The following is a 55,345-nucleotide window of genomic DNA, read 5'->3' on the forward strand; positions in this document are numbered from 1 at the left end:
GCCCAGGTCGGCCAGGCGCTCGTCGGCGGCGGCCAGGGCGGCATCCACCGCCGGCCAGTCGGCTGCCAGGGCCGCCCGCTGATCGGCCAGGGTCAGGAGGTGGCGAACGGCGGCGAGCTGCCACTCCTCGCTGCCCCGACCCACCTGCTCGGCCAGGCGCTCCAGCTCGGTGTTGGTCGCTTCCAGCCCCTCACTGACATCCTCGGCGCGGGCGGCGCTGCCGGCGGCCGCCTCCCGCGCGGAGCGGGCGGTATCGCCCACCTCCTCCAGTCGGCCCTGGAGGCGGCGGATGGCGGTCTCGCGGTCGGCCAGGGTCTGCTCCAGCTCGGCCTGCTGCTGCCAGAGCTGCCAGCCGAACCAGCCGCCGGCCCCGGCGGCACCGGCCACCAGGACCAGGAGGACGACCAGGGCGGCGGTCAGGCCGCGACCGGAGGCCGGACCGGCACTCTCCCCCTCGGCCGAGGTGGTCGCGCCGCCACCGGAACGACCGGTCGCCTTCGTCGTGGACCCGCCCCGGTTGCCCGCCTTCCGGCCGGTGGACTTCGCGCCACGCCCCCCCTTGGTGCTGGACGTGCTGCCCCCGCCACTCTTGTCGCCTGCGGCGGCACCGTTGCCTGCAGAGCCCTTGCCCGCCGCACCGGAACCGCCAGCGCCGCGCTTGCGATTGCCGGACGACTTCTTCTCCTGCCCCTTGGGGGCCGCCTGCTCGGAGGTCGCTTCGGACCCGGAGCTCTCCGCATCCTCACGGGCCGGGGTGGAGGGCGCCTCCGGAGTCCTCTCTGCCGTCGGCTTGCCGCCGGTATCGCCGGCCTCCGCGCCGCGCCCCTGGGTATCCTCTTCGCTCATGTCGGTACCTCTCCCGCGCCCTGCCGCCAGCGAATCAGGGCATCCACAATGGCCTCGTCGGCCGCGGCCTCGGCCACTACCGGCTCCACCTTGAAGCCCAGCTCCCGGGCCAGTTCGCGCTGGTTCTCGCTTACTACCACCAGCGGGGTCTTCTTCAACCAGTACTGGCCGAGTTTCCCGACCATGTCAAAGAGGTTCCGCAGCCCCTCGCCGCTGGTGATGGTGATGACGTCGATATCCCCGCGCGCCCAGGCGCGCTGGAGAGCGCCCAGGTCCGCCGGGGGCCGGCCCCGGCGGTAGGCCTCGGCGTAGGTCACCTCGGCCCCGCGCTCGGTGAGGGTGTTGCCCAGGAATTCCCGGCCGCCATCGCCGCGAAAGATCACCACCCGCTTGCCGGCCACATCCTGCATGCCGGGCTGGGCCAGCAGCGCCTCGCTGTCGAACTTCTGCCTGGGGAAGATATCCGGATCGCGGCCGATGAAGTGGCGCAGCTCCACCGCGGAGCGCCGGCCCACGGTGGCCAGCTGCAGGCCCGAGGGGAGCTCCCGCCGGGCCTGGATGAGGTTCATGGCCTTGTTCACCGCATTGGGGCTGATGAATACCGCCAGGTCGAAGTCGTCCAGGCGGTCGATGATGGCGTTGAGGGGACCGCTGTCCTCGGGATCCAGGATCTCCAGGACGGGGAAGCGCCAGGGATGCCCGCCGGCCTCCTCGATCCGCTGGGACAACTCCTCGGCCTGATGGGCCGGGCGCGTGACCATGATGCCCAGGCCCGCGAGTTCGTCAGCCATTACCGTAGACCTCCTTGAGGATCTCGCCCGCGCCCCGGGCCAGCAGATCGTCCGCCACCCGCACACCGATGGCCTCCGCCTCCGCCACCGGGCCGCGCGCCTCGCTGCGAATGACCTCGCCCCCCTCGGGGCGGCCCACCAGGGCGCGCAGGTGGATCTCGTCGCCTTCCACCTCGGAATAGCCGCCGATGGGGACCTGGCAGCCGCCCTCCAGCCGGGCATTCAGCGCCCGCTCGGCGGCGATGCGCGGCCGGGTGGCGGCATCGTCCACCGCCGCCAGCAGTTCGTTGACCCGTTCGTCGTCCACGCGGCACTCCACGCCCACCACGCCCTGGCCGATGGCCGGCAGGATCACCTCCGGCTCCAGCGGCGTCCGGATCCGCTCGGCAAAACCGAGCCGCCGCAGACCGGCGCAGGCGAGGATGATGGCGTCGTAGTCGCCGGCGTCCAGCTTGGCCAGGCGGGTGTTCACGTTGCCGCGCAGATCCCGGATCTCGAGATCCGGCCGCCGGGCGCGCACCTGGGCCTGGCGGCGCAGGCTGGAGGTCCCGACCACGGCCCCCTCGGGCAGCTCGTCCAGGTGGTCGTAGTGGTTGCTCACGAAGGCGTCCCGGGGGTCCTCCCGGGGGCAGATCACCGCCAGATGGAGCCCCTCCGGGAACTCGATGGGGACATCCTTCATGGAGTGGACGGCGATATCCGCGCGCCCCTCCAGCATGCCGTTCTCCAGCTCCTTCACGAACAGCCCCTTGCCGCCGATCTTGGCCAGCGGCGAGTCCAGGACCCGGTCCCCCTGGGTGGTCATGCGGACCAGCTCCACCTCCAGCCCGGTATGCAGGGCCTGAAGCCGGTCACGGACGTATTCCGCCTGCCACAGGGCGAGGGGACTCTTGCGGGTGGCGATGCGCAGGGGCTCGGACATGAAAGGGGCTCGGCTGGCCGGTAGAGGCGTCTATGCTACGTCGGCGCCCGTGTCCCGGGCAATCGCCCGGCACGGCGGGGCGCTACCGATTCGCTCACCGGAACTCCTCCGAAACTGAGCGGCCAGCGTGAAGGTGAACCCGGGGTGGTCTGTCGTTGTCCATCCCTGCAGGATACAACGTCGGCCCACCGGCGGAACGGAGGAGTCCAACGACCATGTCAATCATCCGCGCAAAGACCCTGGCCCTGCTGACCACCCTGCTGATGCTCGCCGCCTGGAGCGGCCACGGCGCCGCCGAAGGACTCACCGCAGCCGGCGACCTTCGCGACCTGGACCCGGACCAGCCGGTGATCCTCGCCTTTACCGCCGATGACTGCCCCTATTGCGAGTACGTGAAGGAGAGCCACCTCGTTCCCATGCGCAAGCGTGGGGAGGCCGTGACCATCCGGGAGGTGGACGTCGGCAGCCACCGCAACCTCACCACTTTCGCCGGTGAGACCGTCAAACAGCGCGACCTCGGCGACGGCTACAGCGTCCGGGTAACCCCCACGCTGGTCTTCCTCACCCCCGAGGGGGACGTGGCTGCCGAGAACCTGGTGGGCGTGACCTCGCGGGACTACTACGGCCTCTACCTGGAACGCCGGGTAGAATCGGTCCGCGAGGCCATGGCGGGAGAGTAGTCAGCTCTTGCCGGCGGTGAAGCCGCCATCCACCAGCAGCTGCGACCCGGTGATGAAGGAGGCCTCGTCGGATAGCAGGAAGGTCACGGCACGCGCCACCTCCTCCGGCTGGCCCATGCGCCCCATGGCGTGGAGCCCGGCCAGGTAGTCCTTGGTCTCCTGATCCAGGGCGTCCAGCAAGGGCGTGATGATGTAGCCCGGGGAGACGGTGTTCACCCGGATCCCCTTCCGGGCGTACTCCAGCGCCAGGGTCCGGGTGAGGTTGACCACGCCCCCCTTGGCGGCGGAATAGGCGGCGGTCTGGGACTGGCCGAAATTCCCAAGGATGGAGGCGCAGTTGACGATGGCCCCGCCCTCGGCGGCCTCCATGCGGGCAATGGCGTGCTTGGCCACCAGGAAGGCCCCGGTGAGGTTGATGTCGATGACCCGCTGCCAGTCGGTGAGCGGATGCTGGGCCGAGGGGCCGATGTGGCCGATGCCGGCGTTGTTGAAGAGGCCGTCCACCCCGCCCAGGGTCGCCTCCGCGGCATCGAAGAGGGCGGTCACGGAGTCCTCGTCGGCCACATCGGTCCGCTGGTAGGTCACCTGTTCACCCAGTTCCTCGGCCAGTCCGGGCCCACGCTCATCATCGAGGTCGGCGATAATGACCCGCGCCCCCTGGATCACCAGGTCGCGAACCGTCGCCTCGCCGATACCACTGGCCCCGCCGGTGACGATGACCCTCCGCTCTGCCATGCGCATGTCGCTACTCCCCTCTGGTTATTATGGATTTTCCATCAGGAGTGTAGCCGCCGAGCACCCCGCTGACAGGGGGTGACCGCTGCGGTACTGTCTCCTCCGAACGGATCCGGCCGAGGAGCCCCCATGAGCGAGACTGCCCCCAACCCCTGGACCCAGCGCCTCATGCTCCTGGGGCTGCTGGTGCTCTGCCTGGCCACCGGGGCCGTGGGCGGAGCCATCACCCGGCCGGCCCTGGACCCCTGGTACCGGGAGCTGACCCGGCCCTTCTTCACGCCGCCGGATATCGCCTTCCCCATCGTCTGGAATCTGCTGTTCGTGCTGATGGCGGTGGCCGCCTGGCGGGTCTGGCGGGTGGCGGGGTTCTCCTGGGATCGGGAGACGCCGCATCCGCTGGCGCTCTTCTTCGTCCAGCTGGGGCTGAATCTGGGCTGGAGCGTGGTCTTCTTCGGCCTGCAGTCGCCGGGATGGGCGCTGGTGGAGATCGTCTTCCTGCTCGCGGCCATCCTGGCCACCTGGCGCGCCTTCACCGAGTTCGACCGGGTGGCGGGCTGGCTCTTCGTCCCCTACATCGCCTGGGTGGGCTACGCGACCCTGCTCAACGCCAGCATCGTCTACCTCAACTAAAGGCCGACGGCCAGCGCCCGCCTCAACGCCCGCCGCAGCGCCGCCACCGCCTCCCGGCGGCCGGAGAGGCCGGCTGCCGTCGCCACCTCGGTCCAGGGTCGCTGCTGCAGCACCCGCGCCATCAGGACGCGGACCCCGTCGGGCTCCAGCGCCGGCGGCGGGGCCGCCAGCAGGGCCGCCGACCAGCGCCACAAGGGGGCGGGGCGCGCCTCCGGCAGGCGCTCCCCGGCGGCCACGGCGGTGATGGTCCGGGCATCGCCGTCCTTCGGCACCGCCACCGGCAGCCCCGCCAGCACCGCCGCCGCCAGGTCGGGGTCCAGGTCCCGCAGGGCATCCCCCAGGGCCACTGGCAGGTCGTCGGCCAGCACCGCGCGCGCCTCGATGGTGAGCGCCGACCCGGCGTCATTCAGCGGGCGCAGCATGAGCAGGGCGTGGGCGCCGGAGATGGCGCCGGGATAGAGGGAGACCCGCACCGGCTCCAGGTCGCAGGCGCGCCAGAAGGCCAGCAGCTCCGGCTCGCCGGCAAAGCTCGCCCCCAGGTAGTCGCAGCCGGCCGCCCCGGCGGCCTCGGCCACCCCCTCCACCAGCCGCTGCCCCAGCCCGGCCCGGCGCAGTGCCGGATGCACGGCCAGGCGCAGCACCCGCGCGCCCACCCGCTCCGGCGCCTCGCCCAGGCCCAGATGGGCCGCCAGGGATTCCGGGATGAGGTGGCCGTGGGGACGCCGCCGACCGGCGGTGATGGCCGCCGCCGTCCCGGCGTCGAAGCCCCCCTCCCGGGCCCACAGGGCGACGCCAACCACGTGCCCCCCGCTGCGGGCGGTGACCACGCCGATACTCGGTGCGTCCAGGAGATTGCGCAGATCCCGGGGGCGCGTGCGGTAGTGGGCCTGGACCAGCAGGCCGAAGGCCTCGGTCAGGGCGGTCTCATCCGCCGCCAGGGCATCGCGGTCTTCGGGGGCTACCTCCGCCGCGGCCGCGGCATCCGGGGGGAGTTCGGCCTCCGCTGGTGGCTCGGCATCCAGGGCCAGGAGGCGGAAGGTCAGCGCCTCCACCGGATCGCCGGTGGCCCAGCGCACCGGCTCGGCCAGGGTGAGCCGCCGCCAGCCCCGGCTGCCCTCGTCCAGGGCGCGGGCGAAACGAACCTCGAAGCCGCGGCCGGTACCCTCGTAGCCATGGAGCGTGGTGGCGAAGGCCAGGCGCGGATAGCGGGCCAGCAACCGCTGGAGAAGGGGTACGGGCAGGGCGGCGGCCTCGTCGACCAGGACCAGGTCGGCCTGCTCACCGCTCTCGGCCAGCTCGTCCGGGGGACGGAAGTCCAGCCGGCTCCTGTCCGGCCAGACCAGCGAACCACCCTCGCGGACCGCCCCCGACCGGGCCACTTCGGCGCGCTCGAAGGCTGCCGCCACGGCGGCCCGCCGCGGGGCGGTGAGGACCACGCGCTGCGCCCCTGCGTCCAGGCGGCGGGCGGCGGCGATGCCCAGGGCTGCGGACTTGCCGCGACCGCGATCGGCGATCAGGACCACCGGCCGTCGCCGCTGGCCGGTGGCCACCTTCTCCAGGGCGGCGACGGCGGCGGCCTGGTCGGCGGTGCGACAATCGGGGTCGGGGGGCTCGGCGGCCGGCGGTGGTGCGGGGAGATCCGGCAGTCGGGGGGATGCCTCGCCCTCGCTCCAGACCGGCGTGGCCGAGTCGGCGGCGATGAGGTCGGCCAGGCGCCGGAGAAAACGCCCACCCACCGCCTCCGGCGGCCAGGGGTCCACGGTGATCCGCTGGCGCTGGGGATCGGGGAAGGTCGGCCAGTCCGCCAGCGGCGGCCCCAGCAGCAGGAGGAGGCCGCCGGCGGCCACGGTGCCGGCCACCGCCCCCATGGCATCGGCATCCACCCCGGCGCGCAGGTCGTAGACCACGGCGGGCCACTCTCCGCCCAGGTAATCCGTGGCCCCCTCCGGGGTCACCACCTCCGTGCCGGCCGGTGCCTCGTTCCCGACCCAGAGGGGAGTCTCGATCCCGGCCCCGACCAGGACCGCACCGGCCTGCCGGCAGGCCCAGTCGCCACCGCCGGTCAGGACCAGGGCGCGACGCTGGCCGACGCGGCGGGCTTCGGCCGCCAGGGCGGAGCCCAGGGCGGTGGCTTCAGGGTCATCGGGGGCACCATCACTCATGGCGCGAGTATCGCCGGCCGGCGGCGGCCGCCACAACCGCGCTGCTGGCATAGGCCCATGGCGACAGCTACCTTCGGGGGACAACATCAGGGACGAATAGCGTGACGGACGACAACCCCTTCCAGATCCATCCGGAGGCGCGCCGTATCACCGTCGGCAGCGGCCTGGCGGTCAGCGATCACGCCCTCCGGGTGGAGCAGCCTCCGGTGATGCCGGCCTGGTATCTCCCCGCTGGCGAGGTGGATGGCCGCTTTCTGATCGCCACGAACCACTGCAGCTACATCCAGTGGGTAGGCGAAACCTGCTGGTTCGATCTCGTCGACGGTACCTCGAATGCCGCCTGGCTCCACCCGGATCCCTCACCGTTGCTGGCCGCCCTGGGTGACCGGATCGCCTTCGACCCCCACCGGGTCACCATCTACCTCGACGGAGAGCCGGCCCTCGCCTCGACGCGGTTCATGTCACCGGCGTCGCGGGGAATCGGGCCGATTCCGGCGCCTCGATGATCAGGGCCACGCCCTCGGGGGCGATCTCGAAATGGCCGCGGGCCGAATCCCACGCCCGTTGCTGGACGTGGTCATCCGCCTCCACGAAGACCTCCTGCAGGGCTCGCCCCAGGGCGGGTCGGTCGGCGGGATCACGCCCCGTGTTCGCCCGGAAGGCGGTCCGCGCGGCCTCGTCGCCGGCCCAGCCCGCCCGGGCGAAGCCGGCCAGCAACAGCGTCCGCACCACCCCCGGTCCCAGTTCGTCCCGCAGGCGGGCCACCGCCTCCCTGGGAGACGGCTCGTCGGCGCTAGAGGCCGCCGCATCCTCCGGCAACAGGCGGCGCAGGGTCCGCGCACCGGCCAGGCCGTTCAGGAGGTCGTCATCCACCATGCGGACATAGTCCGGGGTGGGGTCCGAGCCGGTGCGCCGGGCCAGCTGGATGAGGGCGATGGCCTCGTCCACGTAGTCGGAGAGGGTGAGGCCGCAGAGGCGGTGGTCCAGGAGGTCGTGGATGAGGACCGAGGTGGGGATCACCTCCCCGGGATAGGGGGTGGCCGCGATGACCTCGGGGTCGGCCTCGGTGCCGTCGAGCTTCCAGCCCCGGGCGCCGAAGGCATCATCCCATTGCGCCCGGTAGTGCAGGCCGGCGGTGGTGGCCATGGCGGTCTCTCCTGATCATCTTACGTCCACGTAAGATCTAGACGAGACGGCGCCGCTACGCAAGCGCCGGCCTCAGCCCTTCCCCTCCTCGCCCCAGAGGAGAGCAGCCAGCGGCACCCGGGGGGCCAGCCGGCGGACGGGGCAGTCGGGGCAGCCCTCGGCGGTCGGGGGACGTCGGCACTCCGCGCAGGTGGCCAACGCCGGGCCCAGCTCGTCCAGGGCGCTGCGGGTGCGCGCCACCACCTCGTCCACCTCGTCCAGACGCGCCGCCAGCCGGTCCAGCTCGGCCCGAGCGGCGGCGGTGGCGGCGGCCCCGGTGTCGGCCTCCGAGCGGGCCCCGGCCAGGGCCCGGAGGCGATCCAGCTCCACCCCCGCCCGGGTCAGCCGCACCAGGAAGGCCGCCCGGCGCTGCGCCGCCGGCCCGTAGCGCCGGGTGCCGCCCGGGGAGCGGCTGGGGGTCAGCAGCCCCTCCTCCTCGTAGAAGCGCAGGGTGCGCGGGGTGGTCTCCAGCCATTCGGCCAGGGCCCCGATGCTCAGGGTCTCCTCCTCAGCCACGGTCCGCCTCCTCATGCAGCCGTTGCAGGCCGCGGCGCATGCGGCGAGTATGGCTGCCCTCCCAATAGAGCCGGTCGCAGGTCGGGCACCAGCGCAGGGGGCCGGCGACATCCGCGGGCGCCCGGGCGGCCACGGCCTCCGGCGGGGTCTCCAGGGGGGTGTTGCAGAGCAGGCAGCGGGTGAAGGGGGCGTGGTACCAGTCGAGGCCCAGGCGGTCGGCCAGCTCCGCCGCGGCCGCCTCCGGCCGCTCCTGTTCCAGCAGGATCAGGCAGGGCCCGGCAGCGGCGTGCTCGGCGATCCCGGCGTCCCGGGTCACCAGCCACCGGTCCTCGGCACAGGCGCGGGCGACGACCTCCCGATCCGGGGCGCCGTCGGTGGCGATGGCGGTGTCGTAGCCCGCCGCCCGGAGCCAGCGGGCGAGCCCCTTGTACATCTCGTCACAGAGGAAGCGGTGGGCGGCCATTCGCCGACGATCGCGCCCGGCGGCTCCCATTGCAAGGGAGGCGGGTCGGCGTCACTCCTGGCCGAAGGGGCGGATGAAGCCGATGCCGATGGAGTCCAGCCGTTCCTCGGCGCCCAGGGTATAGTCCATCCACTCGACGACGATGTCGAAGGAATCGGAGGGGCTGACCCGGGCACCGAAGCCGTAGGCGATGCCGTCATTGACCTCGGTGGTGTCATTCATCTCGAGCTCGGCGCGGGCCGGACCGAGCTGGGTGTAGAAGTGGATACGCTCCCACTGACCACCGAGCTGGAGGAAGAGGCCGGTGAAACGCGAGACCTGGAAGTCGCTCACCGTCTGCGAGGCGCCGGCCTGGAAGTCCACGGCGACGTTCTCGTTGAAGCGCTGGCCGATGCGGAGCATCAACCCGCTGGGGGAGTACTGGTCATCCGGCGCCTCGCGCTCGGCGAAGTCGAGATAGCTCCCACCGAAGTAGGCGGGCTCTCCGCCGCCGTCCTCTTCCTCTGCGGAAGTAGCCGCCATGGGCAGGGCCAGGGCGAGGAGCCCCAGGGTGCGCAGGAACGGGCGTGGTGGCATGCCTTCTCCCTGAAAAGTCCGTACTGGTCCGCAATCTACCATGCCGCTACGGCGCCTGCACCGCCCCGTGCTATCCTCGCGCCCTCCCGCGCCCAGTGGAGAACGGAATGGCCGCCGAACTGCCCGCCCCCGATGCCGACGCCGCCGCCACCAGCGACGAGCTGGTAGCCCGGATCCGCGCGGCCATCGCCGAGGCCGGCGGGGCGCTGCCCTTCCACCGCTACCAGCAGATGGCCCTCTACGAGCCGGGGCTGGGCTACTACGCCGGCGGCAGCCACAAGCTCGGCGCCGGGGGCGACTTCGTCACCGCCCCGGAGATCTCGCCCTGGTTCGGCTACTGCCTGGCCCGGGAGGCAGCACCGGTGCTCCGGGCCATCGGCGGTGACGTGCTGGAGCCGGGGGCCGGCTCCGGACGAATGGCCGCCGATGTCCTCACCGAGCTGGAACGCCAGGGCGCCCTGCCGGAGACCTACCGGATCCTGGAGGTGAGCGCGGAACTGCGCGACCGCCAGCGGCGGACCCTCGCCGAGCGGGTGCCCCACCTCGTCGACCGGGTGGCCTGGGTGGACGAACTCCCCGAGGGCTTTCGCGGCGTGGTCCTGGCCAACGAGGTCCTGGATGCCATGCCGGTGCACCGCTTCCGGATCACCGAGCAGGGCCCCGTGGAGCTGGGCGTGGCCGACACCGAGGAGGGGCTGGCGACGGTGGAGATCGGCGCCCCCGGCGCGCGGCTGGCGGCGGCCATCGAGCAGGCACGGGAGGCCGCGGGCGGGCTCCCGGTGGGCTACGAATCGGAGATCGGCCTGGCCGCGGTGGACTGGGTCACCACCCTGGCCCAACGGCTGGAGGCCGGCCGGGTGGTGCTGGTGGACTACGGCTTCCCGCGCCACGAGTTCTACCACCCCCAGCGCGCCACCGGGACCCTCATGGGCCACTACCGCCACCACGCCCACGCCGACCCCTATCTCTACCCGGGCCTTTCCGACCTCACCGCCCACGTGGACTTCACGGCCGTGGCCGAGGCTGCCCACGGCGCCGGCCTGCAGGTGGCCGGCTTCGCCACCCAGGCCCACTACCTCATGAGCCTGGGGCTGGCCGAGGCGGCGGAGGAGGTCAATCCGGTGGACCAGCGCGCCCAGCTGGAGGCAGCGCAGGCCATGCGGACCCTCACCATGCCGGAGGAGATGGGCGAACTCTTCAAGGTGCTGTTGCTGGACCGGGGCGAACTGCCGCCTCCCCTCGGCCTCGCCCTGCGCGACATGCGCGGGCGGCTCTGAGCCCCCCCCTAGCGCCCACCCACGTCGGAGGACCCCATGGACTGGATCCAGGCCACCCTGCTCGCCCTGCTACAGGGCATCACCGAATTCCTCCCCATCTCCAGCTCCGCCCACCTCATCCTGCTGCCGGTGGTGGCGGAATGGGAGGATCAGGGGCTGGCCTTCGATGTGGCGGTGCACGTCGGCTCCCTGGCCGCCGTGGTTGCCTACTTCCGGCGGGAGCTGGCGGCCATGAGCCGGGACTGGCTCGCCTCGGTGGTCCAGCGCCGCACGGTGGGGGAGAGCCGGCTGGCCTGGGCGGTGCTGTGGGGGACGGTCCCGGTGGGCCTGGCCGGGCTGATCTTCAAGGGCTTCATCGAGGGGGAGCTGCGCGGACCGCTGGTCATCGCCACCACCACGGTGGTCTTCGGCCTGGCGCTGTGGTGGGCCGATAGCCGGGTCCGCGGGAAACGGGACGAGCACACCCTGCGCTGGCGGGATGTACTCATCGTCGGCCTGGCCCAGGCCATCGCCCTCATCCCGGGGACCTCGCGTTCCGGGATCACCATGACGGCCGGCCTCCTGGTCGGCCTCTCCCGGGAGGCGGCGGCGCGCTTCTCCTTCCTCCTGGCCATCCCGGTGATCATCCTCGCCGGGGGACTCAAGGGGGTGGATCTGGTGACTGCCGCCCGCCCGGTGGACTGGTCGGTCATTGCCGTGGGCACGGCGATGTCAGCGGCTAGTGCCTACCTCTGCATCACCGCCTTCCTCGCCGTCATCCAGCGCATCGGCATGCTGCCCTTCGTGATCTACCGGCTGGTGCTAGGCGCGGTGCTCTTCGCCCTTTTCGCCGGCTGATCCCCGCGCCGGTCGGCCCCCTCAGGCCGGTGCCGCCACCAGGGCCGCCTCCAGCTCCGCGAAGCTATGAGCCCGACCGTCCCCCTCCACCGGATGGCCCAGCTGCCGGGCGATCTGGGTGGAGGAGATGATCCCGCGGATGCGCGGCGCCCCCTGGGAATCATCTACCACCAGGGCGTGCTGGCGGCCGGCCTGGCGGAGGGTGGCGACGACATCCCCCACCCGGCCGTGCTCCACGTCGTGGAGGCGCAGGGCCTGGAGGTCGGCGTGGGGCGTCATGACATCGGCCACGCGCAGCTCCTCCCGCTTGCCGCCGTAGCGCTGCAGGAAGGTCACCGGCTTCTCGCCGAGGATATCGGTGGCGGTGATGACCCCTACCACCTGTTCCTCGGCGTCCGTGACCAGCAGGAGCCGGACCCCGCCGCTGATCATCCGCTGCTCGGCCTCGTGGAGCGAGGCGTCGGGGTAGGTGGTCAGCGCGGCCACCCGGTCGAGGTCGGTCATTATCTTGGTGGCCCCGTCCTCCAGGGTGACCGGTTGCATCACCGGGCGCTCCGGACGGCGGAAGGAGACCTCCGGTGGCAGGCCGATCGTGTTCAGGGCTGCGAAGCTGCGGTCGCGACGAACCATGCCTCTACCTCCTTTGAGAGCCGGCATCGACTTCGGGGTCGTGGCGGCCGGCACACCACGCACCCTTCCCCCTCCTATAGACCAGGCAGCGGCACAAGGGAAGGGAGGGGTGCGGTGTTCTTCAGGCAGATTCGATGCGGCCGTAGGTGAGGCGATAGCGGGCATCCACGGCCGGGACCTGCTCCGGCTCGTGGGTGAGGATGAGCGCCGTCCGGCCCGCCAGCCAGGGGCCGAGGCCGGCGGCCAGGGTGGCGGCGGTGTCGGCGTCCAGGCCGGCGGTGGGCTCGTCCAGGATCACCCAGGCGGGGTCGTAGAGGACGACCCGCGCCAGGGCCAGGCGACGGGCCTGGCCGCCGGAGAGGCGCACGCCGCCCTCGCCCACCCAGGTATCCAGCCCCAGGGGGAGCTCCCGCACCTCGTCGGCCAGCGCGGCGATGGCCAGCGCCTGCCACAGCGCCGCCTCGTCCGCCTCCGGGCGGGCGATCCGGAGATTGCCGGCCACGGTATCGGCGAAGAGTTCGGTGCGCTGGGTCAGCAGGCCCAGCCGGGCGTGGAGATCGCCGGCGCGCAGCCACGCCAGCGGCACCCCGCCCAGGCGGATCTGCCCCGAGTCCGGCCGGGCCAGGCCGGTGAAGAGGTGGGCCACGCTGGACTTGCCGCTCCCCGACGGCCCCTCCAGGGTCGCACTGGTGCCGGCGGGGAGGTGGAGGTCGACATCGTCGAGGATGGTCGGCGCCGTCGGCGACCAGGCGAAGCGCACCCCGCGCAGCTCCAGGGGGCCGGACTCCGGTGGGGTAGCCGGCTCCGCCGGCTCCTTCGGGGTCGGCGCCCGGGCCACCTCGTCCAGGCGGCGGATGGCCGCCCGGGTGCGGCCCAGCTGGAACCAGGCCCCGGGCAGGGGGGTAAGCAGCTCCGCCAGCCCCAGGGTCCCCAGAACCACCAGCCCCACGCCGGGGCCATCGAGGTCGCCGGCCAGGAAGACCCCGACGGCCAGGGCGACAGCCCCCACCACCGCCAGCTGACCGGTGAGGGTCGCCGCCGCCGCCCCCAGCGCCTCCGACAACGCCAGCCGGTGGCGCCAGCGGCGATAGTCGGCCTCCGTATCGGCCAGGGCCGCCCGGGTCGCCTCCGTGCGACCGAAGATCCGCAGCTCCGCCAGCCCGGCAAAGGCATCCAGGGCCCGGGTTCGCAGGCGGGTCTGCGCCTCGGCCAGGGCGGCTCCGGGGCGCCGGCCGCGGGCGGCGGCCAGGGCCGGTAACAGCAGGCCGGCCGCCGCCATCCACGCCACCACCGGCCAGACCACGCCGGGGGCGTACCAGGTGCCGGCCACTGCGGCGATGGTGAACCCCAGCAGCGCTGCCACCGTGGGCCCCAGGACCCGGAGGTAGAGATTGTCCAGGGCCTCGATATCGGCGGTGATGCGGTTGAGCAGGTCGGCGGAACGGAAGCGCGCCAGCACCCGCGGCTCCAGCGGCGCCACCCGGGCGAAGAACCAGGCCCGCAGATCGGCCAGAAGCCGCAGGACCACGGCGTGGTTGGCCAGCCGTTCCACGTAGCGGCTGATCACCCGGGTCAGGGCGAAGAGCCGGATGAAGCCGGAGGGGACATAGACGTCCAGGGTGATCACCGCCCCGGCCGCCGCCGCGATCCCCGCCAGCCCGGTGGCGGTCAGGAACCAGCCGGAGGTGGCCAGAAGCCCGGTGGCCGAGACGGCGGTGGCCAGCAGGAGCAACGTCCCGCCCAGTAGCGAGAGCGGATAGCGCCCCACCAGCAGCCGGACCCAGGGGAGGACCTCACGCATGGCCGGCCTCCTCCACCTGGCCATTGGCCACGCGGTACTGGCGCCCCAGGGCCATGAGCCGGGGATGGTGGGTGGCCAGGATGACCGTGGGACCGCCGGCCAGCGCCCGCTCCAGGTGGGTGATCAGCGCCTCCTCGCCCTCGGGGTCGAGGCCGGCGGTGGGCTCGTCCAGCAGCAGCACGGGCGCCCCCTTGAGCAGGGTCCGGGCCAGGGCGACGCGCTGCGCCTGGCCGCCGGAGAGGCCGACGCCGCCCTCGCCCACGGGCGTATCCAGCCCCTCGGGCAGCAGCCGGGCGAACTCGGCCACCCCGGCCTGCTCGGCGGCGGCCTCGACCTCGTCGTCCCCGGCCTCGGCCCGGCCCATCCGGATGTTCTCCCGGATGGAGTCGGCGAAGAGGTGGGTCCGCTGCCCCATCCAGGCCACCTGGCTCACCGGCTCCGGCTCGCCGTCACCGATGCGGACCCGGCCGCCGTCGGCCTCCAGGAAGCCGGCCAGCAGCGCCAGCAGGGTCGACTTGCCGCCGCCGGAGGGGCCGGTGAGAACCACCCGGTCGCCGGGGGCCACGGTAAGATCGGCCCCCTCCAGCCCGGCCCGGCCGTCGGGATAGGTCACCCGGACCCGCTGCAGTTCCACTCCCAGGGCGGGCATCGAGGACCGCCGGCGGGCTGGCGAAGGGGCGGGCGCCGGGGTCTCCAGCAGGGGGATGAGCTCCGCCGCCGCCCCCAGGCCGTCGGCCCGGTCGTGGTAGTGGCTGGCCAGGTCCCGCAGGGGCTGGAAGAACTCCGGCGCCAGCAGGAGGATGAAGAGGCCGGTGAAGAGATCGAGCCCCGGCGCCGGGCCGTACTCGATGTAGCCCAGCAGACCGAAGCCGATGTAGATGGCCACCAGCGCGATGGCCACGGCGGCGAAGAACTCCAGTACCGCCGAGGAGAGGAAGGCCACCCGCAGGGTCTTCATGGTGCGGGCGCGGTAGTCCTCCGCCACCGCCCGGACCTCGTCGGTGGTGGCCTCGGCCCGGTTGAAGAGCCGCAGGGTGGTCAGCCCCCGGAGCCGATCCAGGAAGTGGCCGCCGGCCCGGGCGAGGGCCGCCTGCTGACGGCGGCTGACCTCCTCCGCCCCCATGCCGACGATGGCCATGAAGACCGGGATGAGGGGGGCGGAGAGGGCCAGCAGCAGCGCCGCCAGCCAGTCCTGCACGGCCACCGCCACCAGCAGGAGCAGCGGGATCCCCATCGCCAGCACCATCTGGGGCCGGAAGCGGGCGTAGTACCCCTCCAGGGCCTGCACCTGCTCCACGTAGCTCCCGGCCAGGGACCCGGCCGGGTACTCCGCCAGCCGCACCGGCCCCAGCCGGGCCAGGTGGTCGAAGAGCTCCTCCCGGACCGTGCCGATGATGCGGTGGGCCCCGGCCAGGCCGGCGGCATCCCGGCCCCAGCCGGCGGCGGTCCGGAGCGCGACCGCCCCGACCAGAGCGAACAGCCAGGGGGCGAGTTCGGTCAGCCCCTCGCCGTCCACCACCAGCCCGGTGATGGCCCGGGCCAGCAGGCCCGCCTGGACCAGGGTGGCCACCCCGCCCAGGAGACCGACGGCCGCCGCCAGCCTCAGCCAGCGGCGGCCGGGGGCCTCCCGGCGGTCCAGCCACTGGCGGGGCGTGGGCGCCGGCGAGGATGCCGGGGCAGATTCCGGCTCGGCCATGGGCGGCTCCTAGTGGTAGCCCTCTTCCAGGCTCACCTTGCCGCGGAAGACCCAGTAGGTCCACGCGGAGTAGGCGATGATCACCGGGATGACGAAGAGCACCCCGAGGATCAGGAAGAGCTGGGCGTTGGGCGAGGAGGCCGCGTCCCAGATGGTGTGGTCCGGCGGCACCACGTAGGGCCACTTGCTCATGAGCAGGCCGGCGTAGGTGAAGACGAAGATCGCCATGGTCGCCAGGAAGGGCTGGCCCTCGTAGCCCCGGCGCAGGGACTGCCAGAGCTTGAGGGTGGCCAGCGCGGCCCCCAGCGGCAGCAGCCACAGCCAGGAGATCTCGAACCAGCGCTCGAAGGCGCGCGGATCGATCATCGGCGTCACCAGGCTCACGGCGACGAAGACCGCCACCACCCCGGCCAGCAGCCGCGGCGCCAGACGGTAGGCCCAGGCCTGGGTCTCGCCCTCGGTCTTGAGGATGAGCCAGGTGGCACCCAGCAGGGCGTAGCCCAGCACCAGGCCGACGCCGGTGAGGACGGTGAAGGGGGTCAGCCAGTCCAGCGCGCCGCCGGCGTAGGTCAGCCCCTCGGTCTCGAAGCCCTGGATGTAGGAGCCCACCACTGCGCCCTGGGCGAAGGCGGCCACCGCCGAACCCAGGAAGAAGGCGCGATTCCACAGGACCTTGGAGCGCCCCGCCTTGGCACGGAACTCGAAGGCCACGCCGCGGAAGATGAGCCCGGCGAGCATCAGGAAGACCCCGATATAGAGCGCCGGCAGGTAGACCGAGTAGACCAGCGGGAAGGCGCCCAGCAGGCCCGTTCCCCCCAGCACCAGCCAGGTCTCGTTGCCATCCCAGACCGGGGCGACGGAGTTCATCATGTAGTCCCGGGCCGTCTCGCCGGGGGCGAAGGGGTAGAGGATCCCCACCCCCAGGTCGAAGCCGTCCAGCAGGACGTACATGAAGATCCCGAAGGCGACGATGACCGCCCAGAGTACGGTGAGATCGAACATCGACGGTTACCTCCTAGTTCTTCGCCCCGAGGGCGTCGTTGTCGAAGGGCGTGTCACTGGCGGACAGCGGCCGCTTCGCGTTCTGCGGCTCCTCCACGTGTTCCTCGGAGTCGGGCCCGGAGCGAACAATGCGCGTGAGGTAATAGACTCCGGCGGTGAAGACCGCGGCGTAGACCGCGATGTAGCCGATGAGGGTGGCCAGGGCCATACCGCCGGTGAGCGAGGGCGTCACCGCCTGGGCCTGGGTCATCTCGCCGTAGACCAGCCACGGTGCGCGCCCGGTCTCGGTGGTAAACCAGCCGGCCACCACGGCGATGAAGGGCGCCGGGATGAACCAGGAGAGGCCGCGGAGGAAGGTCCGGTCGCGGTCGAGCTTGCCGCGCATCCGGGTCCACAGCCCCCAGAGGGCGAAGAGGATCATCAGTGTCCCCAGGCCCACCATGATGCGGAAGGCCCAGAAGGTGATCCCCACCGGCGGCCGCTCGCCCTTTGGCGCCTCGGTGACGCCGTGGACGGTGCCGTTCCACTCGTGGGTGAGGATGAGGCTCGCCAGGTGCGGGATCCCCACCTCGAAGTGGTTGGTCTCGTTCTCGCTGTCCGGGATGGCGAAGAGCAGCAGCGGCGCCCCCTGCTTGGTCTCCCAGTGGCCCTCCATCGCCGCCACCTTGGTGGGCTGGTGATGGAAGGTGTTCAGGCCGTGGTAGTCGCCCATGAGCAGCTGCGCCGGCGCGGCGAAGAGCAGCATCCACAGGGCCATGGAGAGCGCCTTGCGGTTCATCTCCCGGGCCCGGCCGCGGACCAGATACCAGGCACTCACCCCGGCGACCACGAAGCCGGCCGTGAGCAGCGAGGCCAGGGCCATGTGGAAGAACCGCGGCACGAAGGAGGGGTTGAAGATGGCGGCGGCCCAGTCGGTGATGTGGAAGACGCCGTCCTGCATCTCGAAGCCCGCCGGCGTCTGCATCCAGGAGTTGGCCACCAGGATCCAGAAGGACGACAGGAAGGTCCCCAGGGAGACCATGAGCGCCGAGAACAGGTGCGCCCCCTGGGGCACCTTGCCCCGGCCGAAGAGCAGCACCCCGAGGAAGGCCGCCTCCAGGAAGAAGGCGGTGATCACCTCGTAGGAGAGCACCGGGCCGAGGAAGTTGGCCGTGGCGTAGGAGAAGTTGCTCCAGTTGGTGCCGAACTGGAAGGACATCACCAGTCCGGAGACGACCCCCATGCCGAAGACCACGGCGAAGATCTTGGTCCAGAACAGGGAGATCTGCTCGTAGATGGGATTCCCGGTCCGGTAGAGCCGCCCCTCCAGATAGGCGATGTAGGCGGCCAGTCCGATGGTGAAGACCGGGAAGATGGCGTGGAATGAGACCACGAAGGCGAACTGGATTCGCGACAGCAGAAGCGGATCGAGCTCCATTGGGACCTCCTGCGATTCGCCCACCCGAGGGCGAGCCGTGACGATGGGGTTGCGCCGGACCTTCTTGCAGGGACCGTGCCGACATACGGCCGGAGGGCGGTGCGCCACCAGTGGCGGTTCTCCGGGGCCCGTAAATCCCGGGTACTCGGCGCGTGAATGCCGCATTCGGCATCCGCTCGCGCCGTGCTCCCGTCAAACATGGCAGGCATCCGCGGATCTCGCAAATCGCGCCGACCGCGCGCTCCACCGCAGGGCCCGGTGCCGGCGGCGCCATCTGATACACTGGGCCCATGTCCGATTTCCCCGCTGATGCCCTGGTCCTCTACAAGGGCCGCCCCGCCGCCGTGGCCGAGCCCGGCGAGAAGATCCTCCTGCGCCTGCCCGACGGCGAGACCAAGCGCGTCCGCCCCAAGGATATCCAGCTCCTCCACCCCGGCCCGGCCGGCGACCTCACGAAGCTCGCCACGCCGGAGGGGGATCTGGAAGGCGCGCGCGAGGTCCTGGAGGGAGAGACCGCCACCCTGGCCGACGTGGCCGACCTCGCCTTCGGCGACCACACCCCGGCCACCGCCTGGGCGGCCTGGGAGGCGGTGGCCGATGGCCTGCTCTTCACCGGCACTCCCGAGGCGGTGACTGCCATTGATGGCGAGACGGTGGCGGCGGAGCGCCAGAAACGGCAGGAGAAGGCCGAGGCCGCCGCCGCCCGCGAGGCCCTGCTGGAACGGCTGAAGAAGGGCGAGTACGCCCCCGAGGATGCCGGGGCGCTGGCGGAGATCGAGCGGGTGGCCCTGGGCACCGCCGCCCACAGCCCCCTGCTGCGCGAACTGGACCTGGCCGAGGAGCCGGAGCCGGCCCACCGGCTGCTGCTGCGCATCGGCTACTGGCAGCCCGAACACAATCCCCATCCCAGCCGGCTCTCCGCCCCCGAGGGCGAGCCGGCCGTAGGCGTGGCCCCGCCCGGGGAGAGCGAGCGGCGGGACCTCACCCATCTCACGGCGCTGGCCATCGACGACGAGGGCAACCGCGACCCCGACGACGCCATCAGCTTCGACGGCGAGTGGCTCTGGGTCCACATCGCCGACGCCGCCGCCATGGCGCCGCCGGCCAGCGAGCTGGACCTGGCCGCCCGGGAGCGGGGGGCCACCCTCTACCTCCCCGAGGGCGTCCGGCCCATGCTCCCCGAGGCGGCCATCGACCACCTGGGGCTGGGGCTCGCCAGCGAGTCCCCGGCCCTCTCCTTCGGGGTAAAGATCGCCGCCGACGGCACCCTGGAGGACGTGACGGTCACCCCCAGCCGGGTCCGGGTCACGCGGCTGACCTACGCCGAGGCGGAGAACCACCTGGACGAGGAGCCGCTGGCCTCCATCCGCCGGGTGACCGACGCCTTCCGCGCCCGGCGCATCGCCGAGGGGGCGGCCATCATCCGCATCCCCGAGGTGAGCGTAAAGGTGCGCGACGGTCGGGTGGAGCTGCGCCCGCTGCCGGACCACGTCAGCCGGCAGATCGTTACCGAGGCCATGCTGGCCACCGGCGAGGCGGCGGCCCGCTTCGCCGGCAACGAGGGGATCGCCTTCCCCTACTCCACCCAGCCGCCGCCGGAGGAGCGGCCCGAGGGCGAGGACCTGGCCAGCCAGTTCGCCTTCCGCCGCCAGATGCGCCCGGCCCGGCTGCGCTCGGCCCCGGACCACCACGCCGGCGTCGGCCTGGCCGCCTATACCCAGGTCACCAGCCCCATGCGCCGCTACCTCGACCTGGTGGCCCACCAGCAGCTGCGCGCCCACCTGGCCGGGGTCGAGACCCTGGATCAGGAGGCGCTACTGGAGCGGGTGGCGGCGGTGGACGCCGTCATGGGCGGGCTGCGCCGCAGCGAACGCCTCTCCAACCAGCACTGGAAGCTGGTCTGGCTCAAGCAGCAGGGCCAGTGGGAGGGCGAGGGCATCGTGGTGGAGACCGGCGAGCGCAAGGGCCGGGTCTTCCTGCCCGATCTCGCCTACGAGACCGTCCTGCCGCTGCCGTCGGGCACCGCCCTCAACGACCGGCTCACCCTGCGCAACACCGGGGTCGACATCCCGGCGCTGGAGGCACGCTTCTCGGTACGCTAGAACCCAGGGAGGTACCGCAATGATCGTCTACCCCCGTCGCGACGGCCTCATGGTCGGCCTCGCGCTGCTTGCCGGCCTCCTGCTGGGTGCCTGGTCCTTCGCCGGGCCGCCGGAGGGCGTGCTCTCGGTGGACTTCGAGAACGCCACCGACCACGCCATCCAGTCGCTGACCATCGACCACGGCAACGCCAACACCCAGGAGCGGATCCAGCTCCTCCAGATCCCGGCGCAGACCACCCGCCACGCGGTGCTCAACCACCAGCCCGGCGCCGGCTTCAACGTCACCGTGAAGTACGCCGACGGCCATACCGTGGAGTTCTGCGCCAACCGCGGCGTGGAGGGCCGGCGCCAGTCGGTGACCCTCTACCGCTGATAGCTCCCCACCAGCCGGTTCATGCCGAGGATGTGGGGCTCCAGCTTCTCCAGCAGCTGCCACAGGGTCAGCCCCTCGGGCAGGTCGGTGACCCGGTCCAGGGCGATGACCCAGAAGTAGTAGCGGTGCAGCCCGTGGCCGGCCGGCGGCATGGGGCCGTTGTAGCCGATGTTGCCCATGTCGTTGATGCCGGCGGTCCCGAGGGTGGTCGCCTCCTCCAGAGAGGTGACGTCGGCAGGCAGGTTGTAGAGCGCCCAGTGGACGAAGCCGTAGGTCCCGGCGGGGGAGACCAGCGGGGCATCCGGGTCGTGGCAGACCACGGCGAAACCGGCCGTCCCCGCCGGGGCGTCCGACCACTTGAGCGCCGGGGAGCGGTCCTCGCCCTCGCCGCTGTGGCGGGTGGGGATGACATCGCCGTTGCCGAAGGCGGGGCTGGTCAGGGTCATGTCGCTGGGTGCGAAGGGCATGGTTGCCTCCTGTGGATTGCCGGGGATTCGCGGGCCGCGCCACGGCGGCGCTCCCCCCGAGTATGGAACCCGCCCGGGCGGGGATGCCAATGCCGGTGAACAGACCTGGCCGGATTGACGCCACACCACCAGGGTTTTACCTTCTCCGCCCCCGCCGCGACCGGCGGCCTCCATCCGCGACAGAGTGAGAGAAGCCATGCGTATCGTCCTCCTCGGTGCACCCGGTTCCGGCAAGGGGACCCAGGCCAAGATGCTGATGGACCACTACGGCATCCCCCAGGTCTCCACCGGCGACCTGCTGCGCGCGGCCGTCTCCGCCGGCACCACGCTGGGCCAGAAGGCCAAGGCGGCCATGGATGCCGGCGAGCTGGTCTCCGATGACATCGTCCTCGGCATGATCCAGGAGCGGCTGCAGGAGGACGACGCGGCCAACGGCTTCATCCTCGACGGCTTCCCGCGCAACCCGGCCCAGGCCGAGGCGCTGGACCCCATGCTGGAGAAGATGGGCCAGCCGCTGGACGCCGCCGTGCAGATCGATGTGGACATGGACCTGCTCATGAAGCGGATCCTCGGCCGCCGCACCTGCGCGGGCTGCGGCGCGGTCTTCAACGTCTACACCCATCCGCCCAAGGAAGAGGGCGTCTGCGACTACTGCGGTGGCGAGCTCACCCAGCGCGGCGACGACAACGAGGAGACCGTCCGCAACCGCCTGGAGGTCTACGAGCAGGAGACCGCCCCGCTGGTGGACTACTACCGCGGCAAGGGCCTGCTCCACACCGTCAATGGCGTGGGCGAGGTGGACGAGATCTTCGCCGCCATCACCCAGACCCTGGACGGCCTCGGCAAGGGCTAATCCCTCGGGCGGGCCGCCTCCAGCAGGGTCCGGAAATCCTGTAGCGGCACCACCTGGTAGCTGCACTCCGCCGGCAATTCCCCGCCGGCGCGCACCATGGCCACCGACGGATAGTCGCGGCACAGCTGCGGCCGCCGGTCGTGGATGGTGCAGCGGCCATCTCCCCCCAGGTTGTCGCAGGTAAAGCGCAGCTCCCCGCGCCCGTTGCGATCCACCGGGCGGAACATGGCGTAAGCGGGATCCCGGCGCACCAGCCGCCGGAAGGCGCGACGACTCTTCACCGGCCGCCCGCCGCTGATCAGCAGCACCTGCGCGCAGCAGGCCCCGCACTGGTTGCACTCCCCGGTAATGGTCAGATTGGCATCCGCCTCGCGTTTGCGTCGGCGGCGCCACCAGCGGCGGAACATGTTCGATCCTCGATGGCTCGGGTTGCGTGGGTTGCTCGGCCCGGGAAACGCGGGGCGTGGCCCGGCCGGTCACCTGCACGGGATGACCTGCCGTTGCTAGAATGCCGGTTCCACTCGCGCAAGGGGAAGGGAACATGGCCGACCACTACGACCTCATCGCCATCGGCGCCGGCAGCGGCGGGCTCTCCGTGGCCGAACGCGCCGCCGCCCACGGCGCCCGGGTCGCCATCGTCGAGGAGGGCGCCCTGGGGGGGACCTGCGTCAACGTCGGCTGCGTCCCCAAGAAGGTCATGTGGTACGCCGCCGGCGTGGCGGAGACCCTCCACGACGCCGCCGGCTACGGCTTCACCCTGGACGGCTGGCGCTTCGACTGGGCGACCCTGAAGGCCGCCCGGGAGAAGCTCATCGAGGGGATCACCGGCTTCTACGGCAACTGGATGGCCGACAACCACATCGACCACCTCCAGGGCCACGCCCGCTTCGTGGACGCCAAGACGGTGGACGTCGGCGGCACCCACTACACCGCCGACCACATCGCCGTCTGCCCCGGCGGCGAGCCCATGGTCCCCGACGTCCCCGGCGCGGAGCTCGGCATCACCTCCGACGGCTTCTTCGAGCTGGAGAGCCTGCCCCACAACGTCGCCGTGGTCGGCGGCGGCTACATCGGCGTGGAGCTGGCCGGCGTCCTGAATGCCCTGGGCTGTCACGTCCGCCTGATCCTGCGCAAGGACCGGCTGCTGCCCACCTTCGACTCCCTCATCCGCGAGGGGCTCATGGAGGCGATGGCCGATGCCGGGATCACCGTCGTCCCCCAGGCGCCGGTGCAGGGGCTGGCGCAGGATGACGAGGGCCGCCTGCGCCTGGATTGCGCCGACGGCATGTGCTTCCACGGCCTGGACAAGGTGATCTGGGCCACCGGCCGCCGGCCGCGCACCGCCGAGCTGGAGCCGGAGAAGGCCGGCCTGAAGCCCGATCCCGCCGGCTTCCTGCGCACCGACGACTACCAGGAGACCGGCGTCCCCGGGATCTACGCGGTGGGGGACGTAACCGGCCGGCCGCCGCTGACCCCGGTGGCCATCGCCGCCGGCCGCCGCCTGGGCGACCGCCTCTTCGGCAACCAGCCCGACCGCCACCTGGACTACCAGAACATCCCGACGGTGGTCTTCAGCCATCCGCCGGCGGGCACCGTGGGGCTCACCGAGGGGCAGGCGCGGGAGATCCACGGCGACGCCGTGCGGATCTACCAGACCCGCTTCACCGCCCTCTACCACAGCTTCACCGACCGCAACGAGAAGACCGCCATGAAGCTGGTCTGCGTGGGCAATAACGAGCGCATCGTCGGCTGCCACATGATGGGCATGGGGGTGGACGAGATGCTTCAGGGCTTCGCGGTGGCCATCCGCATGGGCGCCACCAAGCGCGACTTCGACGACACCGTGGCGCTGCACCCCACCAGCGCCGAGGAGCTGGTTACCCTCCGCTGATCAGCTCCTGGCGCAGGGTCGCCAGCACGGCGGCGGCGTCCGGGCGCACCCCGCGCCAGATCCGGAAGGACTCCGCCGCCTGGCCCACCAGCATGCCCAGCCCGTCGGCCAGCTCCGCCGCCCCCCGGGCGGCCGCCCAGCCCAGGAAGGCGGTGGGCTCCGCCCCGTACATCATGTCGTAGACCCGGGTCTGCTCGCCGATGGCCTCGGCGGGCAGGTCCGGCACCTCCGCGGCCAGGCTGGCGGCGGTGGCGTTGATGATGATGTCGAAGGGCCCCTGGGCGGCGGCCAGCCCGCCGCCCTCCACCAGCCCCAGGTGGCGGAAGTGGTCCGCCAGCTCCCGCGCCCGGTCCGGGGTGCGATTGACCACCAGCAGCCGCGCCGGCCCCGCCTCCAGCAGCGGGGCGATGACCCCGCGGGCCGCCCCGCCGGCCCCCACCAGCAGGATGGAGGCCCCCGCCAGGGGCCAGCCCAGGTTCTCTGTGAGGTCGGCGACCAGGCCGGCGCCGTCGGTGTTGTCGGCGATGAGGCGGCCGTCGGCCAGCGTCAGGGTATTCACCGCCCCGGCGAGGCGGGCCCGGTCGCTCAGCTCGTCGGCCAGGGCGTAGGCGCGCTCCTTCAGGGGGACGGTGATGTTGGCCCCGCGCCCGCCGGAGGCGCCGAAGTTGCCCAGGGCCTGGGCGAGGCCACCCTGGTCCACCTGGATGGCCTCGTAGGTCAGGGCCTGGCCGGTCTGCTCGGCGAAGAGGGTATGGATCCGGGGGGAGAGGCTGTGGTCGATGGGATCCCCCATCACGGCGTAGCGATCCGGGTCGGGGCGGAAGTCGAAGGGGTCCTGGCTCATGGTCTCATCCGGTCGTTGCCTGGGGCCCGCGGGGCGGGCGGATGGGGCCAGTCTGCCACCGCCGGGCGGCGGGGCCAATCGGGTCCTCGTTCGGGCCAGCAGGGGTGCTTGACACGGGGGCGGGGCGCGGCAATACTAAATGCAAATCGTTGTCATTCGTGAGGGCACCCCGATGTACGTCTGCCTCTGCCAGGGAGTTACCGACAAGCAGATCCACGCCGAAGTGGAGCGTGGCGCCGACACCTGGAAGGAGGTTCGCGAGAACCTCGGGGTGGCCAAGCAGTGCGGCCGCTGCGGCCAGTGCGCCAAGGGCATCGTGCGCGAGGCGGTGGCCGAGAAGCACGCGGTTGCAACCCTCCCCCTGGCCGTCTAGCCTGAATCCCGTTCCCGCGCCAACCCGGCGCAAAGGCAGTCAGGAGATCCCCGCATGAAGGGCGACAGCAAGGTCCTCGAGCACCTCAACCGCATCCTCACCAACGAGCTCACCGCCATCAACCAGTACTTCCTCCACGCGCGGATGTACCGCAACTGGGGGCTGGAGGCGCTCAACGAGAAGGAATACGGCGAGTCCATCGACGAGATGAAGCACGCCGACCAGCTCATCGAGCGGATCCTCTTCCTGGAGGGCGTGCCCAATCTGCAGGACCTGGGCAAGCTCATGATCGGCGAGGAGACCGAGGAGATGCTGCGCTGCGACCTCCGCCTGGAGGAGAAGGCGGTCCCCGACCTGCGCGCGGCCATCGCCCACTGCGAGTCCGTGGAGGACTACGTCAGCCGCGACATCCTCACCTCCATCCTGGAGAGCGAGGAGGAGCACATCGACTGGCTGGAGACCCAGCTGGACCTCATCAAGAAGCTGGGCAAGGAGAACTACCTCCAGTCCCAGGCCGGCTGAGGGTCAGCGCTCTTCCGAAAGCCACCGCGCCACATCCATGGCGTGGTAGGTGAGGATCCCGTCCGCGCCGGCGCGCTTGCAGCCGGTGAGCGCCTCCAGCACCACCGCCCGCTCGTCCAGCCACCCGTTGGCGCCGGCCGCCTTGAACATGGCGTACTCGCCGCTGACCTGGTAGACGAAGGTGGGCGCCCCGAACTGCTCCTTCACCCGCCGGACCACGTCCAGGTAGGGCAGCCCCGGCTTGATCATCACCATGTCCGCCCCCTCCTGGAGGTCCATGGCGACCTCGCGCAGGGCCTCGTCGCCGTTGGCCGGGTCCATCTGGTAGGTGCGCTTGTCGCCCCCGCCCAGGTTGGCCGACGAACCCACCGCATCCCGGAAGGGGCCGTAGAAGGCGGAGGCGTACTTGGCGGCGTAGGCGAGGATCCGGGTATTCACGTAGCCGGCATCCTCCAGCTCCTCGCGGATGGCGCCCACGCGGCCGTCCATCATGTCCGAGGGGGCGACCACGTCGGCCCCGGCCTCGGCGTGGGAGAGGGCCTGGCGGATCAGGACCTCCACCGTCTCGTCGTTGACCACGTAGCCGTTCTCGTCCACCAGGCCGTCCTGGCCGTGGCTGGTGAAGGGGTCCAGGGCCACGTCGGTGATGACCCCCATGGCCGGCACCTCCGCCTTGATGGCGGCCACCGCCCGCTGGGCCAGCCCCTCGGGGTTGTACGCCTCGGCGGCATCGGCGCTCTTGCGCTCCGGCGGCGTCACCGGGAAGAGCGCCATGGCCGGGATCCCCAGCTCGGCGGCGGCGACGGCCTCGCGCCGGAGCTCATCCAGGGTCAGCCGCTCCACCCCCGGCATGGAGGGCACCGGCTCCCGCTTGCCCTCGCCCTCGATGACGAAGACGGGGTAGATGAGGTCATCGCTGGTCAGCCGGTTCTCGCGCACCAGCCGCCGAGAGAAGTCATCGCGCCGCAGCCGACGGCCGCGCGCCAGGGGGAATTCACCGTGTCCGGTCTCCATTACAGGGTCCTGCCTTTGTGACCAAGGGGTAGGTGTTCATGGTGCCATCAGGCGTTCGGGGGGGACAGGGGAAGGTACTATCGGCCTGGAGCCTATCCATAGTAAGTACGCGCTTAAGACAGTCCATCATCACGATTAGACGGCCCGGGTTTCCAGTAAGTCCTCTTTACCTTGTAACTGGCAAACAGCGCCTATGCTAGAGCAGTCAATGCTCTCGTCGCGGACCGGTCAGACGCTCTATATCGCCACACTGCGGTTCCTGCCGCTCGGACTTTAGCCACCACCTATCAGAGGAAGACTACGAATGACTCCGGGGCAATGCGCCGTTTGGACGACATTGGGCCGGGATACTATCATGCTCTTCCACATCGGCCTTCTAAGCTTACGCAACAGACACTTACGGTGGCATACTAGATGGACATTTACCGAGAATTCATCCACTTGGCTCGGCTCGCTGCTTCGGGAAGGCAGGGAGACATACGGACCTTGCTTCGGCGGGCAGCTCGTTCCGCGGACAAAGAACGCCCCGATTTCCAAGATCAGCTAAAAAGTCTGCTACAGCGCCTCCCAGAATCTGAAGGGCAGCAGCCTTATCGACGCGTTCCTCCTGACTCGAAAACCAGCCCTCAACCTGAGATGGATTCTTTGCTCCTCGAAGACTCTGCAGCGGTTGCAGAACCGACGTGGGGGCCCAACCTCAAAGGAGAACTGGATGAGATAATTGCGGAACGTGCCAAGATCGACGATCTACGTGCAGCTGGCGTTCACCCCACGCGCTCTGTTTTGTTTGTTGGGCCACCGGGTGTCGGCAAAACAATGGCCGCTCGATGGCTCGCCAAAAATACAAACCGGAAGCTCTACACGGTCGATCTAGCATCCATCATGAGTAGTTACCTCGGTCGCAGTGGGGCCAACCTGCAGAAAATCCTCTCAGCGGCCGCGAACGACACAAATGTACTATTCATCGACGAATTTGACTCGGTGGCCAAACGGCGTGGGGACGAGAGTGATATCGGCGAATCAAAGCGCCTTGTCAACGTTCTGCTGCAGTCGCTGGATAACTGGCCAGAATCGGGTCTTCTTTTGGGCGCGACCAACCACCCCGAGCTGCTAGACCGCGCTATTTGGCGCCGTTTTGACAGGGTGCTCGAATTCCCTATGCCGACCCGGGACGAGATCGTCATGTTCACGTCCAGCAAGCTGAAACTCTCAGGTTTCAAGCCGTCAAATGAAATGAGTGGTATCATCGCCGTGGGGCTAGAAGGGAGGTCTTTTGCCGACGTTGAGAACTGGCTCAATGAAGCCATACGATCGTCGATCGTCCGCGATACTCCCTTGGATACCATCCTTGCTAAGAAGGTTGCATGCCTGTTTACTAGTCAGCCGGTGTCCGAACGAGCCAAAGTCGCGACCACTCTCACTATGCTTGGCATAAGCCAAAGAGCAGCAGCAAGTCTTCTAGACCTTTCCAGAGACACCATCCGGAAATATGCAAAAACTGGCAGGGAGTGACTATGCAAGGGAAAAAATTTCTGTTAGGGCGAGGCGAACGGCTCACAGACCAAGTCCAGGTCTCTCGAGGCGGTGGCACCAAAAATCCCCCTTATGACCTCGAAACGGCCCTCCAACGCATAGCTAACCAAGTCGAAGAAGCTGGTTCATACGCAGCCCAATTACCCGATGCGGCATGCCCCGACGACCGCGTCGTTGCTGCTATGACTATGCATCCTCGCTACATTTCCAAGAGCGACTTCCCAGTCGACCTCTGCCGAGAGGTAGGTTTAGAGCCGGTAGGGGGAAAATCCACCTACGTTACGCCCGAACAATGGGGCGTAAATACACACCCAGATAGCGCCCTCGCAGACACTTGGTACGTGTCGACCACGAGATCTGCTTTGCGTGCGTGGAGCGATAACCTTGCTCCTATGGAATTGACCCCTTGGGATGAAGGCGAGCAGGCGACTATCCAGTTGCAAAGCTTAGAATCCTTCGGCGTTCCGCGAGCCTCAGAAAAGATCAAGCCGGGTACGGAGAGCGCTTCATCTCATACCTATGAGGTCGTTCTCCATAGCGAACGCCATACTGAAGTCCTTGAGGCCTTTTTCGAATATGCCAATTTATTACAGGTTGATTTTTGGGTCAGCCAAGTTCGTTATGTTGGCGGTATAATATTCGTCCCTCTCGAAGCTGACAAAAAACAGCTTGAAGAGATCTCGAAATTCGCATTCCTACGAGCTATCAGGCCAATGCCTGCGCTCAGGACATTCAGGCCCCCAATGCTCCGGGGCGATCTCACTCCTATACCAGAGCTCCCAGAGGAGGAAGTAAAAGACGAAGAAACCCGTGTGGCTGTTTTCGACGGAGGACTACCTCATGGCTCACCGCTCACGAAATGGGTGCAATCGATTGAACCACCAGGGATCGGCGCGGCTATTCCTGATGCCTTAGCTCACGGTGAGCAAGTTACATCAGCAGTCCTATTTGGCCATGTCACGCCAAACCGAAAACTTCAGGCTCCTTACTCGCGCATTGATCACGTTCGGGTAATCGATGATCAGATCAATTCTGATATCGGCCTGTACCGGCTTTTGGACCGCATCTTGGAGCATCTCGACTCCGCGACCGAAAAATATCGATTCGTAAACCTAAGCTTAGGCCCCGATGTGCCGATCGAAGATGATGAAATTGATCGCTGGACGGCTGAGCTAGATGCGCGTGCAATCGGCGGAGACACTCTCTTCTCAGTGGCAGCAGGGAATACCGGTGATAGAGACTCGTTATCGCACCTAAACCGTATTCAACCTCCTTCAGATGGGGTCAATGTCCTAGCCGTAGGCGCGTGTGATGCCATCTATGATGATGTCTGGTCTCGGTGTGATTATAGTTCCGTCGGTCCCGGGCGAACGCCGGGAATCGCCAAGCCGGATGGAGTGTCGTTCGGCGGCTCGTTTGAGCGACCTTTCGGGACGATAGCATCCGGATCAGGGGTGGGGCTAAGCGCCACACAGGGGACCAGCTTTGCTGCGCCGTTCGCATTACATACAGCCCTCGGGGTGAATGCTTTACTTGAACGAGCGATCAGTCCGCTCGGAGTCAGAGCACTCTTTGTGCATAAAGCTGATCAGGCTGAACTTCCTCCTGAAGAAGTTGGATGGGGACGATTTGAGTCCGACCCGATCACACTGCTCGAATGCGCTGATAACGAAGTTACCGTCCTCTACGAAGGAATGCTCCCTTTGAAGGAATACCTCAGGGCTCCAATACCAATCCCTACGACTGGATTGGAAGGCATGGTAGAAATAACTGCTACACTCGTGATTGCACCGGAAATAGACGCAGCTTTCACCCATGCATACACGCGCGGTGGATTGCAAGCTGTTTTTCGACCTAATTCCAATAAATCGCAGGGAAATTCGCCAACATCACCCGCAGGGAGCGAGGATTTCTTTAGTTCTAAGCGGCTTTATAAAAGAGCAGAATACGAGCTCCGACAAGATGGTCACAAGTGGGAACCATGTTGGAAAGCATCTCGTCGAAAGCAAGGAAGTAAGCTACACAACCCTTGTTTTGACGTCTACTATCATACGCGTAACGAGGGGCGTAACGACCAAGATCCGGAGCCAATTCCCTACTCCCTTGTCGTAACGGTCCATTCGCCCCGGGTGAAAGACCTTTACGAGAAAACCCTGCACGCTTACTCGGACGTCCTCGTGCCACTAGAACCACAGGTGGAAATTCGCACGCAGCTATGATGCTGGTGCTCAGTGGCAGACTACCGAGGCTGGTAGTATCGCCGTCGCGCGCTGGAGGGGCGACCAATCCCCTCCACAAGATTGGGGCCCGATCCCCGGACCGAGTGGTCAGGACTCCATTAGTGGACTATCATGGATGGTCCACATCCTCATCGGAGAAGATCCGTGTCTCTCAAGCGCCTCTTTGCCCTCGGCCTGCTGCTGCCCGCTCTGTGGCTGGCTTCGCCGGCCGTAGCCGAGCCGCGGCCGGCGCACGAGACCCTGCAGGAGGCCACGGATGAGCTCCTCAACCGCCTGGAGGCGGAGGAGAACCAGCTCCGCGAGGACAAGGATGCGCTGCGGGAGCTGGTGGACGAGCAGCTGGTGCCGCTCATCGACTTCGAGGTGGCGTCGCGCTGGGTGCTGGGCCGCTACTGGCGGGATCTCGATGCCGAGCAGCAGGCGACCTTCCAGAAGGAGTTCCAGCGGATGCTCATCCGCTTCTACGCGGATGCGCTGCTGGAGTTCGATGCCTGGGATCTGCGCTATGACGAGATGCGCCGGGACGGGCCGGACAAGCCCTTCGCGTCGGTCCGCGCCCAGGCGGTGCCGGACGAGGGCAAGCCCATCGATGTGCGCTTCCGGCTGATCCTGCGCCACGGGGAGTGGCGGATCTTCGATGTCTCCATCGCCGGGGTCTCGGCGGTGAAGAACTACCGCTCCACCTTCAGCCAGGTCCTGGCGAACAACGACTTCCCCACCCTGGTGGAGCGCATGCGGAACATGGACGCCGAGGACGACCCGGTGATGAAGGCCACCTCCGGCGAGGGCGAGCAGGAGGAGTGAGCCTCAGCCCTCGCGGCGGGTGAGCAGCGGCAGCTCGTGGCGGCGGGCGTTGGCGGCCAGAAAGGTCCCGCGCCCGCCGGCCTCGGCATCCAGCCGCTCCTTGCACTCCGAGGGCTCGCCCAGGATGGTGGCGAACAGGACCTCCAGCTCGCAGGGCTCCACCTTCACCCGGCCGAAGGGGGTCCCTTCCCCCGGCGTCCAGAACAGGTTGGGCGCCCAGCCCTTGGCCCGGATCCCCGGGCGCTGATACCAGTCGACCAGCTTCGCCTCCACGGCCGTCCTATCCGGCCCGCTCATTTTGCCGCCTCCCGCGCACGCTCCAGCATCGGGGCGAGGTACTGCCCGGTGTGGGAGAGGGGATTGGCCGCCACCTCCTCCGGGGTGCCGTGGGCGATGAGCTGGCCGCCGCCCTCGCCGCCCTCCGGCCCCATGTCCAGGATCCAGTCGGCGGTCTTGATGACGTCGAGGTTGTGCTCGATGACCACGATGGTGTTGCCGCGCTCGCGCAGCCGTACCAGCACACCCAGAAGCTGCTCGATGTCGTGGAAGTGCAGGCCGGTGGTGGGCTCGTCCAGGATGTAGAGGGTGCGGCCGGTGTCCCGCTTGGAGAGCTCCCGGGCCAGCTTCACCCGCTGGGCCTCGCCGCCGGAGAGCGTGGTGGCGCTCTGGCCGAGCTTCACGTAGGTGAGCCCCACGTCCATGAGGGTCTGCAGCTTGCGCGCCACGGAGGGGACGGGGTCGAAGAACTCCCGCGCCTCCTCGACGGTCATCTCCAGGACCTCGTGGATGTTCCTGCCCTTGTAGCGGACCTCCAGGGTCTCGCGGTTGTAGCGCTTGCCGCCGCAGACGTCGCAGGGGACGTGGATGTCCGGCAAAAAGTGCATCTCCACCTTGATGACGCCGTCGCCCTGGCAGGCCTCGCAGCGCCCGCCCTTGACGTTGAAGGAGAAGCGGCCCGGGCCGTAGCCCCGGGAGCGCGCCTCCGGCGTGCCGGCGAAGAGCTCCCGCACCGGGGTGAAGATCCCGGTGTAGGTGGCCGGGTTGGAGCGCGGGGTGCGGCCGATGGGGCTCTGGTCGATGTCCACCACCTTGTCGAAGTGCTCCAGCCCCTCCAGGCCGTCGCAGGGGGCGGGGTCGTCGCCGGCCTTGTTGATGGCCAGGGCGGCGTGGCGGTAGAGGGTGTTGTTGATGAGCGTCGACTTGCCGGAGCCGGAGACGCCGGTGATGGCGGTGAAGAGCCCCACCGGCACGCTGGCGTCCACCCCCTGGAGGTTGTTGCCCCGGGCGCCGCGGACGGTGAGCCAGCGGTCGGGGTGGGGGGCGATCCGCTCCTCGGGGACGGCGATGGTCCGCCGGCCGGACAGGTACTGGCCGGTGAGTGACTCCTCGCTCGCCGCCACCTCCTCCGGGGTGCCCTGGGCGACGATGCGGCCGCCGTGGGCGCCGGCGCCGGGGCCGATGTCCAGAACGTGGTCGGCGGTGCGGATCATGTCCTCGTCGTGCTCCACCACGATGACCGTGTTGCCCAGGTCCCGCAGCCGGGTGAGGGTGTTGATGAGGCGGTTGTTGTCCCGCTGGTGGAGGCCGATGGAGGGCTCGTCCAGGGTATACATCACGCCCACCAGGCCGGCGCCGATCTGGCTGGCCAGCCGGATCCGCTGGGCCTCGCCGCCGGAGAGGGTGTCGGCGGCGCGGTCGATGGTGAGGTAGTCCAGGCCCACGTCCACCAGGAAGTGGAGGCGATCGCTGATCTCCTTGACCACCTTGGCGGCGATCTCGCCGCGCCGGCCCTCCAGGCGCAGGTCCCGGGCCCACTCGTGGGCGCGGCCCACCGGCATGGCGGCGACGTCGGGCAGGCGCAGGCCGTCCACGAAGACCGAGCGGGCGGCGCGATTGAGCCGGGTGCCGCCGCAGTCGTCGCAGGCGCTCTGGCTGAGGTACTTGGCCAGCTCCTCGCGGACGGTGGAGGACTCCGTCTCGCGGTAGCGCCGCTCCATGTTGTGGATGACGCCCTCGAAGGGCTGGGTGCGGCTATTGGCGTGGCCGCGGTCGTTGACGAAGGTGAACTCGATGAGCTCGCCGCCGCTGCCGTAGAGGATGACCTCCCGCACCGACTCCCGCAGCTCCTGGAAGGGGGTGTCCAGGTCGAAGCCGTAGTGGTCCGCCAGCCCCTTGAGCATCTGGAAGTACCAGGCGTTGCGCCGGTCCCAGCCGCGCACCGCCCCCTCGGCCAGGCTCGCCTCGGGGTTGGCCACCACCCGGGCGGGGTCGAAGAACTGGCGCACCCCCAGGCCGTCGCAGGTGGGGCAGGCGCCGGCCGGGTTGTTGAAGGAGAAGAGCCGCGGCTCCAGCTCCGGGAGTGAGTACCCGCATACCGGGCAGGCGTAGTTGGCCGAGAAGGCCAGCTCCTCGTGGCCGGGGTCCATGAAGGCGATCCGGGCGTTGCCGTCGGCCAGGGCGAGGGCGGTCTCGAAGGAGTCGGCCAGGCGCTGCTTGATGTCCTCGCGGACCTTGAAGCGGTCCACCACCACCTCGATGGTGTGCTTGCGGTTCTTCTCCAGCGCCGGCGCCTCGTCCAGCTCCACCACCTCGCCGTCGATGCGGGCGCGGATGAAGCCCTGGGCGCGGAGCTGCTCGATCTGCTGGTGGTACTCGCCCTTGCGGTCACTGACTACCGGCGCCAGGAGCATCACCCGAGTGCCCTCGGGGAAGTTCAGGACCTGGTCCACCATCTGGCTCACCGTCTGCGCCTCCAGCCGCTCGTCGTGGTCGGGGCAGCGCGGCTCCCCGGCCCGGGCGTAGAGCAGGCGCAGGTAGTCGTGGATCTCGGTGACGGTGCCGACGGTGGAGCGCGGATTGTGGGAGGTCGCCTTCTGCTCGATGGAGATCGCCGGGGATAGCCCCTCGATCTGATCGATATCCGGCTTCTCCATCATGGAGAGGAACTGCCGGGCGTAGGCCGACAGGGACTCCACATAGCGGCGCTGGCCCTCGGCGTAGATGGTGTCGAAGGCCAGGGAGGACTTCCCGGAGCCGGAGAGGCCGGTGAAGACGATGAGCCGGTCCCGGGGCAGTTCCACGTCGATGTTGGCGAGGTTGTGGGTCCGCGCCCCCTGGATGCGTATGGTGTCCATGGTCCAAATTCCCGAAAAAAGGGCAACCTGCTAATATACGTCGCTCTTGCCGGAACAGGCAAAGACTCGTCGCCGCCTCCCCGTTCGCGGCCGAATTCCGTCCTGACCCCACTCTAGTACAGGGAGCCCCATGAACCGGCTCGAGCGCCGCGCCACCAGCGCCCTCGCCACCATCTACGCCCTGCGCATGCTGGGGCTGTTCCTGATCCTCCCGGTCTTCGCCCTCTACGCCGAGGGGCTGGCGGGGACGACGCCGGTCCTGGTGGGCGTGGCCATCGGGATCTACGGCCTCACCCAGGCGGCGCTGCAGATCCCCTTCGGCATGGTCTCCGACCACATCGGCCGCAAGCCGGTGATCCTCTTCGGCCTGGCGCTCTTCGCCGCCGGCTCCGGGGTCGCCGCCGAGGCGGAGACCATCCACGGCGTCATCGCCGGCCGGGCGCTGCAGGGGGCGGGCGCCATCGCCGCCGCCGTGCTGGCGCTGGCCGCCGACCTCACCCGGGAGGAGAGCCGCCTGCGCGCCATGGCGATCATCGGGATCACCATCGGCGTCGCCTTCTCCGCCTCCCTGGTGCTGGGGCCGCTGCTGGACCGCTGGATGGGGGTGCCGGGGCTGTTCTGGCTCACCGCCGTGCTGGGCGTGGCCGGCATGGGGGTGGTGATCTTCGGCGTCCCGACCGAGAGGGGCCACCGCGTCCACCGCGACGCCGAGGCGGTGCCGGGGCAGTTCGCCCGCGTCCTGCGCGACCCGGAGCTGCTGCGGCTCGACGCCGGGATCTTCCTCCTTCACCTGGGGCTGACGGCCACCTTCGTCGCCCTGCCCCTGGTCCTGCGCGACCAGCTCGAGCTGGCGCCGGTCCACCACGGCTGGCTCTACCTGCCGGTGATGGTCGTCGCCTTCGTGGCCATGGTCCCCTTCATTATTGTCGCCGAGAAGCATCGGCGCATGCGGGGCGTCTTCCTGGGCGCCATCGCCGCCGTGGCGCTGGCCGCCGCCGGCCTGGGGCTGGCCGGGCAGGCGGGCACCCTGGCCGGGGTGGCGATGGCCCTGCTGGTCTACTTCACCGCCTTCAACCTGCTGGAGGCGAGCCTGCCCTCGCTCATCGCCAAGGCGGCCCCGGCCGGTGCCAAGGGCACCGCCATGGGGGTCTACTCCAGCGCCCAGTTCCTGGGCGCCTTCACCGGCGGCGTCGCCGGCGGCTGGGCCCACGGCGTCGCCGGTGCGGAGGGGGTCTTCGGCCTCATCAGCGGGGCCGCCGCCCTGTGGTGGCTCATCGCCCGGGGCATGGCGCCGCCGCGCTACCTCTCCAGCCACGTGGTCGCCGTCCCCGCCGATGCCGACCCGGCGATCCTGACCCCGCGCCTGGCCGCCGTGGCCGGCGTGGTCGAGGTGGAGGTGGTCCCCGAGGAGGAGGCCGCCTACCTCAAGGTGGAGCTGGACCGCCTGGACCGCGAGGGCCTGGAGGCCGCGGCCACGGCCGCCCCCTGAGGCACCGTTTTCGACCCCCGGCCGAGTCGGTATAGTGGAACATTCGGCGTGGGAGGGAGCCCGCGCCCGTGCGGCGAACTACCCGAAGGAGAGAACAATGGCATCACGTGGCGTGAACAAGGTCATCCTCATCGGCAACCTCGGCGCCGACCCGGAGGTCCGCTACACCCAGAACGGCTCCGCCGTCGCCAACCTGCGGCTGGCCACCTCCGAGCAGTGGCGCGACAAGCAGACCGGGGAGAACCAGGAGCGCACCGAGTGGCACCGGGTGGCCATGTTCGGCCGCCTCGGGGAGATCGCCGGGGAGTACCTGAAGAAGGGCTCCAAGGTCTACATCGAGGGCAAGCTCCAGACCCGCAAGTGGCAGGCCCAGGACGGCTCCGACCGCTACACCACCGAGGTGGTCGCCAACGAGATGCAGATGCTCGACAGCCGCGGCGGTGGCGGCGGCGACTTCGGCGGCGGCCAGCAGCAGGGCGGCTTCCAGGGCGGCCAGGGCCAGCAGCAGGGGGGCGGCGCGCCCCAGGGCCAGCCGGCCCCCCAGGGCGGCGGCGGCGCCTTCGACGACATGGACGACGATATCCCGTTCTAGGAGGGTCCGTTAGTCCGCGCAGAAAAAGGCCCGCTCACGATGAGCGGGCCTTTTTGCGTTGGGGCCCCGGTCGCCGAAGCCACCGGGACGGGCAGGGCTACCGGGCGTAGACCTGCTGCAGGCGCTGGTTGAAGGGCTCCGCCTCCATGAAGCCCACCACCCGCTGGCGGCTCTTCTCGTCGCCCTCGCGATCGAAGAAGAGGATGGCCGGCGGGCCGATGAGGTCGAACTCCCGCAGCAGCGCCTTGTCCTCGGCGGTGTTGTCGGTGACGTCCGCCTGGAGCAGGAGGACGTTGTTCTCCGCCAGGGTGCTCTGCACCTCGGAGTCCGAGAAGGTGTACTTCTCGAACTCCTTGCAGGAGACGCACCAGTCGGCATAGAAGTCGAACATCACCGGCCGGTCATTGGCCGCCGCCTGCTCCACGGCGCTGTTGAGCTCCTCCACGGTGCCCACGCGGCGGAACTCCAGGTGCTCCTCCTCGGCCGAACCGCCGCCCCCGGCGACGCTCACCGTCTGCAGCGGCCGCAGGGGGTCGCTGCCGCCGGTGGCGGCGCCGGCGAGCATGAAGACGCCGTAGATCAGCAGGACCAGGCCCAGCCCCTTCCAGAACCGGCGCCAGCCGGAGACGCCCTCGGCCAGGGCATCCAGCGCCCCCATGTAGACGGCGGAGACCATGAACAGGATCGCCCACAGGCCCAGGGTGACCTGACCGGGGAGGACCCGCTCCAGCATCCAGATGGCCACCGCCAGCAGGAGGATGCCGAAGACGCCCTTCACGGCGTCCATCCACGGCCCGGCCTTGGGCATGAGCTTGCCAGCGCCGGTGCCGATGGCGACCAGCGGGGCGCCCATGCCCAGGGAGAGGGCGAACAGCGCCAGGCCGCCCAGCACGGCATCACCGGTCTGGCCGATGTAGATGAGCGCCCCCATGAGCGGCGCCGCCACGCAGGGGCCGACGATGAGCGCCGAGAGGAAGCCCATGATGCCCACGCCGGTAAGCGTCCCGCCCTCCTGGCGGTTGCTCACCTCGGAGAGCTTGCCCTGGACGCTGGAGGGCAGCTGCAGGTCGTAGAAGCCGAACATGGACAGCGCCAGCAGCACGAAGATAGTGGCGAAGGTCCCCAGGATCCACGGATTCTGGAAGGCGGCCTGCAGATTCTCGCCAAAGAGGCCGGCGATGACCCCGGCGGCGGTGTAGGTCAACGCCATGGCGAGGACGTAGACCACCGACATGGTGAAGGCGCGCTTGGTGGTGATGTTCTCGCCCTGCCCCGCGATGATGCTCGAGAGGATCGGGATCATGGGGAAGACGCAGGGGGTGAAGGCGAGCAGCAGCCCCAGGCCGAAGAAGGTCAGGACGGTGAGCCAGACGCTCTGGTTGGCCAGGGAGTCGGCCAGCTGGTTCTGCTCGGAGACGGTGCCCGTGGAGGCCGCCTCGCTATCGCCGGCGGCCTGCGCCGCCTCGGCGCCGCCACCGGCCCCGACCTCCGGCAGATCCACCTCCAGCGGCTGCTCGTGGGGCGGATAGCAGACCCCGCGCGGGTCGTTGCAGCCCTGGCTGTGCAGCGTGAAGGCGACGGTCTTCGCCCCTTCCCCGCTGCGCTCCACCGGCACCGTCGCGCTGAAGGAGCCGGAGTAGGTCTTCACCTCGCCGAAGAACTCGTCCTGCTTGACCTTGGGCTCCGGCAGGTCGAGGCCCCCGAAGGAGACCCCGTCGGTGGTGCTCTCCAGCTCGAACTTGTCCTGATAGAGGTAGTAGTCGGGGTGGACCTCCCAGTTGAGCCGGATGGTCTGCCCGTCCACGGCCTCCGCCTCCACGGCGAAGGCGTCATCGGGGTCCAGGAGGTTCTGGGCGGCGGCGGGCGCGGCCGTGAGCAGCGCCGCCAGCGCGAGCATCAGCATTCGTATCATTGTGGTGACTCCGTCGACTCATCCATCCACTGCAGGTAACCGGCGAGGCCGGCTGCGATTTCGACCGCAATGACTTCCGGGAGTTCGTAGGGGTGGAGTTCCACCAGGGTCGCCTCCAGCGCCTCCCAGGCCTTGCCGGTGGTCTTGATGACCAGCAGGACCTCCGGGTCGGTCTCCACCTTCCCCTCCCAGGCGAAGACCGAGGTGAGCCCCGGGACGATGTTCACGCAGGCCGCCAGCCGGCGATCCACCACGGCGGCGGCCAGCTCCCGGGCGGTGGCCTCGTCGGGGCAGGTACACAGGGCGATACGATAGTCTCCGGCCATGGGGCTCCTCCGTCGATGTTCCCGGGCCAACTTACGTGCCGTGAGCGGCCGGCGGCAAGCGCCGCCCTTGAAACCGCCCCCGGCCGCCCTCATGGTCGGGAGTTCAACCCCAGAGAGGTACACCATGCCACCGCTTCTCATCCTGCTCGCCCTCTTCGTGGGCGCACCCCTGGTGGAGCTCTACATCCTGATCAAGGTGGGCGAGGTCATCGGCGCCGGGATCACGGTGCTCGCGGTCATCGGCACCGCGGTACTGGGCGCCTGGCTCATCCGTGCCCAGGGCCTCTCCACCCAGACCCGGCTGCGCCAGCGCCTGGCCATGGGCGAGATGCCGGCCATGGAGGTGCTGGAAGGGGCCGCCCTGCTGGTGGCCGGCATGGTCCTGCTCACCCCCGGCTTCGTCACCGATACCCTCGGCTTCCTCCTGCTGATCCCGCCGCTGCGCCGCGCCCTCATCCGGGCGGCCGCCCGCCGGGCGGTGGTCGTTCGCGGCGGCGACCCCAACGGCGGACCGGGAGGCGGGCCGCGCACCTTCGAGGGCCAGGCCTGGCCGGACGAGGACGACGAGCCCCGTTTCCCCCGGCGCTAGTTGCCTGAAATGGAAGCGCAACCCCGAGCGACGGGGCTTGACGGCGGCCATTGCATCGCTATTATTGGCACTCGATTTCATTGAGTGCTAACAGCAGCCGACCGCCGCGGTTGGCACTCCGATTCACCCAGCGTGTGAAAACCCGTTAAGGAGAGAACCCCATGAAGATTCGTCCGTTGCACGACCGCGTCGTCATCCGCCGCGAAGAGGAAGAAGAGCAGACCGCCGGCGGCATCGTCCTGCCCGACACCGCCGCCGAGAAGCCCCAGCAGGGCGCGGTGGTCGCCGTGGGCGACGGCAAGCCGCTGGACAGTGGCGAAAAGCGCGCCCTCGCCGTGAAGGAGGGCGACCGGGTCCTCTTCGGCAAGTATGCCGGCAGCGAGGTCAAGGTGGGTGACGAGACCCTGATGGTGATGCGCGAGGACGACCTCATGGCGGTCCTCGAGGGCTAAGAGCCCCGCACCACCCCGTTTACCCGACTCAATCAGTTAACGAACCGTTACGAAGGAAATCAGACAATGGCAGCGAAAGATGTGATCTTCGGTGAAGACGCCCGCCACCAGATGGTGGACGGCGTTAATGTCCTGGCCAACGCCGTGCGCGTGACCCTCGGCCCGCGTGGCCGCAACGTGGTCATCGAGAAGAGCTTCGGCGCCCCCTCCTCCACCAAGGACGGGGTCTCCGTGGCCAAGGAGATCGAGCTCAAGGACAAGTTCCAGAACATGGGCGCCCAGTTGGTCAAGGAGGTCTCCTCCCAGACCGCCGACGAGGCCGGTGACGGCACGACCACCGCCACCATCCTCACGCAGGGCCTCATGCGCGAAGGCATGAAGGCGGTGGCCGCCGGCATGAACCCCATGGACCTCAAGCGCGGCATCGACAAAGCGGTCACCGCCGCCGTCGACGAGCTGCGCAAGCTCTCCAAGGAGTGCAAGGATCGCAAGTCCATCACCCAGGTGGGGACCATCTCCGCCAACTCCGACGAGAACGTCGGCGAGATCATCGCCGAGGCCATGGAGCGGGTGACCACCGACGGTGTCATCACCGTGGAAGAGGGCTCCGGCCTGGATAACGAGCTGGACGTGGTCGAGGGCATGCAGTTCGACCGCGGCTACCTCTCCCCCTACTTCGTCACCGACAGCCAGAACATGACGGCTGACCTGGAGGACCCCTACATCCTCCTGTGTGACAAGAAGATCTCCAATATCCGGGACCTGCTGCCCATCCTCGAGGGCGTCGCCAAGCAGTCCAAGCCGCTGCTGCTGGTCGCCGAGGATGTCGAGGGCGAGGCGCTGGCCACCCTGGTGGTCAACACCATGCGCGGCATCGTGAAGGTCGCCGCTGTGAAGGCCCCGGGCTTCGGTGACCGTCGCAAGCAGATGCTGCAGGACGTCGCCATCCTCACCGGCGGCCAGGTGATCTCCGAGGAGGTCGGCCTGACCCTCGAGAAGACCACCATCGAGCAGCTCGGTCGCGCCAAGAAGGTCACCATCACCAAGGATGACACCACCATCGTCGACGGCGCCGGCAACAAGGCCGAGATCGACGAGCGCGCCGAGCAGATCCGCAAGCAGATGGAGGATGCCACCTCCGACTACGACAAGGAGAAGCTCCAGGAGCGGATGGCCAAGCTCAAGGGCGGTGTCGGCGTCATCAAGGTCGGCGCGGCCACCGAGGTCGAGATGAAGGAGAAGAAGGACCGCGTCGACGACGCCCTGCACGCCACCCGTGCGGCCGTCGAAGAGGGCGTGGTCCCCGGCGGCGGCGTGGCCCTGCTGCGTGCCCGCCTCGGCATCGCCGACCTCAAGGGCGACAACCACGACCAGGACACCGGCGTGAACCTCGTCCGTCGCGCCATGGAGGAGCCGCTGCGCCAGATCGTCTACAACGCCGGCGGCGAGCCCTCCGTGGTCGTCAACCGGGTGGCCGAGGGCTCCGGCAACGAGGGCTACAACGCCGCCACCGGCGACTACGGCGACATGGTGGAGCTGGGCATCCTGGATCCGACCAAGGTGACCCGCACCGCCCTGCAGAACGCCGCGTCCATCGCCGGCGTGCTCATCACCACCGAGGCCATGATCGCCGAGCACCCGGAGGAGAACTCCGGCGGCGGTGATGCCGGCGGTGACATGGGCGGCATGGGCGGCATGGGTGGCATGGGCGGTATGGGCATGATGTAACGCCCACCCCCGGCTCCCGAGCCGTGCCGGGGCCCCGCGCCCCGGCCTGAGAGAGGCCCCCGTTCTCCGGAGCGGGGGCCTCTTTCGTTTCTCCTGTCGCGTTGCGCCGCCCCGCCGGGCTGGTAGGCTGGTCCCATGACCGCCGAAACCCTGCCTCCCGCCGATCCACCCCGACCCGCCACCGACCACGAGCCGGAGGCCGTTACCCGCCTGCGTCGCGAGGCCCTCTCCGCCCTGGAGGAGGCCGCGCCCGAGGCGCTGGGGCGCCTGCGCGCCGATCCGGAACTCACCGCCGACCTGGAGCGGGTCGCGCCGGCCAGCGAGTTCGTGGTCCGGGCGCTCACGGCGCGCCCGGATCTACTGGGCGAGCTGGTGGACAGTGGCGACCTGGGCCGCGCCTACGACGAGGGCGAGTACGCCCGGCGCGTGGAGCAGGCCCTGGCGGAGGCGGCCGACGACAATGCCCTGGGGGTGGCCCTGCGCCGTCTGCGCCGACGGGAGATGGTCCGGATCATCTGGCGCGACCTGGCCGGGCGGGCGGAGCTGGACGCCACCACCCTGGACCTCTCGGCCTTCGCCGAGGCCTGTATCGACGGCGCCCTGGCCCACCTGGAGACCTGGCAGCGCGCGGAGATGGGCACACCCATGGGGGCGTACAGCGGCACCATCCAGCGACTGGTGGTCCTGGGCATGGGCAAGCTCGGCGCCGGGGAACTCAACGTCTCCTCGGACATCGACCTCATCTTCGCCTTCCCCGAGGCGGGGGAGACGGCCGGGGCGACGCGGAGCGTGGACAACGAGCGCTACTTCACCCGCCTGGGCCAGCGCCTCATCCAGGCCCTGGACGCCACCACCGCCGAGGGCCGGGTCTTCCGCGTGGACATGCGGCTGCGCCCCTTCGGCGAGGCCGGCGCCCTGGTGGCCAGCTTCGACGCCCTAGAGACCTACTACCAGCTCCACGGCCGGGAGTGGGAGCGCTACGCCCTCATCAAGGCGCGGGTAGTGGGTGGCGATCGCACCGCCGGCGCCGCCCTCATGGAGCAGCTGCGCCCCTTCGTCTACCGCCGCTACCTGGACTACGGCGCCTTCGAATCCATCCGGGACATGAAGGCGCTCATCAACCGCGAGGTCCGGCGCAAGGGACTGGAGGGCAACATCAAGCTCGGGGCCGGCGGGATCCGGGAGGTGGAATTCATCGCCCAGGCCTTCCAGCTCATCCGCGGCGGCCGCGACTCCGAGCTGCGCCGCCGGGACCTGCGCGGCGTCCTCCGGCTGCTGGCCGCCGACGACGTCCTCACCGACTACGCCGCCCGGGAGCTGGACGCCGCCTACGTCTTCCTGCGCCACCTGGAACACCGCCTCCAGGGCCGGGCAGACCGCCAGACCCACGAGCTGCCCACCGACGCCGACGAGCGGGCCCTGCTGGCCTGGGCGATGGGGGAGGCGGACTGGGAGGCCCTGGCCCACCGCATCAGTGACGAGCGCGACGGGGTCCGCGGCCACTTCGAGCAGGTCTTCGCCGCGCCCCAGACCGAGCACGCCGAGAGCGACCCCGGCGACCTGGCCCTGGTCTGGCAGGAGGGACTGGAGCCCGAGGAGACGGACGCCGCCCTGGCCGCCGCCGGCTTCGGTGATCCGGCCACCGCCCGCGAACGGCTCTCCGCCCTGCGGCGAGGCCACGCCTATCGCGGCCTATCCAATCGCGGCCGGGAGCGGCTGGACCACCTCATGCCGCTACTGCTGGGTGCAGTGGGGGGCCGCGATGCCCCTGGCCGGACCCTGGAGCGCGCCCTGGAACTGGTAGAGCGCATCGCCCGCCGCAGCGTCTACCTGGCGCTGCTGGTGGAGAACCCCATGGCGCTCTCCCAGCTGGTGAAGCTCTGCGAGGCCTCCCCCTGGATCGCCAAGCAGCTCGGCCAGCACCCGGTCCTCCTGGACGACCTCCTGGACCCGGCCACCCTCTACCGCCCGCCGGATCGCACCGAGCTGGAGCGCGATGCCGATCTGCGCCTGCGCCGGGTGGCCGACGACGACCTCGAGGCGCAGATGGACGCCCTGCGCGACTTCGCCCAGACCGCCATGCTGCGCGTGGCGGCCGCCGACGTCGCCGAGGCGGTCCCCCTGATGGTAGTGAGCGACCACCTCACCCATCTGGCCGAGGTCATCCTCGATCGCGTCCTCACCCTGGCCTGGTCCCACCTCACCGCCCGCCACGGCCGGCCGAGCTGCCGGCAGGATGGCGCGGTCTGCGATACCGGCTTCGCCATCATCGGCTACGGCAAGCTCGGCGGCTGGGAGCTGGGCTACGGCTCCGATCTCGACCTGGTCTTCCTCCACGACAGCGAGACCGAGGACGAGCCCACCGACGGCGAGCGCCCGGTGGCCAGCGCCGTCTTCTTCGCCCGGCTGGCCCAGCGCATCATCCACCTGCTGGGGGCCCAGACCGCCTCCGGCACCCTGTACGAGGTGGATGTCCGCCTGCGCCCCTCCGGCGCCGCCGGCCTGCTGGTCACCAACCTGGAGGGGTTCCGCCGCTACCAGGAGGGGAGCGCCTGGACCTGGGAGCACCAGGCCCTGGTCCGGGCGCGGCCGGTGGCCGGGGACCCCGCCGTCGCCGAGACCTTCGAGGCGACCCGGCGGGAGATCCTCACCCGGCCCCGGGATCCGGAGACGGTGCAGACCGAGGTCCGCGACATGCGCCGGCGCATGCGGGAGACCCACGCCAGCAGCGGGAGCGACCGGTTCGACCTCAAGCAGGACCCGGGCGGGATGGCGGATATCGAGTTCATGGTGCAGTATGGTGTGCTGGCTCACGCCCATGAGCACCCGGGGCTGGTGGACTTCACCGACAACATCCGCCTGCTGGAGCGCCTGGCCGAGGCCGGCTGCCTGGCGGCGGAGGAGGCGGACTCCCTGGCCGGCGCCTATCGCGCCTACCGCGCCCGTCGTCACCGGCTGACCCTCCAGGAGGCGCCCACCGTGGTCCCGGCCACGGAGTTCGTCGACGAGCGGCGAGCCGTCCTCGCCGCCTGGCAGCGGCTCATGGGCGAGACGCTGGAGACCGGCTGAGCCCCCGAAGCGACCCCGAACAACCGAGAACCGGCAAGGAGAACCCGACCCATGTCCATGGCCGATCGTGATGGCGTGATCTGGTACGACGGCGAGCTGGTGCCGTGGCGCGATGCCACCACCCACGTCCTCACCCACACCCTCCACTACGGCATGGGGGTCTTCGAGGGCGAGCGCGCCTACGCCGCCGACGGCGGTACGGCCATCTTCCGCCTGGCCGACCACACCGACCGGCTCTTCCGTTCCGCGCACATCATGGGCATGCCCATGCCCTACGATCGGGAGACCATCAACGAGGCCACCCGCCAGGCGGTGCGCGAGAACGGGCTGGAGAGCGCCTACATTCGCCCCATGGCCTTCTACGGCTCCGAGGGCATGGGGCTGCGCGCCACCAACCTCCAGGTCCACGTCATCATCGCCGCCTGGGGCTGGGGCGCCTACCTGGGCGAAGAGGGCATGGAGCGCGGGATCCGCGTGCGCACCTCCTCCCACAGCCGACACCACGTGAACTCCTCCATGTGCAAGGCCAAGGCCAACGGCAACTACATCAACTCCATGCTGGCCCTGCAGGAGGCGGTGAGCTGCGGTTACGACGAGGCCCTGCTGCTGGATACCGAGGGCTTCGTGGCCGAGGGCTCCGGCGAGAACCTCTTCGTGGTCCGCAACGGCGTGCTCTACACCCCGGAGCTCACCGCCGCCCTGGAGGGGATCACCCGGGAGACCATCGTCCACCTGGCGGAAGAGGCCGGGATCCCGGTGCGCGAGAAGCGCATGACCCGGGACGAGGTCTACGTCGCCGACGAGGCCTTCTTCACCGGTACCGCCGCCGAGGTGACCCCCGTCCGCGAGCTGGATGGCCGGACCATCGGCGCCGGTCGGCGCGGCCCCATCACCGAGCAGCTCCAGACCATGTACTTCGAGCTGGTCCACGGCCGGCGCGAGCCGCACCACGACTGGCTCGACCGGGTCTGAGGTGGCCGGCGGCGAGCGCGCCGTCTTCCTGGACCGGGACGGCGTCATCAACCGGGATACCGGCTACTGCTACCGGCCGGACCAGGTGGAATTCCTGCCGGGCACCCTGGAGACGGTCGCCCGGCTGGTGGGGCTCGGCTACCGGCCGGTGATCGTCACCAACCAGTCCGGCATCGCCCGGGGCTACTACACCGAGGCCGACTTCCACGCCCTCATGGACTGGATGGGGCAGCAGATGGCCGCGGCCGGCGCCGCCCCGGCGGGGGTCTACTACTGCCCCCACCACCCCGACGAGGACGGCCCCCACGGCGGCCCCTGCGACTGCCGCAAGCCGCTGCCGGGGATGATCCGCCAGGCCGCCGCCGAGCTGGACCTGGACCCGGCGGCCTCCCTGCTCATCGGCGATAGCGAGCGCGATGTCGAGGCGGGACGCGCCGCCGGGGTGGGGCTCAACGTCCTGCTGGCCGACCCGCCCCCGGCGGAGACCGACGCCGATGCCGTCCTGCCCGACCTCACCGACCCCGAACGCCTGCTGGCGCTGCTGTAGCAGCGACCAGCCGCTTTTGGGTACCATGCCGCCAACCCGGATCCGGAGAGCAAGCCCATGCAAGGCCCCAAGGAGATGACCCCCAACGCCGCCCAGCGCTACGAGGTCACCCACGACGACCTCCCGCTGCACTGCCCCATGGACGGTATGAGCCTGTGGAACTCGCACCCCCGCGTCTACCTCCCCATCGAGGAGACCGGCAAGGCGATGTGCCCCTACTGCGGCGCGGAATACATCCTCAAGGGCTGATCCCGGCCACCCCGAAGGCGCGCGCCGCCAGCTCCACCGGATGGACCACCCGGGCGGCCGGCCCGCCGGCGGCCAGGTGCAGCGCACAGCCGGGATTGGTGGTGGCCAGCCAGTCGGCATCGGCGGCGGCCGCCACCTTCGGCGCGCGCAGCTCGGCGGCCCACTCGGGATTCTCCAGGAACCAGGTCCCCGCCGCGCCACAGCACTGGTCGTTACCGGCCAGCTCCGCGACCTCCAGCCCCGGGATACGCTGTAACAGCGCCGCCGCGGCGCCCCCGTCGCGCAGGGCATTGCGGGCGGTGCAGGGCTGGTGCACCCGCACCCGGCCGGACAGGGCCCCCGGCTCGGCGGCCCACTCGGCATCCGCCAGGAAGCGGCTCGCCTCCACCACCTCCACGCCCTCGAAGAGGGCGTAGCGCTCCGGGTACTCCGCCAGGTGGGCGCCACAGCCCGTGGCCAGGTGGATCACCGTATCGGCCCCGGTGAAGGCCGCCGCATTCTCCGCCGCCAGCCGTTGCGGCTCGTCGGCCTCCCCGGCGTGGGCATGGAGCGCCCCGCAGCAGTTCTGCCCCGGCGGCACGTCGACGGCGTAGCCCAGGCGGTTGAGCAGGCCGACGGTCAGCGCCAGCCGGTGGGCATCGGTATGGCGGGCGATGCAGCCCAGGAAGAGGGCGACCCGCCCCCGCTCCTCCCCCTCGGCGGGGTAGTGGGCCTCCCAGCGCTGCCGGGGGGGCAGGGCGGGGAGCTCCGTCAGGGCGGTCTCCAGCCCCAGTCGCCGGGCCACGCCGGTCCGGCGCGCCAGGCCGGGCAGACCCAGCCGCTGGGCCCAGCGCAGCAGGCTCATCGCCCCGGCCAGACGGCGGGGATGGGCCAGCAGCCCGTCACGTCCCAGGCGGCCCAGCCGGCGATGGGCAGTCGGCTCCGCCGGGGCGGTCATGCGGCGGCCGGCGTCGAGGATCCGGCCGTAGGGGACATCCGCCGGGCAGACCCGCTCACAGGCCCGGCAGGCCAGGCAGTGGTCCAGGTGTGCCCGACCGCGGTCGGTGAGGTCGAGCTGCCCCTCCGCCAGCCCCTGGAGCAGGGCGATCCGCCCGCGCGGGGATTCGGCCTCGCTGCCGGTGAGCCGGTAGGTGGGGCAGTGGGGCAGACACAGGCCGCACTTCACGCACCGGTCGGCCATCTCCAGGGGGAACTCGGCTCGGGCTTCCTCGTCCAGGGGGAGTCGGGGCATTGCGTCTGTTCGTTCCTCGGGCAGGGAGAATTGGGAAGGGGGCGCCGGTTCATAGTACGCTATGACCCGTTTACCGTAGCACACCCGCCCACTCGCGGCCCCGGAGGAAACCATGTTCCGATCCAGTCTGCCGACCCTGGCCCTGTGCCTGGCGACGAGCCCCGTCGCGGCCCAGGACGAAGTCTTCCAGGGCACCCGGGATGCCGAGCCCCTGGAACGCGTGGAGGAGCCCTCCTGGTCGGCGGAGATCGAACTGGGCATGGTGGATACCAGCGGCAACACCAACACCAATACCACCAACGGTGGTGCCACGGTGGTCCACGAACGCGACTACTGGCGCCACCGGGGCGAGATCAGCGCCCTGCGCGCCCGGGAAGAGGGCGTGACCACCGCCGAGCGGTACACCGCCGCCGCCAAGTCCGACTACAAGTTCCGCCCGCGGGACTACGTCTTCGTCGCCCTGCGCTACGAGGACGACCGCTTCAACGGCTACGACTACCGCGCCTCCGAGGCGGTGGGCTACGGCCGCAAGGTCCTCGACAGCGACCGTTTCGAGCTGGATGCGGAGATCGGTGCCGGCGCCCGCCAGGAACGCGTCGAGGATGGCGAGCAGACCAACGAGAGCCTGGGCCGCCTGGCCGGGGATTTCCGCTGGCAGCTCTCGGAGACGGCCAAGTTCAGCCAGACCCTGCTCATGGAGGTGGACGGCGGCACCTATACCCGCTCGGTCACCGGTCTCTCCGCCCGCGTGGTCGAGAGCCTCTCCATGAAGCTCTCCCACGAGATCCGGCGCAACACCGATGTCCCGGCGGATACCAAGGACACCGACACCGTCACCTCCATCAACCTGGTCTATTCCCTCTGAATCATGAGCTACTACCGCCACCACCTCTTCTTCTGTACCAACAGCCGCGACGACGGCAAGCAGTGCTGCGCCAACGCCGATGCCGAGGCCATGCGCGCCTACGCCAAGGAGCAGTGCCGGGAGCGCGGCATCCACGGCCCCGACGGCGTGCGCGTGAACATCGCCGGCTGCCTGGGCCGTTGCAGCGAGGGGCCGGTAGTCGTGGTCTACCCCGAGGGCACCTGGTACACCTACATCGACCAGGAGGACATCGATGACATCATCGAGGGACACCTGGTGGGTGGTGTCCCCGTGGAACGCCTCAAGCTCGACCCATGACCGACGACATCGGGCGCGCCCACCTGCATGCCTTCCACCGCTACGACGGTCTGGAAGAGGCGCCGGCCTTCGGCCCCCGGCTGATGCTGGAGGGGCCGGCGGGGCCGCTGGAGGCCCTGGTGGACGCCCCCGACAACCCACTCCCCGGCGCGCCGGTGGCCGTGGTCTGCCACCCCCATCCCCGGTATGCGGGGACCATGCAGAACAAGGTCACCCACATGATCGCCACCGCCCTGGCCGATGCCGGGGTGGTGGCGGTGCGCTTCAACTTCCGCGGCGTGGGGCGCAGCGCCGGGCGCTACGACGGCGGCCGGGGCGAGGCGACGGACCTCGCCGCGGTGGCCGGCTGGGCCCGGGCGCGCCTGCCGGACGCCCCCCTGTGGCTGGCCGGCTTCTCCTTCGGCGCCTACGTGGTGATGCGCGCCCAGGCGGAGCTGGAGCCGGCGCGGCTGCTGCTGGTGGCCCCGCCGGTGGATCTCTTCGACTTCACCTCGGTGGCCGACCCGGTCGCCCCGCTCACGGTCATCCAGGGCGGGCGCGACGAGGTGGTCTCGCCGCCGGCGGTCTCCGAGTGGACCGCGGCGCTGCCCGGCAAGCCCCACTACCGCTGGATGGCCGACGCCGACCACTTCTTCCACGGCCGCATGAACCGGCTGCGGGAGGCCGTCCACCGGGAGGCCACGCATGCGATTCAGACTCAGTCTTGACAGACCCGGGGCTATATTAGAGAATCATTATCGAGGTCCGACGCATCGGACCTCGACTCCTCCATCCTCCTTTGGTGGTTTCGCGCGGCCTTCGGGTCGCGCGATTTTTTTTGTGCCCTGCAGGGGTCGGGTCTCGAATTTTCAACTTAACCCCCGCGGCCGCTTTCGTCGGCGAGACCGGGGGTGCGCGACTCAGTAGATCGGGGGCTCGCCCTTGGGGCGCGTGCGATAACGGGCGTGGAGCCAGAGGTACTGGTCCGGCGTGCGGCGGACCTCTTCCTCGATGGCGGCGTTGATGCGCGTGGCATCCTCCACGTCGTCGCCGGTGGGGAAGTCCTCCAGGGCCGGGGCCAGGCGCAGGTGCCAGCAGTTGCCCGGGCGGCGCTCCGAGTAGAGGGGGACCACGGGGGCCCCGGATGTCCTGGCGATCCGGCCGGTCATGGGCACGGTCGCCGCCAACGTCCCCATGAAGGGGGCGAAGACGGAGCGCTTGCGGCCGAAGTCCTGGTCCGGGGCGTACCAGACCACGCCCCCCCGCTTGAAGGCGCGCAGCATGGCCCGCATGTCGCGGCTCTCCGGCAGGCCGGCGAAGAGCTTCTTGCGCTGGTTGACCATGACCCGGTCGAAGACGGGATTGGTCGCCGCCTTGTAGGTGGGATAGAGGTCGGGGACGTGGCGCCGCAGGAGCCGGCCGCTGATCTCCAGGGTGGTGTAGTGGCCGCCCAGCAGGAGGATCCCCTTGCCCTGCGCCCGGGCGGCCTCCAGGTGCTCCAGCCCCTCGATGGTGTAGCGCCGCGCCAGCCGCCGCTCCGAGGCCCACCAGGAGAGCGCCCCCTCCACGCCGCCACGCAGACCGGCGCGGAAGGCGCCGCGCTCCAGCCGGCGGCGCTCCGCCTCCGGCTTCTCCGGGAAGGCGGTGGCGAGGTTCACGCGCACGACATGGCGCCGTCCGGGCATGAGCGCCCAGCCCAGGGTCCCAAGGCCATCCGCCACGGCGCCCAGGACGGGAATGGGCACGAAGGCCATGAGCCGCAGCAGCCCCAGCCCGACCCAGGTGGGCCAGAAGCGCGGGTGGGCCGGGTGGCTCTCGGCGCGGCGGCGGTTGCGCTCCTTGCGCCGCTGCTTGCGGCGTTTCTTGCGGTCCTCGGCACTCATCGCGGCAGCAGGGCCGTTACGGCCTTGAAGCGCTCATGGCCGGCATCGCGCAGCCACTCGAACAGGATGGATTCGGTCACGGTCACCCCCACGCCGGCGTGGGCCAACCGGGCGAGGGCGCGCTCGTGGTTGGCCGGGTCCCGGGAGCAGACGGCATCGGCGGCGACGAAGACGGTCCGACCGGTGGCGGCCAGCTCCAGGGCGGTCTGGGTGATGCAGACGTGGGTCTCCATGCCGGCCAGGATGATCTGCTCCGAATCGCCCAGGGCCGCCTCGAAGCCGTCGGCGCGGCAGCAGGAGAAGCCGGTCTTGTCCACGGTGGGCGCCTCGGCCAGCAGCTCCGCCAGTTCCGGCTCCGTCTCCCCCAGGCCGCGCGGATACTGGCGGGTGACCAGCCGCGGGATCGCCAGCTCGGCGGCGGCCCGGGCCAGGGCGCCGGCGTGGTCGAGGACCCGGCGGCGCTCACTCTCGGCCATGGCGGCGGCCAGGCGCGCCTGGATATCGACGAAGACGAGGCGGCTGGTGGCGACGTTGCAGAGCTCGGCGGTCATGGCGGAACCTCCGACCTAGTAGCGCGGGGTGGCGGGATCGACGGCCTGCGACCAGCGATCGATCCCGCCGGTGAGGTTGATCACGTCGGCAAAGCCCTGGTGTTCCAGGAAGTAGGCGGCCTGGAGGCTGCGCACGCCGTGGTGGCAGAGGACCACCAGCGGCTCGGCCGGATCCAGCTCCTCCGCCGCCCGGCTCGGCAGCTCCCCCAGGGGGATGAGCGTGGAGTTCGGCAGGTGCGCGACCTCGTACTCCCAGGGCTCGCGCACATCCAGGATGCGCGGGGCCTCGCCGGCCTCCAGCCACGCCTTGAATTCGGCGGGTTCGACCTGGCGCATGGGGCGCTTCAGAACTGGAAGCGGTCGGGCTGCGGCGCGTTGAGCAGCGCCGGCAGGCTGGTCTCGAAGAGCCGCTCGGTGAGGTAGTTCTCCGCGTCCAGCCGGGTGATGACCTCGGCCTCCATGACGGGGTCCTCGCCCTCGATGACGAACAGCCGCCCGCCCTCGGTGAGCTCCTCGCGGAAGGCCTCGGGGAGCAGCGGCAGGGAGCCGGTGACCACGATGAGGTCGTAGGGGGCGTGACGCGGCCAACCCGTGGCGGCGTCGCCCACCTCCAGGGTAACGTTGGTGATGTCGTGATCCGCCAGCCGGCGATCGGCCTCGATCTTGAACTCGGGGATGTACTCCACCGAATGAACGTGGGCGGCGCGCTGCGCCAGCAGAGCGGTCAACCACCCGCTGCCGGTGCCCACCTCCAGCACCCGCTCGTCGGGCTGGATCTCCAGCGCCTGGAGGATGCGCGCCTCGACCTTGGGCGCCATCATCACCTGGTCGCGGCCCAGCGGGATCTGGAGGTCGCTGTAGGCCAGGTTGCGATAGGCCTCCGGCACGAACTCGTCCCGCGGCATCTTCTCCAGAAGCCCGAGCACATCGGGATCCAGGACCTCCCAGGTCCGGATCTGCTGCTCGACCATGTTGTGGCGGGCCTGGACGAAATTGAGTTCGGTCATCGCGAGCCCCTCGCGCGGATAAGGGTGGAAGAACGGCCGCAACGGTACTGTTTTTCCGGCATTCGGGCAAGTATCCGGGGCCCGTTCGGGGTTTCCCCCCGGCGCTCCTGTGCTACCCTCCGGGAGATCACCAGCTGGGGGTGCCCCGCCAAAAGACGGGGCTGAGAGAGACCCTTGGAACCTGAACCGGGAGGGGCCGATGCCATTCGGACCTCGACCGGCGGAGGGAAGCTGGCCCCGCCCCGGCGGGGCGTGCCTTCTTCAGTTCGACCTCTCCCCCGGCGCTCCGTGAAACACGACCAGGAGTCGCCATGAGTACCCCGAATACCGCCACCGAATCCGTCGTCGACGCCACCCGTCAGCTCTCCGAGGACGTGACGCGCCCCCTGCCCGGCTCCCGCAAGATCTGGGTGACCGGCTCCCGGCCCGACATCCGGGTGGGCATGCGCGAGGTGGAGCAGTCGCCGACCCAGACCTCCAGCGGCCTGCAGGCCAACCCGCCGCTGCCGGTCTACGACACCTCCGGCCCCTACACCGATCCGGAGGCGGAGATCGACCTCACCCGCGGCCTGCACGCCCTGCGGGACGGCTGGATCCTCGAGCGCGACGACACCGAGGAGCTGGCCGATCTGACCTCCGAGTACGGCCGCGCCCGGCGCGACGACCCGGAGCTGGCGAGCCTGCGCTTCGCCCACATCCGCACCCCGCGCCGCGCCAGGGCCGGCCGCAACGTCAGCCAGATGCACTACGCCCGCCAGGGCATCGTCACCCCGGAGATGGAGTACATCGCCATCCGGGAGGATGCCCGCCTGGCCGAGATGCGGGCCGATCCGCGCTACGCCGACATCCTCAAGCGCCACCCCGGCCACGGCTTCGGCGCCAACCTCCCCGAAGAGGTGACGCCGGAGTTCGTCCGCGACGAGGTGGCCGCCGGCCGCGCCATCATCCCGGCCAACATCAACCACCCCGAGCTGGAGCCGATGATCATCGGCCGCAACTTCCGCACCAAGGTGAACACCAACATCGGCAACTCCGCGGTGACCTCGTCGGTGGCCGAGGAGGTGGAGAAGATGGCCTGGTCGGCGCGCTGGGGCGGCGACACCCTCATGGATCTGTCCACCGGCAAGAACATCCACGAGACCCGGGAGTGGATCCTGCGCAACGCCCCCATGCCCATCGGCACCGTGCCCATCTACCAGGCGCTGGAGAAGGTGGACGGCAAGCCGGAGGATCTGACCTGGGAGCTGTTCCGGGACACCCTCATCGAGCAGGCCGAGCAGGGGGTGGACTACTTCACCATCCACGCCGGGGTGCTGCTGCGCTACGTGCCCATGACCGCCGAGCGGGTCACCGGGATCGTCTCCCGGGGCGGCTCCATCCTCGCCAAGTGGTGCCTGGCCCACCACCAGGAGAACTTCCTCTACACCCACTTCCGCGAGATCTGCGAGATCATGGCGGCCTACGACGTCTCCTTCTCCCTGGGCGACGGCCTGCGCCCCGGCTCCATCGCCGACGCCAACGACCCCGCCCAGTTCGCCGAGCTGCAGACCCTGGGGGAGCTGACGAAGATCGCCTGGGAGTACGACGTCCAGACCATGATCGAGGGCCCCGGCCACGTGCCGCTGCACATGGTGAAGGAGAACGTGGACAAGGAGCTGGCCGACTGCTTCGAGGCCCCCTTCTACACCCTGGGGCCGCTGGTCACCGACATCGCCCCGGGCTACGACCACATCACCTCCGGGATCGGCGCAGCCAACATCGGCTGGTACGGCACCGCCATGCTCTGCTACGTCACCCCCAAGGAGCACCTGGGGCTGCCGGACAAGCAGGACGTGCGGGACGGGATCATCACCTACAAGATCTCGGCCCACGCCTCGGACCTGGCCAAGGGCCACCCCGGCGCCCAGCTGCGGGACAACGCCCTGTCCAAGTCTCGCTTCGAGTTCCGCTGGGAGGACCAGTTCAACCTCGGGCTGGATCCGGAGAAGGCGCGGGAGTTCCACGACGCCACCCTGCCCAAGGAGGGCCACAAGGTCGCCCACTTCTGCTCCATGTGCGGGCCCAACTTCTGCTCCATGAAGATCACCCAGGACGTGCGCGAGTACGCCGAGGCCCAAGGCATCGACGCCAACGAGGCGCTGAAGCAGGGCATGGAGGAGAAGGCGGTGGAATTCCGGGAGATGGGGGCGGAGATCTACCGGGAGCAGTAGCTCCGGCCTGCAATCGACAGGGAGGCGCATTCGCCCTGCTGCCCGGACTGTGGTACAGTAGCGGCGTTTGTCGAGGATCGCCCCCGCATTCTATCCCGCCGGGCGATCGACGTACCTGCCGCGTTTGTCCGCGTCTCCGGTACCTGCAAACCGGTCGCGGATGGTCTTCTGCCAGGACTTCCCGAACCTGAATCCTTCGGCGGCGCCCCCTTTTCGGGGAGCGCCGCCTCCTGGCAGATGACAGTAACGTGGAGCATCCATGAATTTTACCGATTTCGATTTCGGCGACGCCATCCAGCGCGCCATTACCGATCAGGGCTACACCGAGCCCACCCCCATCCAGGCCGAGGCCATTCCCCAGGCCCTGGAGGGTCGTGACATCCTCGCCAGTGCCGAGACCGGCACCGGCAAGACCGCCGCCTTCACCATGCCGCTGCTGCAGCGCCTGGCCAACGCCCAGAGCGCCGGGGGCAGCCGCCGCCCGCGCGCCCTGGTGCTGGTCCCCACCCGTGAGCTGGCCGCCCAGGTGGCCGAGAGCGTGCGCACCTACGGTCGCCACCTGAAGCTGCGCTCCGTGGAGATCGCCGGCGGCGCCGCCATGGGCCCGCAGATGAAGGCCCTGCGCGAGGGCGTGGACGTCATCGTCGCCACCCCGGGCCGGCTGGAGGACCACCTCCAGCGCGGCACCACCGACCTGGGCGGCGTCGAGACGCTGGTCCTGGACGAGGCCGACCGCATGCTGGACATGGGCTTCCTGCCCGCCATCGAGCGCGTCATCGCCAAGCTCCCCAAGGAGCGTCAGACCCTGCTCTTCTCCGCCACCTTCGCGGGCAAGATCCGCAAGCTGGCCAACGGCCTGCTGAACAACCCAGTGGAGATCGACGTCGCTCGCTCCAACGCGGCCGCCGCCTCCGTCACCCAGAGCGCCTACCACGTGGACTCCGGCCGTCGCCGGGAGCTGCTCAGCCACCTCTTCGGTGAGCACGACATGGAGCAGGTCCTGGTCTTCGCCCGGACCAAGCGCGGCGCCGACCGCCTGGCCGAGCAGCTGGACAAGGAC

The 55,345-nt window shown here is 70.0% G+C and carries 55 protein-coding genes (2 of these 55 only partly in view); 28 read left to right on the forward strand and 27 right to left on the reverse strand.

Annotated elements, in window-relative coordinates; all coding sequences use genetic code 11:
• The 3 genes in view from BM272_RS11645 to hemC are tightly spaced (each overlapping or abutting the next) and all read right to left on the reverse strand, a layout consistent with a single transcriptional unit that may run on beyond the window.
• On the reverse strand, positions 1–846 hold the 5' portion of the coding sequence (locus BM272_RS11645; RefSeq protein ID WP_093428967.1) for a uroporphyrinogen-III C-methyltransferase. 558 nt of this gene lie to the left of the window's left edge; only the first 846 of its 1,404 coding nucleotides appear in the window; its start codon is at positions 844–846; its stop codon lies off the left edge, out of view.
• A complete protein-coding gene (locus BM272_RS11650; protein WP_093428968.1) occupies positions 843–1,637 on the reverse strand; it encodes a uroporphyrinogen-III synthase in 795 nt (264 codons plus the stop codon). Before BM272_RS11650 ends, BM272_RS11645 begins: the two co-directional genes overlap by 4 nt.
• A complete protein-coding gene (gene hemC / locus BM272_RS11655; RefSeq protein WP_093428969.1) occupies positions 1,630–2,559 on the reverse strand; it encodes a hydroxymethylbilane synthase in 930 nt (309 codons plus the stop codon). Before hemC ends, BM272_RS11650 begins: the two co-directional genes overlap by 8 nt.
• Positions 2,560–2,774: 215 nt before the next feature.
• Between hemC and BM272_RS11660 the strand changes: the two genes are divergently transcribed.
• Positions 2,775–3,239, forward strand: coding sequence for a thioredoxin fold domain-containing protein (locus BM272_RS11660; RefSeq protein WP_093428970.1), 465 nt, complete (start codon positions 2,775–2,777; stop codon positions 3,237–3,239).
• Here BM272_RS11660 and BM272_RS11665 read toward each other — a convergent pair whose 3' ends face one another.
• Complete coding sequence (locus BM272_RS11665) at positions 3,240–3,980, reverse strand: SDR family NAD(P)-dependent oxidoreductase (protein ID WP_093428971.1); 741 nt, start codon at positions 3,978–3,980, stop codon at positions 3,240–3,242.
• 123 nt (positions 3,981–4,103) lie between these two features.
• Here BM272_RS11665 and BM272_RS11670 point away from each other — a divergent pair, with 123 nt between their 5' ends.
• Complete coding sequence (locus BM272_RS11670; protein WP_240308120.1) at positions 4,104–4,604, forward strand: TspO/MBR family protein; 501 nt, start codon at positions 4,104–4,106, stop codon at positions 4,602–4,604.
• Here the strand turns inward: BM272_RS11670 and BM272_RS11675 are convergent.
• A complete protein-coding gene (locus BM272_RS11675; RefSeq protein WP_093428972.1) occupies positions 4,601–6,766 on the reverse strand; it encodes a tRNA(Met) cytidine acetyltransferase TmcA in 2,166 nt (721 codons plus the stop codon). The genes BM272_RS11670 and BM272_RS11675 overlap by 4 nt on opposite strands.
• A gap of 101 nt (positions 6,767–6,867) precedes the next feature.
• On the opposite strand from BM272_RS11675, the gene BM272_RS11680 reads away from it, so the two are divergent.
• Positions 6,868–7,272 (forward strand): DUF427 domain-containing protein, encoded by a 405-nt coding sequence (locus tag BM272_RS11680; RefSeq protein WP_093428973.1) that lies wholly within the window; start codon positions 6,868–6,870, stop codon positions 7,270–7,272.
• Here the strand turns inward: BM272_RS11680 and BM272_RS11685 are convergent.
• From BM272_RS11685 to BM272_RS11700, 4 genes are all read right to left on the reverse strand, one after another.
• On the reverse strand, positions 7,223–7,912 hold the full coding sequence (locus tag BM272_RS11685) for a hypothetical protein (protein ID WP_093428974.1): 690 nt from the start codon (positions 7,910–7,912) through the stop codon (positions 7,223–7,225). The two genes, BM272_RS11680 and BM272_RS11685, sit on opposite strands and share 50 nt — an antisense overlap.
• A 72-nt stretch (positions 7,913–7,984) precedes the next feature.
• Complete coding sequence (locus BM272_RS11690; RefSeq protein WP_159433082.1) at positions 7,985–8,467, reverse strand: MerR family transcriptional regulator; 483 nt, start codon at positions 8,465–8,467, stop codon at positions 7,985–7,987.
• Complete coding sequence (locus tag BM272_RS11695; protein ID WP_093428976.1) at positions 8,460–8,930, reverse strand: DUF5615 family PIN-like protein; 471 nt, start codon at positions 8,928–8,930, stop codon at positions 8,460–8,462. Before BM272_RS11695 ends, BM272_RS11690 begins: the two co-directional genes overlap by 8 nt.
• Positions 8,931–8,981: 51 nt before the next feature.
• Positions 8,982–9,506, reverse strand: coding sequence for an outer membrane beta-barrel protein (locus BM272_RS11700; RefSeq protein ID WP_093428977.1), 525 nt, complete (start codon positions 9,504–9,506; stop codon positions 8,982–8,984).
• 107 nt (positions 9,507–9,613) lie between these two features.
• On the opposite strand from BM272_RS11700, the gene BM272_RS11705 reads away from it, so the two are divergent.
• Both BM272_RS11705 and BM272_RS11710 read left to right on the forward strand, forming a co-directional pair.
• Positions 9,614–10,783 (forward strand): class I SAM-dependent methyltransferase, encoded by a 1,170-nt coding sequence (locus BM272_RS11705; protein ID WP_093428978.1) that lies wholly within the window; start codon positions 9,614–9,616, stop codon positions 10,781–10,783.
• A gap of 36 nt (positions 10,784–10,819) precedes the next feature.
• Positions 10,820–11,620 carry an undecaprenyl-diphosphate phosphatase gene (locus BM272_RS11710; protein WP_093428979.1) on the forward strand — a complete coding sequence of 267 codons (801 nt, stop codon included), beginning with the start codon at positions 10,820–10,822 and terminating at the stop codon, positions 11,618–11,620.
• Positions 11,621–11,641: 21 nt separating this feature from the next.
• On the opposite strand, the gene BM272_RS11715 is transcribed toward BM272_RS11710, so the two are convergent.
• From BM272_RS11715 to BM272_RS11735, 5 genes are all read right to left on the reverse strand, one after another.
• Positions 11,642–12,250, reverse strand: coding sequence for a CBS domain-containing protein (locus tag BM272_RS11715; RefSeq protein WP_159433083.1), 609 nt, complete (start codon positions 12,248–12,250; stop codon positions 11,642–11,644).
• A 121-nt stretch (positions 12,251–12,371) separates the two neighbouring features.
• Positions 12,372–14,051, reverse strand: coding sequence for a thiol reductant ABC exporter subunit CydC (cydC, locus tag BM272_RS11720; protein ID WP_159433084.1), 1,680 nt, complete (start codon positions 14,049–14,051; stop codon positions 12,372–12,374).
• Positions 14,044–15,747 carry a thiol reductant ABC exporter subunit CydD gene (cydD, locus tag BM272_RS11725; protein WP_093428982.1) on the reverse strand — a complete coding sequence of 568 codons (1,704 nt, stop codon included), beginning with the start codon at positions 15,745–15,747 and terminating at the stop codon, positions 14,044–14,046. The genes cydC and cydD overlap by 8 nt, the downstream gene beginning before the upstream one ends.
• Before the next feature lie 9 nt (positions 15,748–15,756).
• Positions 15,757–16,749, reverse strand: coding sequence for a cytochrome d ubiquinol oxidase subunit II (gene cydB, locus BM272_RS11730; RefSeq protein WP_093428983.1), 993 nt, complete (start codon positions 16,747–16,749; stop codon positions 15,757–15,759).
• A 13-nt stretch (positions 16,750–16,762) separates the two neighbouring features.
• Positions 16,763–18,166, reverse strand: coding sequence for a cytochrome ubiquinol oxidase subunit I (locus BM272_RS11735; RefSeq protein ID WP_093428984.1), 1,404 nt, complete (start codon positions 18,164–18,166; stop codon positions 16,763–16,765).
• Between the two features lie 290 nt (positions 18,167–18,456).
• Here BM272_RS11735 and BM272_RS11740 point away from each other — a divergent pair, with 290 nt between their 5' ends.
• The gene (locus BM272_RS11740; protein ID WP_093428985.1) at positions 18,457–20,268 is read left to right on the forward strand and encodes an RNB domain-containing ribonuclease; all 1,812 of its coding nucleotides are present in this window, start codon (positions 18,457–18,459) and stop codon (positions 20,266–20,268) included.
• 19 nt (positions 20,269–20,287) lie between these two features.
• The gene (locus tag BM272_RS11745; protein ID WP_240308121.1) at positions 20,288–20,641 is read left to right on the forward strand and encodes a hypothetical protein; all 354 of its coding nucleotides are present in this window, start codon (positions 20,288–20,290) and stop codon (positions 20,639–20,641) included.
• Here the strand turns inward: BM272_RS11745 and BM272_RS11750 are convergent.
• A complete protein-coding gene (locus tag BM272_RS11750; RefSeq protein WP_093428986.1) occupies positions 20,632–21,108 on the reverse strand; it encodes a YbhB/YbcL family Raf kinase inhibitor-like protein in 477 nt (158 codons plus the stop codon). The two genes, BM272_RS11745 and BM272_RS11750, sit on opposite strands and share 10 nt — an antisense overlap.
• 196 nt (positions 21,109–21,304) lie before the next feature.
• Between BM272_RS11750 and BM272_RS11755 the strand changes: the two genes are divergently transcribed.
• Positions 21,305–21,961, forward strand: coding sequence for an adenylate kinase (locus tag BM272_RS11755; protein ID WP_093428987.1), 657 nt, complete (start codon positions 21,305–21,307; stop codon positions 21,959–21,961).
• Here the strand turns inward: BM272_RS11755 and BM272_RS11760 are convergent.
• The gene (locus BM272_RS11760; RefSeq protein ID WP_093428988.1) at positions 21,958–22,368 is read right to left on the reverse strand and encodes a YkgJ family cysteine cluster protein; all 411 of its coding nucleotides are present in this window, start codon (positions 22,366–22,368) and stop codon (positions 21,958–21,960) included. The two genes, BM272_RS11755 and BM272_RS11760, sit on opposite strands and share 4 nt — an antisense overlap.
• Positions 22,369–22,502: 134 nt before the next feature.
• Between BM272_RS11760 and gorA the strand changes: the two genes are divergently transcribed.
• A complete protein-coding gene (gene gorA / locus BM272_RS11765) occupies positions 22,503–23,852 on the forward strand; it encodes a glutathione-disulfide reductase (protein ID WP_093428989.1) in 1,350 nt (449 codons plus the stop codon).
• Here gorA and aroE read toward each other — a convergent pair.
• Positions 23,839–24,696 carry a shikimate dehydrogenase gene (aroE, locus tag BM272_RS11770; protein ID WP_093428990.1) on the reverse strand — a complete coding sequence of 286 codons (858 nt, stop codon included), beginning with the start codon at positions 24,694–24,696 and terminating at the stop codon, positions 23,839–23,841. The genes gorA and aroE overlap by 14 nt on opposite strands.
• Before the next feature lie 139 nt (positions 24,697–24,835).
• Between aroE and BM272_RS11775 the strand changes: the two genes are divergently transcribed.
• Together BM272_RS11775 and bfr are read left to right on the forward strand one after the other, a co-directional pair.
• Positions 24,836–25,069 carry a bacterioferritin-associated ferredoxin gene (locus BM272_RS11775; RefSeq protein ID WP_240308122.1) on the forward strand — a complete coding sequence of 78 codons (234 nt, stop codon included), beginning with the start codon at positions 24,836–24,838 and terminating at the stop codon, positions 25,067–25,069.
• A 54-nt stretch (positions 25,070–25,123) separates the two neighbouring features.
• A complete protein-coding gene (gene bfr / locus BM272_RS11780) occupies positions 25,124–25,591 on the forward strand; it encodes a bacterioferritin (protein WP_093428992.1) in 468 nt (155 codons plus the stop codon).
• Positions 25,592–25,594: 3 nt separating this feature from the next.
• Here the strand turns inward: bfr and hemB are convergent, their stop codons facing one another.
• Positions 25,595–26,605, reverse strand: a complete 1,011-nt coding sequence (gene hemB, locus BM272_RS11785) for a porphobilinogen synthase (RefSeq protein ID WP_093428993.1) — start codon at positions 26,603–26,605, stop codon at positions 25,595–25,597.
• A gap of 645 nt (positions 26,606–27,250) precedes the next feature.
• Here hemB and BM272_RS11790 point away from each other — a divergent pair.
• The 3 genes from BM272_RS11790 (at position 27,251) to BM272_RS11800 (ending at position 31,182) form a co-directional block, all read left to right on the forward strand.
• Positions 27,251–28,117: an AAA family ATPase gene (locus BM272_RS11790; RefSeq protein ID WP_159433085.1), complete on the forward strand. Its 867-nt coding sequence runs from the start codon at positions 27,251–27,253 to the stop codon at positions 28,115–28,117.
• A gap of 383 nt (positions 28,118–28,500) precedes the next feature.
• Positions 28,501–30,357 (forward strand): S8 family peptidase, encoded by a 1,857-nt coding sequence (locus tag BM272_RS11795; RefSeq protein WP_159433086.1) that lies wholly within the window; start codon positions 28,501–28,503, stop codon positions 30,355–30,357.
• A gap of 165 nt (positions 30,358–30,522) precedes the next feature.
• Positions 30,523–31,182, forward strand: coding sequence for an MlaC/ttg2D family ABC transporter substrate-binding protein (locus BM272_RS11800; RefSeq protein ID WP_159433087.1), 660 nt, complete (start codon positions 30,523–30,525; stop codon positions 31,180–31,182).
• A gap of 3 nt (positions 31,183–31,185) precedes the next feature.
• Here BM272_RS11800 and BM272_RS11805 read toward each other — a convergent pair whose 3' ends face one another.
• Positions 31,186–31,479, reverse strand: a complete 294-nt coding sequence (locus BM272_RS11805; RefSeq protein WP_093428996.1) for a hypothetical protein — start codon at positions 31,477–31,479, stop codon at positions 31,186–31,188.
• The gene (uvrA, locus tag BM272_RS11810) at positions 31,476–34,316 is read right to left on the reverse strand and encodes an excinuclease ABC subunit UvrA (protein WP_093428997.1); all 2,841 of its coding nucleotides are present in this window, start codon (positions 34,314–34,316) and stop codon (positions 31,476–31,478) included. The genes BM272_RS11805 and uvrA overlap by 4 nt, the downstream gene beginning before the upstream one ends.
• Positions 34,317–34,446: 130 nt before the next feature.
• Between uvrA and BM272_RS11815 the strand changes: the two genes are divergently transcribed.
• Entirely contained in the window at positions 34,447–35,805 is a 1,359-nt protein-coding gene (locus BM272_RS11815) for an MFS transporter (protein ID WP_093428998.1), read from the forward strand.
• 97 nt (positions 35,806–35,902) lie between these two features.
• Positions 35,903–36,397 (forward strand): single-stranded DNA-binding protein, encoded by a 495-nt coding sequence (gene ssb / locus BM272_RS11820; protein WP_093428999.1) that lies wholly within the window; start codon positions 35,903–35,905, stop codon positions 36,395–36,397.
• Positions 36,398–36,494: 97 nt separating this feature from the next.
• Here the strand turns inward: ssb and dsbD are convergent, their stop codons facing one another.
• A complete protein-coding gene (gene dsbD / locus BM272_RS11825) occupies positions 36,495–38,309 on the reverse strand; it encodes a protein-disulfide reductase DsbD (RefSeq protein WP_093429000.1) in 1,815 nt (604 codons plus the stop codon).
• Positions 38,306–38,635, reverse strand: coding sequence for a divalent-cation tolerance protein CutA (gene cutA / locus BM272_RS11830; RefSeq protein ID WP_093429001.1), 330 nt, complete (start codon positions 38,633–38,635; stop codon positions 38,306–38,308). Before cutA ends, dsbD begins: the two co-directional genes overlap by 4 nt.
• Positions 38,636–38,759: 124 nt before the next feature.
• Here cutA and BM272_RS11835 point away from each other — a divergent pair, with 124 nt between their 5' ends.
• The 7 genes from BM272_RS11835 (at position 38,760) to BM272_RS11865 (ending at position 46,241) form a co-directional block, all read left to right on the forward strand.
• A complete protein-coding gene (locus BM272_RS11835) occupies positions 38,760–39,224 on the forward strand; it encodes an FxsA family protein (RefSeq protein ID WP_093429002.1) in 465 nt (154 codons plus the stop codon).
• Between the two features lie 161 nt (positions 39,225–39,385).
• Entirely contained in the window at positions 39,386–39,676 is a 291-nt protein-coding gene (gene groES, locus BM272_RS11840; RefSeq protein WP_093429003.1) for a co-chaperone GroES, read from the forward strand.
• A gap of 66 nt (positions 39,677–39,742) precedes the next feature.
• Positions 39,743–41,404, forward strand: coding sequence for a chaperonin GroEL (gene groL, locus BM272_RS11845; protein ID WP_093429004.1), 1,662 nt, complete (start codon positions 39,743–39,745; stop codon positions 41,402–41,404).
• A gap of 135 nt (positions 41,405–41,539) precedes the next feature.
• Positions 41,540–44,473 (forward strand): bifunctional [glutamate--ammonia ligase]-adenylyl-L-tyrosine phosphorylase/[glutamate--ammonia-ligase] adenylyltransferase, encoded by a 2,934-nt coding sequence (glnE, locus tag BM272_RS11850; protein WP_093429005.1) that lies wholly within the window; start codon positions 41,540–41,542, stop codon positions 44,471–44,473.
• A 51-nt stretch (positions 44,474–44,524) separates the two neighbouring features.
• Positions 44,525–45,445, forward strand: coding sequence for a branched-chain amino acid transaminase (locus tag BM272_RS11855; protein ID WP_093429006.1), 921 nt, complete (start codon positions 44,525–44,527; stop codon positions 45,443–45,445).
• A gap of 1 nt (position 45,446) precedes the next feature.
• On the forward strand, positions 45,447–45,992 hold the full coding sequence (gene gmhB / locus BM272_RS11860; RefSeq protein ID WP_093429007.1) for a D-glycero-beta-D-manno-heptose 1,7-bisphosphate 7-phosphatase: 546 nt from the start codon (positions 45,447–45,449) through the stop codon (positions 45,990–45,992).
• Positions 45,993–46,049: 57 nt separating this feature from the next.
• Positions 46,050–46,241, forward strand: coding sequence for a zinc-finger domain-containing protein (locus BM272_RS11865; protein WP_093429008.1), 192 nt, complete (start codon positions 46,050–46,052; stop codon positions 46,239–46,241).
• On the opposite strand, the gene BM272_RS11870 is transcribed toward BM272_RS11865, so the two are convergent.
• Complete coding sequence (locus BM272_RS11870) at positions 46,231–47,472, reverse strand: (Fe-S)-binding protein (protein ID WP_159433088.1); 1,242 nt, start codon at positions 47,470–47,472, stop codon at positions 46,231–46,233. The genes BM272_RS11865 and BM272_RS11870 overlap by 11 nt on opposite strands.
• Before the next feature lie 112 nt (positions 47,473–47,584).
• Here BM272_RS11870 and BM272_RS11875 point away from each other — a divergent pair, with 112 nt between their 5' ends.
• Genes BM272_RS11875 through BM272_RS11885 form a run of 3 tightly spaced genes read left to right on the forward strand, consistent with a single transcriptional unit; the run spans position 47,585 to position 49,362 of the window.
• On the forward strand, positions 47,585–48,337 hold the full coding sequence (locus tag BM272_RS11875) for a DUF481 domain-containing protein (protein WP_093429010.1): 753 nt from the start codon (positions 47,585–47,587) through the stop codon (positions 48,335–48,337).
• A 3-nt stretch (positions 48,338–48,340) separates the two neighbouring features.
• On the forward strand, positions 48,341–48,655 hold the full coding sequence (locus BM272_RS11880; protein ID WP_205407807.1) for a (2Fe-2S) ferredoxin domain-containing protein: 315 nt from the start codon (positions 48,341–48,343) through the stop codon (positions 48,653–48,655).
• Positions 48,652–49,362 (forward strand): alpha/beta hydrolase, encoded by a 711-nt coding sequence (locus BM272_RS11885; protein ID WP_093429012.1) that lies wholly within the window; start codon positions 48,652–48,654, stop codon positions 49,360–49,362. The genes BM272_RS11880 and BM272_RS11885 overlap by 4 nt, the downstream gene beginning before the upstream one ends.
• A gap of 192 nt (positions 49,363–49,554) precedes the next feature.
• Here the strand turns inward: BM272_RS11885 and BM272_RS11890 are convergent, their stop codons facing one another.
• The 4 genes from BM272_RS11890 to BM272_RS11905 are packed head-to-tail and all read right to left on the reverse strand — an operon-like array spanning position 49,555 to position 52,075.
• Entirely contained in the window at positions 49,555–50,517 is a 963-nt protein-coding gene (locus BM272_RS11890) for an LpxL/LpxP family acyltransferase (RefSeq protein WP_093429013.1), read from the reverse strand.
• Positions 50,514–51,068 carry an isochorismatase family protein gene (locus BM272_RS11895; RefSeq protein WP_093429014.1) on the reverse strand — a complete coding sequence of 185 codons (555 nt, stop codon included), beginning with the start codon at positions 51,066–51,068 and terminating at the stop codon, positions 50,514–50,516. Before BM272_RS11895 ends, BM272_RS11890 begins: the two co-directional genes overlap by 4 nt.
• A gap of 15 nt (positions 51,069–51,083) precedes the next feature.
• A complete protein-coding gene (locus tag BM272_RS11900) occupies positions 51,084–51,404 on the reverse strand; it encodes a rhodanese-like domain-containing protein (protein WP_093429015.1) in 321 nt (106 codons plus the stop codon).
• Positions 51,405–51,412: 8 nt separating this feature from the next.
• A complete protein-coding gene (locus BM272_RS11905; protein ID WP_093429016.1) occupies positions 51,413–52,075 on the reverse strand; it encodes a protein-L-isoaspartate O-methyltransferase family protein in 663 nt (220 codons plus the stop codon).
• A 311-nt stretch (positions 52,076–52,386) separates the two neighbouring features.
• Here BM272_RS11905 and thiC point away from each other — a divergent pair, with 311 nt between their 5' ends.
• Positions 52,387–54,285 carry a phosphomethylpyrimidine synthase ThiC gene (gene thiC / locus BM272_RS11910; protein WP_093429017.1) on the forward strand — a complete coding sequence of 633 codons (1,899 nt, stop codon included), beginning with the start codon at positions 52,387–52,389 and terminating at the stop codon, positions 54,283–54,285.
• 259 nt (positions 54,286–54,544) lie between these two features.
• A protein-coding gene (locus tag BM272_RS11915; RefSeq protein WP_093429018.1) for a DEAD/DEAH box helicase crosses the window boundary here: on the forward strand, positions 54,545–55,345 show its 5' portion. Its footprint extends 486 nt past the window's final position; only the first 801 of its 1,287 coding nucleotides appear in the window; its start codon is at positions 54,545–54,547; its stop codon lies beyond the right edge, outside the window.

It is taken from the genome of Thiohalospira halophila DSM 15071, assembly GCF_900112605.1.
GTDB classification, from domain to species: Bacteria; Pseudomonadota; Gammaproteobacteria; order Thiohalospirales; family Thiohalospiraceae; genus Thiohalospira; species Thiohalospira halophila.

Bases quoted from the DNA above. Each gene is read 5' to 3' on its own strand.
- cydB (WP_093428983.1), bottom strand. From the start codon at position 16,749: ATGTTCGATCTCACCGTACTCTGGGCGGTCATCGTCGCCTTCGGGATC.
- BM272_RS11700 (WP_093428977.1), bottom strand. From the start codon at position 9,506: ATGCCACCACGCCCGTTCCTGCGCACCCTGGGGCTCCTCGCCCTGGCC.
- BM272_RS11745 (WP_240308121.1), top strand. From the start codon at position 20,288: ATGATCGTCTACCCCCGTCGCGACGGCCTCATGGTCGGCCTCGCGCTG.
- BM272_RS11650 (WP_093428968.1), bottom strand. From the start codon at position 1,637: ATGGCTGACGAACTCGCGGGCCTGGGCATCATGGTCACGCGCCCGGCC.
- BM272_RS11865 (WP_093429008.1), top strand. From the start codon at position 46,050: ATGCAAGGCCCCAAGGAGATGACCCCCAACGCCGCCCAGCGCTACGAG.
- BM272_RS11905 (WP_093429016.1), bottom strand. From the start codon at position 52,075: ATGACCGAACTCAATTTCGTCCAGGCCCGCCACAACATGGTCGAGCAG.
- cutA (WP_093429001.1), bottom strand. From the start codon at position 38,635: ATGGCCGGAGACTATCGTATCGCCCTGTGTACCTGCCCCGACGAGGCC.
- BM272_RS11760 (WP_093428988.1), bottom strand. From the start codon at position 22,368: ATGTTCCGCCGCTGGTGGCGCCGCCGACGCAAACGCGAGGCGGATGCC.
- BM272_RS11805 (WP_093428996.1), bottom strand. From the start codon at position 31,479: ATGAGCGGGCCGGATAGGACGGCCGTGGAGGCGAAGCTGGTCGACTGG.
- BM272_RS11740 (WP_093428985.1), top strand. From the start codon at position 18,457: ATGTCCGATTTCCCCGCTGATGCCCTGGTCCTCTACAAGGGCCGCCCC.
- gorA (WP_093428989.1), top strand. From the start codon at position 22,503: ATGGCCGACCACTACGACCTCATCGCCATCGGCGCCGGCAGCGGCGGG.
- hemB (WP_093428993.1), bottom strand. From the start codon at position 26,605: ATGGAGACCGGACACGGTGAATTCCCCCTGGCGCGCGGCCGTCGGCTG.
- groES (WP_093429003.1), top strand. From the start codon at position 39,386: ATGAAGATTCGTCCGTTGCACGACCGCGTCGTCATCCGCCGCGAAGAG.
- BM272_RS11900 (WP_093429015.1), bottom strand. From the start codon at position 51,404: ATGCGCCAGGTCGAACCCGCCGAATTCAAGGCGTGGCTGGAGGCCGGC.
- cydD (WP_093428982.1), bottom strand. From the start codon at position 15,747: ATGGCCGAGCCGGAATCTGCCCCGGCATCCTCGCCGGCGCCCACGCCC.
- BM272_RS11775 (WP_240308122.1), top strand. From the start codon at position 24,836: ATGCAAATCGTTGTCATTCGTGAGGGCACCCCGATGTACGTCTGCCTC.
- aroE (WP_093428990.1), bottom strand. From the start codon at position 24,696: ATGAGCCAGGACCCCTTCGACTTCCGCCCCGACCCGGATCGCTACGCC.
- BM272_RS11890 (WP_093429013.1), bottom strand. From the start codon at position 50,517: ATGAGTGCCGAGGACCGCAAGAAACGCCGCAAGCAGCGGCGCAAGGAG.
- BM272_RS11660 (WP_093428970.1), top strand. From the start codon at position 2,775: ATGTCAATCATCCGCGCAAAGACCCTGGCCCTGCTGACCACCCTGCTG.
- BM272_RS11875 (WP_093429010.1), top strand. From the start codon at position 47,585: ATGTTCCGATCCAGTCTGCCGACCCTGGCCCTGTGCCTGGCGACGAGC.
- BM272_RS11735 (WP_093428984.1), bottom strand. From the start codon at position 18,166: ATGGAGCTCGATCCGCTTCTGCTGTCGCGAATCCAGTTCGCCTTCGTG.
- cydC (WP_159433084.1), bottom strand. From the start codon at position 14,051: ATGCGTGAGGTCCTCCCCTGGGTCCGGCTGCTGGTGGGGCGCTATCCG.
- ssb (WP_093428999.1), top strand. From the start codon at position 35,903: ATGGCATCACGTGGCGTGAACAAGGTCATCCTCATCGGCAACCTCGGC.
- BM272_RS11815 (WP_093428998.1), top strand. From the start codon at position 34,447: ATGAACCGGCTCGAGCGCCGCGCCACCAGCGCCCTCGCCACCATCTAC.
- thiC (WP_093429017.1), top strand. From the start codon at position 52,387: ATGAGTACCCCGAATACCGCCACCGAATCCGTCGTCGACGCCACCCGT.
- bfr (WP_093428992.1), top strand. From the start codon at position 25,124: ATGAAGGGCGACAGCAAGGTCCTCGAGCACCTCAACCGCATCCTCACC.
- BM272_RS11885 (WP_093429012.1), top strand. From the start codon at position 48,652: ATGACCGACGACATCGGGCGCGCCCACCTGCATGCCTTCCACCGCTAC.
- uvrA (WP_093428997.1), bottom strand. From the start codon at position 34,316: ATGGACACCATACGCATCCAGGGGGCGCGGACCCACAACCTCGCCAAC.
- BM272_RS11665 (WP_093428971.1), bottom strand. From the start codon at position 3,980: ATGCGCATGGCAGAGCGGAGGGTCATCGTCACCGGCGGGGCCAGTGGT.
- hemC (WP_093428969.1), bottom strand. From the start codon at position 2,559: ATGTCCGAGCCCCTGCGCATCGCCACCCGCAAGAGTCCCCTCGCCCTG.
- BM272_RS11670 (WP_240308120.1), top strand. From the start codon at position 4,104: ATGAGCGAGACTGCCCCCAACCCCTGGACCCAGCGCCTCATGCTCCTG.
- BM272_RS11835 (WP_093429002.1), top strand. From the start codon at position 38,760: ATGCCACCGCTTCTCATCCTGCTCGCCCTCTTCGTGGGCGCACCCCTG.
- glnE (WP_093429005.1), top strand. From the start codon at position 41,540: ATGACCGCCGAAACCCTGCCTCCCGCCGATCCACCCCGACCCGCCACC.
- BM272_RS11855 (WP_093429006.1), top strand. From the start codon at position 44,525: ATGTCCATGGCCGATCGTGATGGCGTGATCTGGTACGACGGCGAGCTG.
- BM272_RS11710 (WP_093428979.1), top strand. From the start codon at position 10,820: ATGGACTGGATCCAGGCCACCCTGCTCGCCCTGCTACAGGGCATCACC.
- BM272_RS11750 (WP_093428986.1), bottom strand. From the start codon at position 21,108: ATGCCCTTCGCACCCAGCGACATGACCCTGACCAGCCCCGCCTTCGGC.
- BM272_RS11705 (WP_093428978.1), top strand. From the start codon at position 9,614: ATGGCCGCCGAACTGCCCGCCCCCGATGCCGACGCCGCCGCCACCAGC.
- dsbD (WP_093429000.1), bottom strand. From the start codon at position 38,309: ATGATACGAATGCTGATGCTCGCGCTGGCGGCGCTGCTCACGGCCGCG.
- BM272_RS11755 (WP_093428987.1), top strand. From the start codon at position 21,305: ATGCGTATCGTCCTCCTCGGTGCACCCGGTTCCGGCAAGGGGACCCAG.
- BM272_RS11880 (WP_205407807.1), top strand. From the start codon at position 48,341: ATGAGCTACTACCGCCACCACCTCTTCTTCTGTACCAACAGCCGCGAC.
- groL (WP_093429004.1), top strand. From the start codon at position 39,743: ATGGCAGCGAAAGATGTGATCTTCGGTGAAGACGCCCGCCACCAGATG.
- BM272_RS11695 (WP_093428976.1), bottom strand. From the start codon at position 8,930: ATGGCCGCCCACCGCTTCCTCTGTGACGAGATGTACAAGGGGCTCGCC.
- BM272_RS11675 (WP_093428972.1), bottom strand. From the start codon at position 6,766: ATGAGTGATGGTGCCCCCGATGACCCTGAAGCCACCGCCCTGGGCTCC.
- BM272_RS11715 (WP_159433083.1), bottom strand. From the start codon at position 12,250: ATGGTTCGTCGCGACCGCAGCTTCGCAGCCCTGAACACGATCGGCCTG.
- BM272_RS11870 (WP_159433088.1), bottom strand. From the start codon at position 47,472: ATGCCCCGACTCCCCCTGGACGAGGAAGCCCGAGCCGAGTTCCCCCTG.
- BM272_RS11895 (WP_093429014.1), bottom strand. From the start codon at position 51,068: ATGACCGCCGAGCTCTGCAACGTCGCCACCAGCCGCCTCGTCTTCGTC.
- BM272_RS11685 (WP_093428974.1), bottom strand. From the start codon at position 7,912: ATGGCCACCACCGCCGGCCTGCACTACCGGGCGCAATGGGATGATGCC.